Source organism: Nocardia sp. NPDC059236 (assembly GCF_042754085.1).
Lineage (GTDB): Bacteria > Actinomycetota > Actinomycetes > Mycobacteriales > Mycobacteriaceae > Nocardia.
This window is the reverse complement of record NZ_JBHZAF010000003.1, coordinates 1-55,530: the sequence shown is the minus strand read 5'-3', so window position 1 is coordinate 55,530 and position 55,530 is coordinate 1. Positions and strand designations below refer to the sequence as shown.

Here is a 55,530-nt window from a genome sequence, read left to right as displayed (position 1 = left end):
GGCATCGACAGTACCGTCGCACCGCTATCGTCCTTGATGTTGGCGACCTGGGTCTTCGGTGCGTCGGACGTCGTGCCGTCCTGCTCGCTCAGCGCGAACCTCGCGCCCCGCAGCGTGGCGACGACGGTCTTGTCGACCACTTTGAGTGAGTACTTGATCCCAGGATCGGCCGGGGCGGCGGGCTCGGCATGCACGGTCTCCAGGTCGGCGGTCAGCGCGCCGGCAACCAGTACGGCGGCCACGGTGATGCTGCGGAATTTCATTCGATGTCCCAATCCGTCGTCGGGTTGCCCACACAACCGTCGCCATGCGAGACATCTTGTCTCCCAATGGAATTCCGCCACAATCAGTGGCGGGAGCGGTGCGGTCAACGGCAATCCTGACCAGGCTAGAACGGGTTGTAGCCGGAAGGGGGCACTGATGATCCCCGATAGAGCACGCCATGATCATTTAGTGATGCGGTGACGGATTGCCGACGATGATTTCTGGTTTGGTCCGAAGCCAAAGCGGTTCGGTGACAGTGTGATCGGAGAATTCGACCCGAAGCCGGATGCTCAGCCTCGAACACACCGGTCATTGGATAAGCGACCCTTATCGATCGGCTCGCGCTTCGGGGATCGTTCGGCCGCTCCTCCAGTCTGTGAACATGTTCTGCTGACCTTGCACCGTGGCTCACGGTGGCATGCGAGACTCTCTGCATGGCCAAGGCTTCTGCTCTTCCGCCAGGGTTCCATTCAGTGACACCACGCATGGTGGTCGATGACCAGCTTGCCGCGGTCGAGTTCCTGCGGACGGTATTCGAAGCAGTCGGCGACGTCGAGCCGAATCGACCGACCGAGGTCCGGATCGGCGACTCGCTGGTCATGGTGTCGGCATCTGGCGAACGTGAGGTGTTTCCAGCCTTTCTGTACGTCTATGTCGATGACGTCGCCGCCACATATCAGCGGGCGCTCACCGCGGGTGCACTCACCGTGGAGGCACCGCTCGACACGCCGTATGGTGACCGCCGAGCCATGGTGCGTGACCCGTTCGGCAACGTCTATCAGATCGCGAGTCGGCGCGGGACCACCGCGTGAGGTTGAGCCCAGCGGCAGCGGATAGTCAGCGGCCGAAGCGATTCCGGCGATAGGCAGCACCGAAATCTCCCTGAACGGTCAGAGGACCGTTTCGCCGTCGGATTCGGGGGCCTCGGTCCGGCGGCGGAGGACGTGTGGGATGCGGGCCGCCGGTGGGATGACGATGCCGGCGTCGGCGAGCCTGGTCGCTGCTTGTTCGGGGTCGGCGGGGTTGCCGACGGTGGGGCCGTGGCCGATGGGGACTACCGAGTGGACGATGGTGTCGGGGTAGATGTGGACGTAGTTGAAGGCTTGGGCGCCGTCGCGGCCGCGTTGGCCGCCCTCGGCGGCGGCCATGTCCTGGCTGTAGCAGGTGGCCGAGGCCACTGAGACCGGGATGCCGGCGAAGGTGGCGGTGCTCGAAAGGTGCAGGTGCCCAGCCAGAATGGCGCGGACGTCGGTGCCGTCGAGGACGTCGGCGAGGCGGCGCTGGTCGCGTAGTTCGACCAGGACAGCCAGGTCCTGGACGCAGGGGATGGGCGGGTGGTGCATGGCGAGGATGGTGCCGAAGGGGGCGGGTTCGGCGAGAACCTCACGCAGCCAGGCCAATTGGTCGTCGGTGATCTCGCCCCAGTGGTGGCCGGGGACGGTGGTGTCGAGGGCGATGACGCGCAACCCGTCGAACATGTGGACCGCGTCGAACGGTGCGCCGGAAGCCGCGTCGTTCGATGGCACCGCGTCGAGGAGTTCCTCGCGCAGGGCCGCGCGGTCGTCGTGGTTGCCGGCGACCCACACCACGGGTGCGCCGATCCGTTCGGCCCACGGCTCCACCAGATCCCGCAGCTTGCGGTACGCGCCCGGCTCGCCCTGGTCGGCGAGGTCGCCGGTGAAGACGATGGCGGTCGGCGCGATGCGGCTGGCCTCGGCCTGCCCGAGCAGCGCGGTCAGCCGCGCCTCGGCGTCGACCGCACCGTAGAGCTCGGTGTCGGCGGCGATCAGATGGGTGTCGCTGAAATGGAACAGGACATGATCTGCCCTCGGATACTCGGCGACTCGCGAGATGTGCACGGACATCCTCCCCGGCATTGTCAGTGGTGTGCGCCCTGGGCTTGCCGACCCTGTCGACTGCGCTTGCCGAATTCGTCGCCAGAATAGCGAAGCCCGTTTCTTTCAGGTTGCCCGCGCCCAGTGACGACATGCTTGCGGGAAGGTGAGATTTGGGTGTCGGGCTAATGCCCGAGGCTACCGGCCAGCACTCGCTGATTCGCCTGCTCCTGTGCATGCAGCAGGGTGAAGAAGCGACGCAGCATCAGGGCAGCGGTGGTGGCCAGACCGGTGGTCAGACCCCACCACACGCCCGCCGCGCCCAGGCGCGCGGGGAACGCGAGCAGTAGCGCCGTGGGCAATCCCACACCCCAGTACCCGACGAGGGAGAGCCGGAACCCGCCCTTGGTGTCCTTGAGTCCGCGCAGCAGCCCGACCCCGATGTTCTGGGCGGCGTCGAAGAACTGCAGGACGATGGCGATCAGCAGCAGCGTGTGTGCCAGTGCCACCGTGGCCGAATCACTGTCGGCCAGGAGCGGACGCAGCACCCAGTCCGGCGCCAGCACATACGCGACCCCCGTGACCCCGGCGACCACTGCCACGCACCGCAGCGCCAGCCACGCCACCGACCGCGCATGCGCGAACTCGTCCCGCGCCACCGCCTTGCTCACCAGGATCGACGCCCCGTGCGAGAGCCCGATCGCCACCTGGAACACGATGTACACGATCTGATAGACGACATTGTGCGCCGCCAGCGCCGCCGCCCCCAGACTCCCCATCGCCAGCGCCAGCACCGAGAACATGCCCGCCTCCGACCCGTAGGTCAGCGCGATCGGCGTCCCCAGCCGCAACTCCTCCCACACCGTCGCCGCATGCACCGGCCATATCCGAACCGGCAGTGTCGCACCGAGTTTCGGATCCCGCCGCACCATCGCCCAGAACACCCCGTAGGTGATCAGGAAAACCAGCGAGGTCGCCACGCCGACCCCGGTCAGCCCCAGCGCGGGCAGCCCGGCCCAGCCGTGCATGAACGTCAGCGCCAGCACCAGATTCAGCACCACCGACCCCAGTGTCACCAGCAGCAGAGCCTGCGGCCGCTGCAACCCGACGGTGTACTGCCGCAACACCTGGAACCACAGGCACGGCACCAACCCCGGCGCCAGCGCGACCATCATCGGCCGCGCCTCCGCGAGTACCTGTGCATCCTGCCCCAGCCATCGCAGCACCCACCCGAGCCCGATGAGCAGTGCGCCGCCGAGCAATCCGGCGACGGTCGCGATCAGGAAGCTCGACCGCACCACCTCCCGAACCTCCGCCTCGGCTCCCCGCCCCTGCTTCTCGGCCCGGCTCACCACCGTCGCCACCTGATTACCCGTCCCGGTAATCAACCCCACACACATGGTCCGAATCTGGTTGAACAACACCAGCGCCAACCCGCCCGCGGCCACCTCCCGCACGCCGAGCGTCCCCATCAACGCAATATTCGTGGTGGACACCGCAACCTGAGCCAGCTGGGTCAAAGCGATGGGCGTGGCAAGCGAAGTCAGCGCCCGCCCATCGGATTGCCGGAGCGCCCCGATCATTTCGTTGCAGCCCCGTCCGCGTCGGTGGGCGCCGGATCGGGCACCAGAATGGTGTGGCCGGCCGGCCGCCCGGACGCCGAGCCCCGCCTGGTCGCGAGCAGCTGATCGACCATCGCGCGCTGGTCGACCAGCCGCTGCCGGTGCTTCTCGAGGGCCAGGTGGACGTCGTTGTCATTGCCGCTCGCCAGCAGCTCGCCGATTTCGTGCGGCGGCATGTCGACCTGGCGCAGCAGGTGAATCAGGTTGGCCTGCGGCACCTTCGCGTCGGCGTAGTCCTCGAGATTCGCGCCGGTGAGTCCCTTCTCGACGGCGAAATTGTCCGGCAACGCACGATGGAGGTGACGACGCACGGTGAGTTCGCCGGGGTCCGGACGGCTGGGCGGTGTGTAGGTCTTCAGCAGCTCCACTACCTTGGTCTCGCGTTCCAGATCGATCAGGTCTCGGTCGCTCATCCAGGCGGCGTCGAAAACGGTGTCCAGGTACTTCTCCCCGTCATCATTGATGATGACGACCACGGTGGAGAAATCCGGGTACTCCTGGAGCCGGGTCAGGGCCGCGTACACCGAACTACCGGAGGAACCGCCGATCAGCAGCCCCGCGGTGGCGGCCAGCGCTCGGGCGGTGGCGAACGCGTCGACGTCGGAGACCTTCACCCGATCGCGCTCCTCGATCAGGTGGAGATCCTGGTCCACATGGATTCCGGGGGTGGCGCCGAGCGGCGTTCCGGTGCCCGACTGCCAATAGTCGTGGGCCGGACCGCCGAAGGCGATCGACCCCTCCGGCTCCACGCCGACCAACCGTGGCGCGCACCCGTGGTCGCGCAGCCCGCGAGCCGTACCGAACAGCGAACCCCCGGTGCCCACCGCGCCGACCAGAATGTCGATCCGCTCGAGGTCCTCGAGCAGTTCCTCGGCCAGCGCGTGGTACCCGACGCCATTGGCGAGGTTGTCGTGCTGAGCGGGAAAGTAGGCGCCGGGCCCCTCCTCCTGCGCCATCTGCGCTGCGCGTTCTTCCCGCGCCGAGGTCGAGAGGCCGTCGTCGCCGTCGTCGGAGACGAATTCGAGCTCGGTTCCCATCGCCCGCATGGCATTCAACTTCGCCGGGCACGCGTGGTGGTCCACCACGGCCGTGAACCGATACCCGCGTTCCCGTGCCACCACGGCCAATCCCAAACCCGTATTCCCGGAGGTCGATTCGATGATATGGCCTCCCGGCAGCAGCTGTCCGCGCTGTTCCGCGTCCAGCACCATGGCCCGGGCCATCCGAATTTTGGCGGTGCCCGTCGGGTTCATGGCTTCGAGCTTCAGCAGCAGCCGGGTCCCGGTCTCGGGGCTGACGGCCAGCTCGAATAGCGGTGTCCGTCCGATGAGCTCGGACACTCGCCTGACAATAACCGGCATCGAGTACTTCTCCTCGGGAAAGTCGATGGAGCGGGTAGCGGGCGGTGAGCGCGAAACCGTTCAGATTGGGAAACCGTCGGTGTCGAAGGTCCAATCGAATTGTCGTCCATCCGGCGAGCTTCGCAACACTATCTTCGGCGGTATGGGCAAGTCGTGGAATGACGACTCATTGCTGTCCATCTGATAACCGGCCGTATTCGGGTAGATGAGCAGATCGTCCGTGGTCGCCGGGCGGGGGAGTGGGATCCGACGCCAGCTCAGCATGTCTTCTTCGAGGCAGGAGGATCCGCCGACGCAGGTCGGGGTGGGGTTTCCCGCACTTTGCGGCCACAGAACGGGATCAGGCAGATATTCACTGTCGAACCATTGTTCGGAGAGGCTGAGACTGGTGCCGTTCGCGGTGACGATGAGGTACGGGACTTCATGTGCGGTCCTGACTTTCACGCCCTGGATTCCGAATACGGTGCTACCTGCACTGTCGAGCAGGGCTCGTCCGGGTTCGATAGCCAGTCGAATTCCGTTTCGGCGCAAAAGCTTTGCCAGATCCTGATGCTCCAGAATGGCCGCCAGCATCGCTGGGCCGGGGACCGGGCAATGGTAGGGATAGTAGGAGTCCGGCGCGCGGTCGCGGTGGAACCACCGCGGGTTGACGCCGCCGAGGAAGGCTTCCCACGCCCGCGCTGGGACATAATCGACGCCGAACCCGCCGCCGATGGAGATGGTGGTGATGGGATGGCCGAGGCCGCGGGCTTCGCAGCAACGCTCGATCAGCGCCAGGGCCAGCTCGGCGCGCGGTGCGACTTCATAGCCGCTGAGGTGAAAGCTGAAGCCTTCCAGTCGAATCGAGCTCGTGTCGACGAAGGTCAGCGCGAGTTCTACTTCATCGGAAGTCATTCCAAGGCGGCTGTCCGAACCCGGTGGCAGGACCCGCAGGAGTACCCGGCTGCTGATGCCGATTGCGCACAGGCGTGCGAGCTCATCGAGATCGTCGACGGCGATCAGGGCCCCGGCCCGGGTGGCCAGCTCCAGGAGCTGGTTCGACTTCGCGGGGCCGGTCACCATCAGGTCGCATCCCTGGATGCCTCCGGTCATGGCCGCCTCCAGTTCGCCGACGCTGGCGACGTCGATGCCGGAACCGGCTTCGGCGCAGGCGCGGACGACACACGCTGCCTTATTGGCCTTCTTCCCGTAGTAGATCGCACCCGCGACATCGGCGCGGGTGAAGACCCGCTGGAAGGCTCGAATATTCGCGACGATCCGGTCCGGATACATGACGTGGAATGGTCCACCGATCGTTTCGGCCATCTCCCGCAGCAGCTTCGTGTCGGCGAGTAGCTGCTCCTCCCAGTCGGGGCGGTGGGCCGGCATCGGCGCGGCCGTGATGTCGGCTGTGCCGGGGGGAACGATCACGGTCTCTACGGAGGCGGACATTTTTCCTTTCGGGTGCGGTAGATGGCCATCGGCCATCCCCGCAGTGGACCCCCGACCCCGGTCCCCGGCTGATGGCAGCGATAGCCAACCTGCATGAGAGTTTGTGCGAAACGTTGGACTCAATCGGTTATCGGCTGGATCAATGTCCGAAATAACCTTTACGGGCGAATTTCTGCCGTGAATTCAGCGGATCAAGTCGGCGATTCAGTCCCAGAACAACACTGATGTCCCAGAGCGACACTGATTCAGTCCCAGAGCGATACTTCGGTGCCCCGCCCCTCGGCGATGGCGCGGTTGGCCAGCGCGTGCGCGACGGCGATATCGGTGAGCACCAATCCGCTGTTGTAAACGAAAACTCGTTCGTCGTCGGTTGTCCGGCCCGCCGCCCGACGGTCGAGAATCTGGGGTAGCTCGGCGTCGACCCTGCGTAGTCGACCGTCGGGACCCGCCATATCGGTTCCGGTCAAAGCCATTTGTTCTGCGCTGGTGGCGATTACGCGATCGGCCTCGACGAGGGTGGAGGGCGCCAGGCCGTAGCCGACCAGTACCACGGTCGCCCCGGGTGCCAGATCCTTGGCCTCGATCGCCACCTGAGTGCCGGGCCCGGCGGTGGCCAGAATGATGTCCGCTTCGCGCGCCGCCGCGTACGGGTCGCTCACGATGTCGAGTTCGGCGTGCGGATGATGGTGCAGCAGTTGCTGATACACCGCTTCCAGTCCTTCCGGGTGAGTGCCGTAGAGCATGAGTCGGTTCAGCTGCGGGTTCGCCGCTAGTAGATGGGGCAGCGCATTGCGGCCCTGGGTGCCGGTGCCGATCAGCAGGACACTGCGTGCTCCCGGCCGGGCGCATTCGCGCACCAGCAGTGCCGAGACCGCGGGTGTGCGCAGGGCGCCGACGCGGGCGCAGTCCATCAGCGCGATCGGGTTCCCGGTGGCGTCGTCGTAGAGCGAGATCGTCGTGAAATACCGCTTGTTCGACCTGTCGTGGTGCGGGTCGAATTTGTAGCTGGTCTTCATGGCCACCACCCGGCGCCGCCCGTCGCGTCCCAGCATGGCGTAGGCCACCGACCATCCGTCGGGATGGGCGACGCTGAGTTTGCGGGGGTTGTCCGAATCGCCGCCCGCCAGTGCGAGATACGCGTCTTCGACGGCCCGCACCACCTCGGCCGGGGAGATCGGGACGTCGGCCAGATCGCTGCGGCTGAGTACGCGGAGCGGGGTGGGGCGGCAGTTCACGTGTTCTGTCCTCGGGTCGTGTGGAACGGTGCCACCAAGCGCTGACCGTAGCCGTCCTCCCCGGCCTCGGCGTCGCGGCGGCGTTGGGGCAGGCGAATATTGACCCGCTTGAGCCAGCGGTCGGTGCCGTCGTAGCGGGGGGTGAACGGCACCCGCCCGTGCACCACCACGTCATTGTCCACCAGGAGCAGTTCTCCCGGCGCCAAAGCCGCGGCGAGGCACACTCTTTCGAGTTCGCTGGTCAAATGCCGGTAGGCGCTGCGAAATTCGTCGTCGGCACGGTCGAGCGGGGTGTACGCTGGGTCGAAACGCAGTGTGGTCCCGCCCGCGTCGTCGCCGAGGGTGGCGATCGGCGGCGCCGGGGCGTCGCCGAAGGCGCTGCCGTAGGAGACGTCCGGCAGGATCGGCAGTCGCGCCGTGCTCAGGATCTTCCGCTGCGTCGCATCGAGTTCCGCGTTCCGGATCGAGGACACGGTGGTCGCGACCCGATCGGGATTGCGCAGGCAGCCGAGCATCAGCAGGTTGGCCCGGTCCGGGTGGAAGGCGTCCTCGGTGTGCGGGCTGAGCAGTGCGGTGCTGCTGGCGCCCGACTGCTCGTGTTCGTGGCCGGGCGTGGGCACGATGTTGTTCACCAGCCGCCCCGCCTGCTGGCCCTCCCAGCCGAAGGGTTCACCGGCGCACCGCGCGAGCAGCAGCATGGCGATATCGAGCTGGAAGGAGCCGGACCGCGGTGTCCGGGTTCCGGCCAGTTCGGTCGCCTCCCGCCAGTTGTACGGCGTCGGGCCGAATTCCTCGTCGTCGACGGGAAGCCGGCTGATGACCGTCACGCCCGCCGCGGTAGCGGGCGGCCGCATGGCCTCGTGCACGGCGTCTGGCAGCCGTCCGTACTTGGCGTCGATGTGGCGCAGCAGGACGGGGTTCGAGAGGGTGGTCGCGATCTCCGGGCTGCGCCCGACTGTGACGGCGATCTCAGCAGCGACGTGGCGCACTGCCCGGGCTGCGGATTCGGACAGGTCGCGCCGTTCGAGCTGAGCGGGGTGGAGCTGACTACGTTCGGGGAGAACGCTTTTCACCAACGGAAGGGCCTTCCTGGCTGGGCGGTGGCATGGTGATCTTGGCTCGGCGAAAGACGCTATTACCCCCGCGGAATTTTGGCAAGCCTTACCTAAGGGTGTGTCGTGGAAATAGCGGATTGGTATGGGATTCCCGCGCGGAGGCCGGTCGAACACGATCGTTACCGGCGACCCGGGCGAACCGTGTTCACGGTGTTCGCCTCCACGCCGATCCATCTGGATGATGAATGGGGTGCGTATCCGAATGGCCGGCCTCCGGGCCCCGCTGACCCGCGCCGGCCTGCTGGGCACGGCCGCCGCGCTGGTATTGCTGACCGGTTGCGGGACAAGCAATCTCACGCCCGTCCCGGACGACATGCCACCGGGCGCGGGCGCACCGCTGCCGCCGATCGACCTGGATGCGCCGGGGCGCACCGCGATTCAGCTGCGGGACTGGGCGGAGGGACAGCACGGGCCGACCGGCATTCCGGTGCTGGCCCTGGAGGCCTACGGATACGCGGCGGCGGTGATGGCGCGGTCCAAGCCGGAGTGCGGGATCGGCTGGACCACGCTGGCGGGCATCGCGAGTGTGGAGAGCCAGCACGGCACGCACGGCGGATCGCACATCGCCGATGACGGGACGGTGTCGCCGCCCATACGCGGACTGCCACTGGATGGTTCGCCCGGGCGCGCGCGGATTCTGGACGTGAGCTCCACCGAGGCGAATCCGGTGTACGTCCGGGCGATGGGCCCGTTCCAGTTCATCCCGGAGACCTGGCAGCGCTGGGGTGTGGACGCCAATGGCGACGGCAAGATCGATCCGGACAATATCGACGATGCGGCCCTCACCGCCGCGCGCTATCTCTGCGCCATGGGCGGCGACCTCACCGGCGCACCCGGCTGGCAGCAGGCGCTGCTCACCTACAACCAATCCACCAGTTATATGAACACCGTCCGCTACCGCGCGGCCGCCTACAGCGTGGGCCGCAGGGTCTGAACCCGCTTCCGGCCCGACATCAAGATCGAAAGAGCGTGTCGCATTGCCGGGCCGGTATATCTTGCGGGCGCGCCGATGGGGGGATGCGTCGGCGCGATCCCGGCACAGTAGGCTCGTCAGCGCACGGGTTCGCCGTGCGACCTGCCGAGTCAGCAGCCGAAGGAGTGTCGTTTCGTGGCCATCATCGAACAGGTCGGAGCTCGCGAGATCCTGGATTCGCGTGGCAACCCCACTGTCGAGGTCGAGATCGCTCTCGACGACGGCACCCTCACCCGCGCGGCCGTGCCCTCCGGCGCGTCCACCGGTGAACACGAGGCCGTCGAGCTGCGTGACGGTGGCGACCGCTACCAGGGCAAGGGCGTGCAGAAGGCCGTCGAGGGCGTCCTCGACGAGATCGCCCCGGCCGTGATCGGTCTCGACGCCGTCGAGCAGCGCACCGTCGACCAGACCCTGCTGGATCTGGACGGCACCCCGGACAAGTCGCGTCTGGGCGCCAACGCCCTGCTGGGTGTTTCGCTCGCGGTGGCCCGCGCGGCCGCCGAGTCCTCGGGCTTGGAGCTGTTCCGCTACGTCGGCGGCCCGAACGCCCACGTCCTGCCGGTGCCGATGATGAACATCCTCAACGGTGGCGCGCACGCCGACTCCGGCGTCGACGTCCAGGAGTTCATGATCGCCCCGATCGGCGCGGCCACCTTCAAGGAGTCGCTGCGCTGGGGCGCGGAGGTCTACCACACCCTGAAGTCGGTACTCAAGTCCCAGGGCCTGTCCACCGGTCTGGGCGACGAGGGCGGTTTCGCGCCGTCGGTCGCGAATACCCGTGCCGCCCTGGACCTGATCGCCTCGGCGATCGAGAAGGCCGGTTTCAAGCTGGGCAGCGAGATCGCGCTCGCGCTCGACGTGGCCGCCACCGAGTTCTACACCACCGGTGAGGGTTACAAGTTCGAGGGCAAGCTGCACACCGCCGCCGAGATGGCCCAGTTCTACGCCGGCCTGCTCGGCAACTACCCGATCGTCTCGATCGAGGACCCGCTGTCCGAGGACGACTGGGACGGCTGGGTCTCCCTGACCGACCAGATCGGCGACAAGGTACAGCTCGTCGGCGACGACCTGTTCGTCACCAACCCGGACCGCCTGGAGGAGGGCATCGCCAAGGGCGCGGCCAACGCACTCCTGGTGAAGGTCAACCAGATCGGCACCCTGACCGAGACCCTGGACGCGGTCGAGCTGGCCCACCGCAACGGCTACAAGACCATGATGAGCCACCGGTCCGGCGAGACCGAGGACACCACCATCGCCGACCTGGCGGTGGCGGTCGGCTCCGGCCAGATCAAGACCGGCGCCCCGGCCCGCTCGGAGCGTGTCGCCAAGTACAACCAGCTGCTGCGTATCGAGGACGCCCTGGGCGACTCGGCGCGCTACGCCGGTGACGCCGCCTTCCCGCGATTCGCGTTCGAAGGCTGAATAATCGGTAGCTCGAGCCCCGACCCGGACCCCGAGAGTTGGGACTACTACTGAATTTCGAGGTGTGAGATGACGGAGCGACGGGCGCGCGGAACTAGTCCGGCAGGACGAAGTGACCGGCGCCCGTCGCGCTCCGCTCGCGCCAAGAGCGGCTCGGCCGGGAAGCGGAGTGAATCCGCCGCCGTCCCGAAATCCGGTGCCGCCGCGAAATCTTCGAGCTCGAGCAGCAGCCGCACGACCTCCGGGAAGTCGGCTCCCAAGCGTCGCACCGCCCCCAGGGCGGCCGCGAAATCCGAACGGCACGAACGCAAGATCCTCGGCCTGTCCACCGGTCGTGCGGTGCTGCTGGCCGCCGTGCTGGCAGGGCTCGCGCTGACCCTGGCGGTGCCGCTGCGCACCTACTTCACGCAGCGCTCGGACGCCTCCGAGCTGGCCGCTCAGCATCGCCAGCTGGAGGAGGAGGTCGTGAGCCTGCGCGATCGCCGTGCGCAGCAACAGGATCCGAACTACATCAAGGCCGAGGCCCGGGACCGCCTGCGGCTGGTGATGCCGGGGGACACGCCCTACATCGTGCAGATCCCCGAGATCGAGCAGCCGGCCATCCCGACCCAGCCCGCCAAACCCCGGGAGCCCGACCCCTGGTACACGCAGCTGTGGCACAGCGTTTCCTCGCCGCAGCCCGTCGCCGCCCCGGCTTCCACCCCGCCACCCGCACCGGCGCCCCCGCCGCCCGCCCCCACCGAGGAAGGACAACCCAGGTGACCGCAGCCGAGAACGTCCCCGGCGAGCGCGATCTCGCGATCGTCGCCGAGCAACTGGGCCGGGCTCCGCGCGGCGTGCTCGCCATCGCCTACCGCACTCCGGACGGCCTGCCCGCGGTGGTCAAGACCGCGCCCAAGCTCCCGGACGGCACCCCCTTCCCGACCCTGTACTACCTGACGGACCCGCGCCTGACCGCCGAGGCGAGCCGTCTGGAGACCACCGGGCTGATGCGCGACATGTCCGAACGCCTCACCCGTGACCCGGAACTCGCCGCCGCCTACCGCGCCGCGTACGACAGCTACCTGTCCGAGCGCAATGCCATCGAGGACCTCGGCACCGATTTCGCCGGCGGCGGCATGCCCGACCGGGTCAAGTGCCTGCACGTTCTCATCGCACACTCCCTGGCCAAGGGCCCGGGCCTCAACCCCCTCGGCGACGAGGCCGTCGCCCTGGCCGCCGACCACGGCTTGCGCGGCACCGCCATTCCGGCGGACTGGCCGAAATCCGAGGAGTACCGTACCGATTCGGAGACCGCCGGCGAATGAGCCGGCCGCGCCCGGATGAACAACTGGCTTGCGCCGGTCCGGCGGGCGGGCACCGATGCGGAGCAGGGCGCGAGCTCAGCCGCTCTCGTGAGGTTCGATCGACCGCAGCGGGCAGCGGGATGGGTAGGCTGCCGAGGGCGTGGAGTCGGCCGCGCCGCCGCGAGGGCCGGGTGGCCTGCTCGGCGAGATGTGTTCAGAACCAGTCGAATTCAGAGGTCAGGGATGAGCAACGCAGAGTTCGCGCGGAGTGCGGCCCCCGGTGCGGAAGCGCACGAGCGGATCGCGGGCGTCGACTGTGGAACCAACTCGATCCGGCTCTTGATCGCCGATGTCGCGCGCGACGCCGACGGTAAGCCGCATCTGACCGATGTGCATCGGGAGATGCGGATCGTGCGACTGGGCCAGGGCGTGGACGCCACGGGTGCGCTGAATCCCGAAGCGATCGAACGCACTCGGGTGGCGCTGGGCGACTATGTCGACCTCATGCTGAAGCACGGTGTGACGCGGGTGCGGATGGTGGCCACCTCCGCCACGCGCGATGCCGCCAACCGCGAGGACTTCTTCACCATGACCGGCGTCGAGCTGGGCCGGGTGGTGCCGGGGGCGCAGGCCGAGGTCATCAGCGGCGACGAGGAGGCGCGGCTGTCCTTCGCCGGTGCCGTCGGCGAACTGTCCAGCGCCGCAGGGCCTTTCGTGGTGGTGGATCTCGGCGGCGGGTCGACCGAGGTGGTGCTGGGCGACGCGTCCGGCGTGCACGCGGCGTACTCGGCCGATATCGGTTGCGTGCGCATCACCGAGCGCTGCCTGCACGGCAATCCGCCCACCCGCGAGGAGGTCGCCTCGGCGCGCTTCTTCGCTTCGGAGCGGCTGGCGCAGGCGTTCGGCGTGGTGCCGGTGGAGCGGGCGCACACCTGGGTGGGTGTGGCCGGGACCATGACCACGATCGCCGCGGTGTCGCTGGATCTGCCCGAATACGATTCGGACCGTGTGCATCTCACCCGCCTGCCGCTGGCCGACCTGCGCAAGGTGTGCGATCGGCTGATCGGCATGAACCACGACGAACGTGCCGCGCTCGGGCCCATGCATCCGGGCCGGGTGGATGTGATCGGCGGTGGCGCGGTAATAGCCGAAGTGCTTGCCGATGAGCTGGCGCGGCGGGCCGGGATCCGCGAGCTGATCGTCAGCGAACACGACATCCTGGATGGCATCGCACTGTCTATTGCCTGATCAGGTCACTCATCGAGCGGCTGCGGGGCATTTGTCCCTCGGCCGCGCGCATTCTGAACATTCCCTTGGCAATTGTGACGCAGGTTAACATCTGAGGTTGCTGTCGGATTGCCTTTTATGGGAGGGTCGCCGGTATGTCAGGAGTAGCTCACGACGCGAAACCGGCCACTGAACGGACCCTGTTCGGCCACCCCATCGGTATCGCGAATCTGTTCGGCGTCGAATTGTGGGAACGGTTCTCGTTCTACGGAATGCTCACGATTCTCGGCTACTACCTGTACTACACGGCCACCGACGGCGGCCTCGGCATGGCCAAGTCCACCGCCACCGGCATCGTCGGCGCCTACGGCGGTCTGGTCTATCTGTCGACCGTGCTCGGCGCGTGGATCGCGGACCGGCTGCTCGGCTCGGAGCGCACCGTCTTCTACGGCGGCGTCGTCGTCATGGCCGGCCACATCGCGCTGGCCATTCTGCCCGGCCTGACCGGTGTCGGCGTCGGTCTGGTGCTGGTCGCGCTGGGATCGGGTGGCCTGAAAGCGAATGCCTCCTCGCTGCTGGGCACCCTCTACGAGAAGGACGATCCGCGCGCGGACGGCGGCTTCACGCTGTTCTATCTGGGTATCAACCTGGGCGCCTTCGCCGGTCCGCTGATCACCGGCCTGCTGCAGGATCACGTCGGCTTCCACTACGGCTTCGGCGCGGCCGCCATCGGTATGGCGATCGGCCTCACCCAGTACGTCATCTTCCGCAAGAACCTGGGCGAGCACGGCCGCGATGTGCCGAACCCGTTGCCGCGCACCGCGATTCCCAAGGTTGTGACGGCCTTCGCCGCGATCCTCGTGCTGGTCGCCTTCGCCTGGGCCACCAAGCTGGTGACGCTGTCCAACCTGCCCGACGCCACCACCGTCGTGATCGTCGTGGCCTCGATCGCCTACTTCGCCATCATGCTCACCAGCGAAAAGGTGACCCCGATCGAGCGCACCCGGGTGCGCGCCTACATGCCGCTGTTCATCGCGAACGCGGTGTTCTGGTCGCTGTTCCAGCAGATCTTCACCGTGTTGGCGGTGTACTCCGACGACCGCATGAACTGGTCCATCTTCGGCTGGACCGCGCCGTCGAGCTGGATCGGTTCCATGGAGCCGGTGTGGATCATCGCGCTGTCGCCGCTGTTCGCGATCATGTGGACCCGCCTGGGCATGCGCTCCCCGAGCACCCCGCGCAAGTTCTCGCTGGGCGTGGTCGGGATGGGCGCGGCCTTCCTGCTGTTCACCCTGTTCGCGGGCAGCCACGGCAAGTCGGTGTCGTTCGTGATCGTGTTCTTCATCCTGGGCGCGTTCGCGGTCTCGGAGCTCATGCTCTCGCCGATCGGTCTCTCGGTCACGACGAAGCTGGCCCCCAACGCTTTTCGCGCTCAGATGATGGCCCTGTACTTCTTCTCGGTCGGCATCGGCACCTCGATGTCGGGCGTGCTGTCCAAGTTCTACGACCCGTCCCACGAACTGGTGTACTTCGGCATCACCGGCCTGGTGGCCATGGTCGTCGGCGCGATCGTCTGGGCCGTCGCGCCCTGGATCAGCCGCCACATGGAGGGCGTGCACTAACTCCCGTCGTCACATGCCCGGCATGGCCAGGAATTCGTAGATGTCGATGGTGCCGCCCCATTCGGTGTGCGGATGGCCCTTCAGCACCTCCTGGAGTGCTTCGCTGGAGTCGGCCTGCAGGATGGAGAAGCCGCCGATCCCGCCGTCGGCATTGAAGGATCCGGGTCCCAGCGGCGACCCGAGATCGACGATCGCCGACCCCGCCCGACCGGCCCAGTCCATCCAGGCCTTCATGCCCGCCGCCTGGGCTTCGGGGGTGGTCTGGGCCATCCGCTCGCGAGCGGACTGATCCGACTTGTAGATCACCAGGAATTTGGTCATTGGTGACTCCTGACTGTATCCCGGTCGAATCCGGCTGACCGGGCCTTTTCCGACTGGTTTGCCAATCGTATGCCGACGCTCCGGCCGATGGTGGGAATGGGTGGCCGAACGCATCCGTCGACGCGTGCCGGGGACCGGTCGCGAGTACTTAAGTACGACAGATTCCCGGTCACGCGGATCTTCATAACGTGGTGTTCATCAAGTTCGAACCAGCGATCCGAGTCAAAGGGATTCCGATGTTCTTCACCACACCCACCGACGGCACCACGCTCGCCTACGAGGACTACGGCACTGGACCGGCCATCGTGTTCGTCGCCGGAGCCATGCTCGCTTCCGATATGTGGGAGTACCAGATCCCCTTCTTCGCCGACCTCGGCTACCGCTGCATCTCACTGGACCGCCGCGGCCACGGTCGCTCCGACCGGCCGCGCGGCGGCTACGACCTCGACACCACCGTCGACGATCTGGCGGCCCTGCTCGACCACCTGGACCTGACCGAGGCCACCCTGGTCGGGCATTCCACCGGCGGCGTGGAGATCGCCCGCTACCTGGCCCGGCACGGCGAATCCCGGGTGGCGCGAGTGGCTTTCGTCAGCTCGATGCTGCCGTTCCTGAAGCTCACCGACGACAACCCGGGCGGGGCTCCGGTGGCGGTGCTCGAGGACATGCTGCACCGCATCCGCACCGACCGGCCCAAGTGGCTGGCCCGGCAGTCGCAGCTGTTCTTCGCCGAGCAGTTCGGCACCGAGGTGTCGCCCGAGCAGTCGGACCTCACCTACCGCCAGTGCCTGTCGACCGCGCCGCGGGCGACGCTGAAGATTCAGGAGGCGGTCTTCCACGCCGACAGCCGGGAAGCGGTGCGCGGCATCACCGTTCCGGCGCTGATCGTGCACGGCGACGCCGACTTCTCGGCGCCGATCGACATGACCGGCCGCCGCACCGCCGAGCTGCTGCCCGGTGCGACCTACCGCGAGTACCAGGCCGCCGGGCACGGGCTCTATGTCACCCACGCCGAGCAGCTCAACAACGACCTGCTCGAGTTCATCAAGGCCTGACCCGGCAGTCACGATGATCAATGAAGTTGTGCGGCAATATCCTTCAGCTCGCCCCGTGAGGTGACGCCGAGCTTCGGGTACGCCTTGTAGAGGTGGTAGCCGACGGTGCGGTGGCTCAGGAACAGCTGCGCGGCGATGTCGCGGTTGGACAGTCCCTGCGCGGCGAGGCGAACGATCTGCAATTCCTGCGGGGTCAGGCCGGTCGCGGTACTGCGCGACGGACCCGGATCGGAATCCGGTGCGCCGGCCGCGGTGAGCTCGTGGCGGGCGCGCCTGGACCATGGGTCCAGTTCCAGCCGTTCGAAGACCTCGAGGGCTTCGTGCAGTCGGGTGCGCGCCTCGGCCTTGCGGCGGGCGCGGCGCAGCCATTCGCCGTAGAGCAGAGCGGTACGGGCGAATTCGATGGGACGGGCCTCGCGGTCGTGCAGCTCGAGCGCCTTCGCGTACAGGTCTTCGGCATTCTCGTCGTCCAGTAGCGCGCGGCAGCGCAGCACCAGGGCATCGGCCCAGCCCTGTCCCACCGACTCCGCCCAGCCGGCGAAGTTCGCGAAAGGCGCCGCGGCGCGCTCCGGGGCCCCGATCCGCACCGCGGCCTCGACCAGATCCGGCACCGCCCGGGTGGCGCAAATATGGTGATCGAAAGGCGATTTCGTCAATCGCTCGAAGCGCGACAGCGCCGATTCCGCTCGCCCGGCCCCGAGGTCGAGCAGTCCCAGCGACCAGTGCGCCCACGGTGCGCCCGGCGCGATCGCTCCCGGGGTATCCCCGGTGAGGCCGAGCCCGGCCTGCGCCCGGCACTCGTCCTCATCGCCGCGCAGTGCGTCCAGATGCGCCAGCACACTGCTGAGTTGGCGCACCCACTGCTGCTGACCGGTGTCGCGGGCGAGGTCGCGGGCCTCGACCGTCGCGGTGCGCGCATCGCGCAGGCGGCCGGTGAAGATATCGGCCTCGCCGGCGAAGAAGAGGACGGTCGGCAGTCGCCCGGCGGCGCCGGCGGCGCGATGCTTGCCCTCCAGGGACATGGCCAGATCGAAGGCGGGCCCGTCCTGGCCGCGCGCGAGCGCGAAGCCGCAGAGGATCGACAGGACCTGGTCGGAAACCTCTCCCCGGGAACGGATTTCGCCGAGAATGTCCGTCAGCGCCAAGGGCCGGCCCGGGCCACGCTCGAACAGCCGGCCGATGAACCGCACCACCGGGGTCACCGGCAGCGCATCCGGCAACCGCAGCTCCGCAAGGTGTTCGAGGACCTCCCGCAAATCGGCCTCGCCCAGATACCACCCGGTGTGCATGGCCTGCACCAGCATGTCCGCCGCCTGCGCGGGTTCGGCGGCCGCGATGCTCGTCGCCGCGTCGATCAGCAGCCGGTGCGCATCCGGAAACTTGCCCTGCCAGAAGAGGGCCAGCGCCCGCACCTGGGAAAGACTGGCGCGCAACGATTCCGAGCTCACCTCGCGGGCCGTGCGCCGGGCCAGCTCGGCCGCCCGCTCCAGATCACCCGACTCCAGCGCCGCCTGGGCGGCCAGCGCCTGACGTCGCGTCCGATCCTCCGGCCGATCGCTGAGCCGGGCCGCCCGATCGTAGGCGGCGGCCGCCGCCGTGTGCCCGCCGCGTTCGCGCGCGCGAACAGCGCTGCGCTCCAAGGCATCCGCCACCTCGGCATCGGGACCGAGGGCCGCCGCCGCGCGATGCCAGGCCCGCCGATCCGCCTGCTCGGGCGCGTCCAGCGCCTCGGCCAGGGCCCGGTGCACCGCCAATCGCTGTCCCAGCGGGGCACGTTGGTACACCGCCGCGCGAATCAGCGGATGGCGGAACGTGATCGACAGGTCGGCGCCGGTCCCGCGCTGCAACAGTCCGGCAGCCTCGGCGGGAGCGAGATCATCGATGCCCGCTCCCAGGCTCGCCGCCGCACGCAGCACGACGGCCGGTTCGTTGGATTCGTCGGTGGCCAGCACGGTCAGCAGGGTCTGGCTCGGCTCCGGCAGCCGACTGATCCGGCCGTGGAAGGCCAGCCGCAGCCGATCGGTCAGGGGCAGCGCGCCCGCGGCGAGATCCGACGTCGATTCGGCGGCCATCGCCAGCGGCAGCTCGCGCAGGGCCAGCGGATTGCCGCGCGCCTCGGCCAGCAGCCGGTAGCGCACGGCCGGGGTGAGCGCATGCTCATCCAGCAGGGCCGCCGCCGCCTCGTGGGACAGACCGGTCAATCGCTGCTCGGGCAGCCCGGCGGCCTCGAAAGATCCCTCGCCCTCGCGGACGCCGAACAGCATGGCCACACCCTCGGCCTGCAGCCGCCGGGCCGCGAACAGCAGCGCGTCCTGCGAGGCCCGGTCCAGCCACTGCGCGTCGTCGACCACGACCAGCAGTCCGGCGCCGTCGGCATAATCCGTGAGCAGCGACAACACCGCCAGACCGGTGAGCATGGGCTCACGCCCGCCGGGACCGAGGCCGAGCGCGCCCGCCAGCGCCGCCCGCTGCGGTTCCGGCAGGCCGGGCAGCCGGTCCAGGGCGGGGCGCAGCAGCAATTGCAGTCCGGCGAACGGCAATTCGGCCTCGACCTCGACGCCGGTGCCTCGCAGCACCCGCACGGCGTCCGCCCGCGCGGCGGCGTATCCGAGCAACGCCGTCTTGCCGATCCCGGGTTCTCCACGCAGCACCAGCGCCGCGCTGCGCCCGTCGCGCGCACCCTCGACCAGGGCGTCGAGCGCCTGCTGTTCGCGCTCACGTCCACGCAGCTGCGGAATGTGTTCGGCCACGGTCGTTCTCACACCCTCCCGCCCCGCACCGCACCATCGCGGCGGGGCATCCCCCTCCATCATGGCGGGTTCCGGATCCGGGACCGATCCGAGCTCGCATCCCCCCAAACGTGACCTGCCTCACTCGATAATTTTGCCGAGTTCGATAAGTGCTGGTAACAGCACACTTTCAGCATGCTATGGGGCCGCGGTTCACCCGATAATCGGATGAATTCTGTCGGACCCCGCCGGAATACTGACCGGAGACCGATGAGTTGAGCGATCTGTACCCGTCTGCATCGATATGACGCCCCGGACGGCACCTTCGCCGATTCCGTGTCACCCCCTCGAATACGAACACCCCCGGAGGTTTTCCGATGCCCGATCTATCCGCTAGCTCGACCAAGCAGCGGACGCCAACGGTCATCCGGTTGCTGGTGCTCGCGACCTTCACGGTGATCTTGAACGAGACCATCATGATCAATGCGATTCCGCGGCTCATGACGGATCTTCACGTGACCGAGCGGTCCGCGCAGTGGGTGTCCACGGCGTTCATGCTCACCATGGCGGCGGTCATTCCGGTGACCGGCTGGTTCCTGCAGCGTGTCAGTACCCGGCGCGCGTACTCCCTCGCGATGGGTGTCTTCCTCCTCGGCACCGCGGTGGCCGCGATCGCGCCGTCGTTCGCGGTGCTGCTGATCGGCCGGGTCGTCCAGGCCGGCGGCACCGCGGTCATGATGCCGCTGCTCATGACCACCCTGATGACGGTCGTCCCCGAGCACGACCGCGGCCGCGTGATGGGCAATGTCACCCTGGCCATCTCGGTCGCCCCGGCCATGGGCCCGGTCATCTCCGGCCTGGTGCTCCAGATCGGTTCGTGGCGCTGGCTGTTCGCGCTGGTGCTGCCCATCGCCGGGGTGGTTACCTGGTTCGGGCTGCGCAAACTGGAGAACGTCGGTGAGCCGCAAGCGGGTTCGATCGACTGGTTCAGCGTGGCGTTCGCGGCCCTCGGCTTCGGCGGGCTGGTGTACGGCCTGAGCAAGTTCGGCGCGGGCAGCGCGCTGACTCCGGCGCTGATCGTCGCCGGCGGCGTGGCCCTGGTCGCCATCTTCGTGTTCCGTCAGGTGTACCTGCAGCGCAACGGCAGCCCGCTGATGGATCTGCGAATCCTGTTGTCCGGCACCTACGCCAAGGCACTGGTCCTGATGGCCGTGGCCTTCCTGGCCATGATGGGCTCGATGATCCTGCTGCCGCTGTACCTGCAGAACCTGCGCGGCCTGAGCCCGCTGCAGACCGGTCTGCTGGTCATGCCGGGCGGTCTGGCCATGGGTCTGCTCGGTCCGACCGTGGGCCGGCTGTTCGACCGGTTCGGCGGCCGCGTCCTGGTGATTCCGGGCGCGATCGGCATCACCGCCGCCCTCGCCGGCTTCACGCAGCTCTCGCTGACCACGCCGTATCCGGCGCTGGTGGCGCTGCACATCCTGCTGATGGTGTCGCTGGCCGCCGCCTTCACGCCGGTGTTCACGCTGGGCCTGGGCGCGCTGCCGATGCACCTGTACTCGCACGGCAGTTCCATGCTGGGCACGCTGCAGCAGGTGGCCGCCGCCTTCGGCACCGCGCTGGTGGTGACGGTCATGACGTCGCGGGCCACCCATCTGACCGATGGCGGCGCCAACCCGCTCGACGCCCATCTGTCCGGCATGCGGCTGGCGTTCGTGGTCTCCGCGGCGCTGGCGCTGATCGTCATCGTGATGGCGGTGCTGCTGCCCAACCGCTCCGAATCGCCGGAGCCGGTCGAGGATTCGCCCGAGGCCCTGGACGCATCCGGCGTCGCCCTGGTCAAGGACTGACTCTCCGAGCGTGAAAGCGCCCGTGGCCGAACGCCACGGGCGCTTTCCCGTATCGAGGGTCCGGCACCCTGCATCGATAAGCGTTCTTTATCGCAGAGTGTGTGAGCTGCCCCTTGGTCGGGCTCGGGATTTCCAGTGAACTGAATGGCATGAGCAGCACAGACGAGACCCGGACGGTGATCGAGAACTACATTCGCGCCCTGCAGGGCGGCGAGGCGGTCGAGCGGCGCAGCGAGTTCTTCGCGCCCGATGCCACCTGGACGCTGGCCGGGGACCTGCCGACCTCGGGCACCTGGGTCGGACCGGATCAGATCTTCCACGGCTTCCTGCCCGCCATGCTGGCGCGCTTCGACACCACCAAACCCATGAGCCAGGAGCTGCGTGGCGTGATCGCCGATGGGGACCGCGCCGTGGCAGAGTGGACCACCCGCGCGACCACCGTGGCGGGCGCGGAGTATGTCAACGATGTCGTCATCGCCTTCCGCGTCGCCGACGGCCGAATCGCGGAAGCCCGGGAGTATTTCGATACCGCGTACGCGAATCGCGTGCTGTTCGCCGGTAATTGACCTGCTGTTTGCTGGTAGTCGAGAACGTACCTGCTGACAGCGGAATACCAGTGCGGCCGACGAGGCTGTCGTGAAGACGGCCGGCGTGGCCGAGATGGAGGAGAAGATTCATGCGAGTACTGATCATCGGGGCCGGCGGCTACCTGGGTTCCGCGGTCGCCGAACGCTTTACCGGACTGGGCCACGAGGTGGTGGCACTGGTACGGCCGGGTAAGGACGGCGAGGCCGGATTCGAGACGCGCACCGGCGATCTCGCCGATCCGGCATCCCTCACCGCCGCCGTCACCCCCGATATCGACGCCGTGGTCAACCTCGCCACCCCCAGTGGAGACGCGGATGTGGACGCCGCCGCCATCGCCGCCCTCACCGACCCGCTGCGCGGCACCGGCAAGCCCTTCGTCTACACCAGCGGCGTCTGGGTCCTCGGCGCGACCGATGACGCCGACGAATCCGCGCCCACCAACGCCATTCCCATCGTCGGCTACCGCCCGGTCATCGAACGCCAGGTCCTCGCCCTCGCCGATGCGGGCGTCCGCGCCGCCGTCATCCGCCCCGGCATCGTGCACGGCCGCAATGGCGGAATCCCCGCTCTCCTGGTCGATCTCGCCCGCAAGCACAATGCCCCGGTCGTCGTCGCCGACTCCACTGTCGTATGGCCCACCGTTCACGTGGACGACCTGGCCGACCTCTTCGTGAAGGTCGTCGAATCGGCTCCGGCGGGCACCATCTGGCATGCGATCACCGAGCCCGCCGTCTCGGTGCTCGACCTCGCCACCGCTGCGGCCCAGGCCGCCGGTGTCTCCGGCGACCCGGTGATCTGGCCCCTCGCCGAAGCCGAAGCCGCCCTCGGCGCTCCCTTCGCCGAAGCCTTGGCCCTCAGCCAATCCGTCACCGGCCACGCCGCCCGCACCGACCTCTCCTGGAACCCCCAGGGCCCCAGCGCAACAGCCGACCTGAGCGCCGGTTCCTACCGCTGATCGACGTCGGCCGGGTGGCCGCCCGCATCGAGCGGCCACCCGGCCTCGCTGAAGTTCCGGCAATCGCCGACCGCCGCGCCTCCGAACTGCTTGCGGCGCAACGATCAAGCCCCGGCGGGAACCTTGTCGAGGAAGCCGTAGACGCGTTCGATGCGCCCGTCCTCGGCGAGGGCGGCGACATCGAAGCCGACGACCAGGGGCTCCGCGCCCGGAGTACCGAGGTGCCAGGTGAAGCGGGCGATGTGGTGGTTCGCGTCGACCGGAGCACCGAGGCTGAATTCCAGTCCTGCGAACTGGGCCTGGACGGCGGCGATGGTGGCATCCAGCCCGGCGTGCCCGCGGACCGAGCACAGCGGGTCGGTGTATTCGGCGTCGTCGGTGAACAGTTCGGCGACCAGGGCCGCGCGGGCCGAGGCGTCGGTGGTGTTCCAGGCGGTGAGGTAGCGCTGGACGAGTTCGTTGATGTCGCTCATGTCGGTTCTCCTTGCTGGTGTGAACTTGATGAGCACAACGTTATGAAGAATGCCGGACCTGGGAATCTGTCGTACTTAAGTACTCATGACCGGTCTCCTGCACTGTGGTTCCCCGGTCGTCCGGAGACGGTCCACCACGAATCCGATGTCATTCGGGCAGGTGATCGTCCGGGACCGCTGGCCGGCGGGGCCGTTGGCGCTGCTCTGTATAGTCGGGCGAACATTTTGTGACGATGGTGGGAACCCGGTGGGAATCCGGGACGGTCGCGCCACTGTGTCCGGGCCGCTGCGGCGGTACGGGAGTCAGACCTCACATCGCCACAGCCCTACGTGCGGGGACGCGGGTTCCCCGAGAAGGTCTCTGCGCGCATGTCTGTCGATCCTGGTTCGAATTCCGCTGTCCCCGCGCGCCGTCGGTTGCGGCATGTCCTGCACGACTGGTCGCGGCGGGACTGGATCGAGGCGGGGGTGCTGCTCGGGGTGGTCGCGGCCATCCATGTGGTGGCGTTCGGGCTGTTGTTCGGGGCGGTGGCGCCGCACAGCTATCAGCTCGGGTCGCAGGTGTTCGGGGTCGGATTGGGTTTCACCGCATACGCGTTCGGCCTGCGGCACGCGTTCGACGCGGACCACATCGCGGCGATCGACAATACGACCCGGAAGCTGATGGCCGATGGGCAGCGGCCCAAGTCGGTGGGGTTCTGGTTCGCCATGGGGCACGCGACGATCGTGTTCGTGCTGGCGGCGCTGGTGGTGGCCGGTGCGCGGGTGGTCGGCGAGCTGGTCGATGACGACTCGCCGACCCGTAAGACCCTGGGCATGGTGTCGACGGTGGCGTCCGGATCGTTCCTCTATCTGATCGGGCTGCTCAATGTGGTTGCGCTGATCGGGATCTGGCGAGTGTTCCAGCGCAGCCGGCGCGGGGAGTTCGATGCCGAGGAGCTGGAGGCCGCGCTGCAGGCGCGCGGTGCGCTGGCCCGGCTGCTGGGCCCGGTCATGCGGGCGGTGCGCCGGCCGGCGCAGGTGTATCCGGTGGGTGTGCTGTTCGGGCTGGGCTTCGACACCGCCACCGAGGTCGCCCTGCTGGCCCTCGCCGGTTCCGGCGCCGCGGCCGGACTGCCCTGGTACGCGATCGTGGTGCTGCCGCTGCTGTTCGCCGCGGGCATGAGCCTGATGGACACCCTCGACGGACTGTTCATGAACGTGGCCTACGACTGGGCCTTCTCAGAACCGGTCCGCAAGATCTACTACAACCTGACCATCACCGCCCTGTCGATCGCGGTGGCGCTGGTCGTCGGCTCCATCGAGCTGATCACCGTCCTCCACGACGACGCGGACTTCGTCAACCCGATCACCGACTGGATCGCCGGAATCAACCTGAACAATGTCGGATTCGGCATTGTCGGCCTGTTCGTGCTGGCCTGGATCATTGCCGTCGCCTACTGGCGCTGGGCCAAGGTCGAGCAGCGCTGGACCTCGGCCCCGTCGGAATGAATCCTGCCTGTCGGCCGCGGTGATCACACCGCGGTGGTGAACCCGGGCGGGATCTGTGCCGTCGTATCGACGTGTGCCCGATCCCATCACTGCATTCATGGGATGACATGAGGTCGAGAAGCCCTGTGGCACAGGCGTTCGCGTGGTGATGCGACGATGGACCGTGCCATGACCGACCCACTCGTGACCCCGGTGTCGCGTGCCGTGCGGGCGGCGATTTTCGCCGTGATCGCCGTCGCGGTGTCGGGCGCTGGGCACGGTCACGTGGTCGGGCACGGGCTGTCGTTCTCGGCGCTGGTAGTCGCGTGCGCCGGGACCGCCGCAGTGGCATGGGCTTTCGCCGATCGCCAGTGGGGTGTGCTGCCCATCGTCGGTGGTCTGGCCGGCATGCAGTTGGTGCTGCATCTGTGGTTCGGGCTCGCGCCGATGTCGGGCGGCCACATGAACCATGTTGCTGGGATGAGCGGCGCCGCGAGCGCCGGGTCCAGCACTCCCGCGATGATCGCGGCGCATTGCCTGGCCGCGATGTTCTGCGGCATCTGGCTGTGGCGCGGCGAACGGGCTTTGTTCGCATTGCTGCGCGCGCTGTATGCGCGCTTTTTCGTGCCGCTGCTGCTCGTCTATCTCCATCCGAGTGTGCCCGCCGGTCTGCCGGCCGGGCGGGTGGCGGAACACCGGGTCCCGAAGCCGTCGGAAACCCTGCTACGACATGTGCTGGCTCGTCGCGGCCCGCCCGCGTGTGCATTCCAGGTCTGAACAGTTCACTGCCGGTGGCGAATTCGCCCACCGGTGACTGATCGACCGCCCCCTTCGCGGTGTGCCGCTGATCGTGCGGCGACCGATTCCGATCGACGTCTCATTGCTGTGGCGTCTGCAATCGAAGGCTTGGCAATGCACCTAATCCCTTCCGCGCCGGCATCTGCGCGCGGCCTCGTCCGGGCGAACCCGGCTCCGAACAGTCCCGCGGTCTCGGCGGATGATCAGCTGACCGCGCTCGCGCTGGCCGCCGGTCGTGGCGACCGGGGCGCCCTCGAAGAATTCATTCGCGGGACCCAGCGCGACATCTGGCGATTCACGGCGCATCTGACCGATGTGCAATCCGCCGACGACCTCACACAGGAGACCTACCTCCGCGCGTTGCGCAGCCTGCCCGGCTTCGCCGGCAGGTCCTCGGCGCGAACCTGGTTGCTGTCCATCGCCCGGCGCACCGTCGTGGACCGGATCCGAAGCGCCGCGGTGCGCCCGAAGAATGCCTCCGGCGACTGGCAGACCGCGATCGATGAACGCTGCGAGCGTGACGGTTCCGACTTCCCCGAAATGCTCGCCATCGCCGACCTTTTGCGCGGCCTGCCCGACGACCGCCGGGAGGCGTTCGTGCTCACCCAGATGCTCGGGCTGTCCTATGCGGAGGCGGCCCAGGCCGTCGGCTGTCCGGTCGGGACCGTCCGGTCGCGGGTGGCCCGTGCCCGGGAATCCCTCGTCCTGGCGTGGAAGGAGCCCGACCGGCCCATCGTCACGAGACCGAGCTGAGCGGCGCGTTCGGCGGCAGTTGCCGCAGGATGTCCGACGTGAGGTCGGGTACCGGGGGTGCGGGGTGCGCTGTCAGCGTCCGCTGCAGCGATTCCGCGCGCTGGTACCAGGAACGGCAGTCGGCGCAGGCGTCCAGGTGCCGATCGGTCGATTCGGCCGCGATGGGCTCCTGTTCGCCGTCGATTCGCGCGGACAGCGCTTCGCGGATCGTTTCGCACCTCATGGCTCAATGGTCGCGCAGGCCCGGCGGGAAGTTCCCGGCGGGCCGGACGGCGGTGCGGGTCCCGGGCGAATCCGCGGGAACTGGGGCAGCCGTTCGTTCGACTTGTCGGGTGTGAGCGCGCGCGCGAAAACCCCGGCGGTCACGGCCATCCGCAGCTCGGTGCTGACGGTGCTGCTGACCACGGCGATGGCCCTGTCCATGCTGCCGCTGTTCCTGCTGGGAGCGCTGGGTCCCCGGATGGTCGGCGAATTCGGCCTTGCCACAGGGCAACTGGGGTTGCTGGTGGCGGCCGGGTTCGGGGTGGCGGCGGTACTGTCGCCGGTGGTCGGTCCGATGGTGGCGGCGCTGGGGGCCCGGCGCTGCCTGATCGGAACGTTCGCGCTGTCCGCGCTGGCCCTCGCCCTGTTCGCGGCGGCACCGGGCTACGAGGGGCTGGTGGCGGCGATCGCGGTGTCCGGGCTGGGACAGGCCCTGGCCAACCCGGCGACGAATCAATTGATCGCAACCCGTGTTCCGGCCGCCGTGCGCGGTGCCGTGGCGGGATGGAAGCAGTCGGGCGTGCAGGTCGGCGCGTTTCTCGCGGGACTGCCCCTGGCGGCGATCGCGGGCGCGGTGAACTGGCGCGCGGCCGTGGCCACGGCGGCGGCGATCGCGGCGCTCGCGGTGGCGGCGGCGCTCACGGTGGCGAAAGATCCTCAGCCGCCGCGCCTTCCGCCACTGGTGGTGGCGCGCCCGCACGGCGACGCGGGCTGGATGTGCGGCTACTCGGTGCTGCTCGGGACCGGAATCTCGGCGATCAACACCTATATCGCGCTGTACGCCGCCAAGCAGCTGGGGGCTTCCCCGGGCGCGGCGAGCGCCCTGGTCGCCGTGCTCGGCATAGCCGGAATCGCCGGGCGAGTGGTCTGGGCCCGATGGTCGTCCCGATTGCCGACCCCGGCGATCCTGCTGGGGCCCTTGGCCTTCGGCGCGGCGGTCGCGGCGCTGGGAATTCTCGCCGGGACCTGGTGGAGCGGGTGGGTGTGGCTGGGCGCGCTCGGCATCGGCTGCTGTGCGGTCTCGGCGAATGCCGTCTCGATGATGACCGTCATCGCGACGGCCGCGCCCGAGCACGTGGGCCGCGACTCGGCGGTGGTGTCGGCGGGGTTCTTCGCCGGATTCGTCATCGGGCCACCGGTTTTCGGTGCACTCGTGGACGCCTCGGACGGCCGCTACGGAGCCGCGTGGACCCTGGTGTCGGGGGCGTTCCTCGCGGCCGCAGCGGTGGCGTGGTGGTGGCGCGCACGGACCCTGCAAACTCGGGCGCGCTGATCGCGCCCGCGAGTTGGTCGAGGTCGTTGTCGGCGAGCATCTTTCGACCGGTGAGTCGCCTGGGCGACTGTTGAACGGCTGCTACGACCTGTCGCGCGGTCTGGCGACCCGCCACGAATTGATCTGGGGTGACTTCCTTCTCATGCTGGCGTTGGCGATCCTGTCCGGCGAGGTCGATCCAGCCGAACTGTGATCGCCCCGCTGGACACGCCGCCCAGCCCGGCCCGGCCGCTCAGCCGTGCATCGCTGCCGTGAGCTTGGCGGCGGCGTCCCGGTAGACCGAGAGCAGATCCTGGTCCTGCGTGGGGTAATTGGTGAGATCGATCTGCTTGGCGGACGAGCCGGGCAGCACCTGGCCGGTGCTCATCTGCTCATTGCCCAGCACATACTGCGGATTCTTGGCGGAGAGGTCCGCGACCTGCCCCGGGGTGATGGGTGCGGGACCGTAGGTGCCGAGCACCTGTGCGCCGGACAGCTGGGCGGCGAAGCCCATGAACGCCTGCTGCACCACCTTCGGCGGCTGCCCGCCCGGCCAGGCGGTCTTGACGTCGGTGGCGAGCTTGCCGTACTCGGTCTCGAAATCGACGATCCACTTGTCGGCGGTGGTGCGAGTGCCGAACAGGTCGCCCAGCCGGCGCACCTCGGATTCCATGGTGTCCTTGACATTGTCGAGGTTGACCTCGACCAGCTTGGCCTTCGAACCGGCCGCGTCCTTGATCTTGCCCGCGAAGCCTTCGAACTGCGCGTACAGCACGAAGTCGGCCTTGGCGACCGTGGCCAGATCCGAGGGCTTGGGATCGTAATCGGGGGCGTGCTTGATGGCGGCGGGCACGATGACCGTCACGTCGGAGGCCCCGGCGGCCTTGGCGAACGCCGCCTCCCACGAACTCGCGGCCACCACATGCGGGCCGTTGCGGTCATGGTCGCCGCTCGAAGAACAGCCGGTGGCAACGGCCGCACCGGTGATCAGTGCAACGGCACCGATCGCGATGCGCGCGAGCCGGTTTCGTCGGATGAGGGCCATCCTCGTTTTCTCCAATCGGGGATCACATGAACGACGAGGGCGACCGCCCCCGCCAAGAGCACCAGGACCGGACCGGGCGGCAGGTCCAGCGCCACCGCGAGCGTGAAGCCCGCGATATTCACCACCACGCCCACCACGACCGCGGTGATCGCCATGGTGGTCAGCGAATTCGCCAGCCGGCGCGCCGCCAGGGCGGGCAGCAGGGTCAGCGCGTCCACCAGCAGCGCGCCGGTGAGCCGGATGCCGGCGGCCACCGCGATCGCGACCAGCACCAGCAGGATCAGGGTCAGCCGATCCACCCGCACGCCCGAGCAGGCAGCGAGCTCCCGGTCGTGCAGCAGCAGTCCGATCTGGCGGCGGCGCAGTACGAACAGCAGCGGCACCACCGCGGCGAGCACACCCAGCAGCACCACATCGGCGGTGCGGGTGGCGAGGATGGATCCCCAGAGCAGTTCGAACGCGCCATTGGCGTTGACACCGGAGATTGACAACACCAGCAGCGCGCCCGCAATGGACAGGCTCATCAAAAGACCCATGGCCCCCGACAATCCGGTGCGGCTGCGGGCCAGCGGCGTCAGCGCCGCCCCCGATCCGCCGCAGGCCACCAGGGCACAGAGCATGGGGTCCAGTCCGGTCAGCATGCCGACCGCGATGCCGAGCAGCGCCACGTGCATCATGGCGAACCGGACCGGCATGATGTCCAGCCCGATGATGACCACGCCCACGATCGGCAGTCCGACCGCGCCCAGCACCAGCGCGAACAAACCGCGCTGCACCGGAGCCAGCTGCCACACGTCCATGAAATTCGCCGCACTGTTCACGCGATCTCCTCATGCCGAGCGGGGATTTCGCGCAACCGGCCGTCGGCCATCTCGAGCACGCGATCGCAGCGGTCGGCCAGCGTCCGATCATGGGTGACCACCAGCACCGTCACGGGCAGCGCCACCAGCAATTCGGCCGCTTCGGCCTGACCGGCGAAATCGAGTGCGGCCGTGGGCTCGTCGGCCAGCAGCAGTCGTGCGCCCGCGGCGACGCAGCCGACCGCCCGGGCCAGATACATGCGCTGCAACTGACCGCCCGACAGTGTGTCCAGCGGCCGATCCGCGAAGTCCGCCACGCCGAGCCGCTCACCGGCCTCCAGCGCCGCGCCGAGATCGCCACTGCTGACCAGCAATTCGCGCGCCAGCAGCGGAAACCGGCCGGAGGTCTGCCGCTGCGGAATCCACGCGGCGACCGTGCGCCGGCGATCCCAGTCTCGCGCCGACCGCGCCCGGTCCCCGTCCACGGCAATGGCACCCGACGACACTGGGTGCAGCCCCAGCAGCGCGCGCAGCAGCGTCGTCTTCCCGGACCCGTTGGTACCGGTGAGCGCGACCCGCTCACCCGGCTCGACCACCAGATCGACCTCTCGCACGACCGGCCGCCGGTCGTGCGCACAGCACACCCCGGTCAGCTCCACCCTCGATCCCGCTCGCACCCTCAGCTCCCGCTCGTCGTCGATCCACAAGTCGTGCTGCGAATCGATTCGGTTCCCGGGATTTCGAGGTCGCCGTTCGCCGCTGTCCGCCTCTCGCGGACATACCCGGCCAGGCCGAGGTGGTTCGGGCCACGATCCACCCCCGGCTCGGCACCACGGGCTGCGATGGGCTCCGCCTGAATCGGCTGGGACAGACGCGACTTTGCCGCAGTGTCAGCGGCTCTGGTGCCAGCGGACGACTGTCACGGGCCGACGATCGCCGTGGCGGGTGGGGCGTCAGTTGGCGGGCGGTCGACCCTGGCCGGAGTAGTCGCGCAGGAGGCGGCGGGCGGTGGCGGTGATGTGGAATTCGTCGGGGCCGTCGAGGATGCGGGCGGCGCGCGCGGTGCGCAACAGGCGGGGGAGACCCGTTGCGGCGGTGAGGCCCTCGGCGCCGTAGACCTGGATGGCGGCATCGACGGCGGTGCCGAGGGCGCGGGCGGCGGCGGTCTTGGCCAGGCCGACCTCGATCTGGGCGGGGGCGTCGGCGGCCACCGGGCGGGCGGCCTCGGCGGCGAGCAGCCGTGCCGAGCGGAGCTGTAGTTCGGACTCGAACACCAGCTGCTGGATCAGTTGGCGATCGGCGAGCACGCCGTCGCCGAGTCGGCGTTCGCTCGCGCGGCGGGCGAGTTGTTCCACGGCGCGCTGGGCCTGCCCGATCCAGCGCAGCGCGCGCAGGGTGCGCCCGAGCGCGAGCCGTTCGGCCGCCAGCGTCATCCCCGCGCCGACCGTGCCCAGCAGGTGCGTGCCGGGCACGCGGACCCGGTCGAATTCGATCTCGTGCTGGCCGCCCGCACCGAGCACGTCGACCTCGCGGATCACCCGGAATCCCGCGGCGGTGGTCGGTACCGCCAGGATCGAGAACGCTTGCCGGGTGGGCAGATCCACGCCGGTGCGGGCGACGACGAGTACCCAGTCGGCACGGGCGGCGGCCGTGATGAACCATTTGCGGCCGGTCACGATCCATTCACCGGACCCGTCGCGGACGGCGGTGGTGCGCAGGCCGCTCGGGTCGGATCCGGCCACCCCGGGCTCGGTCATGGCATACGCCGCCTTGGCGGTGCCGGTCACCAGCTCCGGGAGCACGCTCGCGCGCAACTCCGGATGCGCGTGTGTGCCCAGCATGCGGACAGAGAGCAGGGCCGAGGAGCCGAGCGCCTCGGGCCCGTGATCGCTGCGGCCCTCCAGCTCCGCGAGCGCGAAGTAATCCGCCAGCGGGACGCCTCCGCCGCCGTGTTCCCGCGGCAGGGGCAGTGCCCAGAGTCCGGCGACGATGGCTTGCTCGCGCAGTGTGGCCCAGGCTGCAGCGTCATCGGCGTCGAGCGCGTCCTCGAGCGGAATGACCTGGGAGTCAACGAATTCCCGGACCCGGCTCGCGAGGGGCGCGGACGGGGTGGATGCGGAGGGTGATTCGGGCGACATGTCCCGATCGAACCATTTGCCGGAACTCAAGCGCTCTTCCGGCCGACTCGTTGACTGCACACCCGAATCCGGCGGAAGGCGCGCAATGTCGCACACACACGCAACCATCCCGGCGGTCGCCCCCTTGCTCGCGGGCGCGACCGCGACCGTCAGCGGGTCCGGCGCGGCGGCCGAGGTGCTGCGCATCCATCTCGACCCGCTCGGTGCGGTCGTCACCGTCGGCGATCTGCCCCGCGGCGTGGCGGCGACGGCGCACCTGGCCCTCCCGGATGGCACCCGGCGCGAACTGACCGTGGATTGGGCGGGCCCGGTCACCGAACCGGCGCTCACGAATGAGACTGCCGTGCAGGCGATCTGCGGGGTCATGCACGTGAACGGCCGCCGGGCCGGTCGCCCCCGGGGACTCTCGGTCGACTATTGCGAGACCGCCGCCGGAGCCCTCGCCGGCACCGCGTTGCTGGCCAGCCTGCTGGCCGCGCCCGGCGGCTTCGCCCGGGTCGAGACCAGCGTCGCCGAGGCCGCCCTGCTGTCGATCTCCCAGTACCTGGCCGCGGCCGGCGCCGACGATCCCGAAGCCGTGGACCTGGCCCCGGGCGGCCCGCCGTTCACCAGCGCCGACGGCGTCCGATTCGAAATCGAGTCACTGCAACCTGAGCCGTGGGGTGCGTTCTGGACCGAGCTGGGCGCGGAAGCCAGGGCCTGGCGAAAGGGCTGGCGCCCCTTCCAATTCCGCTACGCCACCGCGACCGCACCGCTCGCCGAGAACCTGCACGACACCACCCGCGTGCACACCTTCGACCAGATCCGGGTGGCCGCCGCGCACGCCGGGGTCCAGGTGTGCCGCCTGTACAGCGCGGCGGAATCCGGTACGCCGTCCCCGCAGTCGCTGCCCGCGCCGTGGACGGTGCTGCCGGTCCCGAATTCGCCGCTCGCCCAGCCGGATCGATGTCATGGCACCCTCGAAACTCCGCTGAGCGGCCTCGTCGTCCTGGAGGCGGGCCGCCGGGTGCAAGCGCCGCTGGCCGCGCACCTGCTGCGCCTGCTCGGAGCCGACGTGACCCGCATCGAACCGCCGGGCGGTGACCCGCTGCGCGAGATGCCGCCGTGCAGCGGCGATCTGTCGTCGCGCTGGCTGGCCCTCAACCGACGCAAGCGGGCGGCCGAATTCGACATCAAATCCACCGCCGACCGGAAGCGTCTGCGGGCTATGGCCGCCGAATCCGATGTCTTCCTGCACAATTGGGCTCCCGGCAAGGCCGAGGTGCTGGAGCTCTCGGCCACCGACATGCCACCCGGCGTGGTTCACGTCTACACCTCCGGCTGGTCCGGTCTCGACCTCGGCGATCTGCCGCCCGGCACCGACTTCATGGTCCAGGCCCGCACCGGACTCGCGGAACTGGTCGGCCCGCCGTGCGCACCGCCCGCGCCCTCGCTGATGACCCTGCTCGATGTGCTCGGCGGCATCCTGGGAGCGGAGGCCACCGTCGCCGGGCTGCTGCTGCGGCAGCGCGATCGCACCGGTGCCGCGGTCGAGAGCAGCCTTTTGAGCGCCTCGAATACGCTGCGCCGCTGCGGTGTCCGCCCGCAGACGGCGGATCGGCAGCCGATTCCCGACGGGGACGGCTGGACGACCGGCACCGTGGCGGTCGCCACCGATCTCGGTGACCTCCTCACCGATGCGCGCTTCGCCGCGGTGATCGGCCGCGACGAATTCGGCTCCCCCGCCCTGAGCACCCCGTGGAGAATCTCGTGAGCGGCACCGAAAGGGCCGTCGCGCACTGGTATTCGGACCTGGTGCCCGCCGAGCTCCGGAATTCCTGGGCGCGAGCCGGGTATTACCCCGGCCGTGACATCTACACGCTCTACGCCGCGCGGTGCGCACAGCATCCGGACAAGCCCGCAGTGATCGACGCCGACGGCACCGTCACCTACGCCGAACTCGATGAACAGGCCCGGCGACTGGCGGCCGGACTGTCCGGGCTCGGCGTGACCGCCGAAGACGTTGTCGCCGTGCAGCTTCCGAATGGCCACCTGGCCTGTGCCGCGGACCTGGCCATCGCCGCGCTGGGGGCGGTCGCGCTACCGTTTCCGGTGGGACGCGGCGGGCGGGAAGCGGCGAGCCTGCTGCGACGCTCCGAAGCCGTCGCCGTCATCGCCCTGGCCGAACACAATGGCTTCCCCTGCGCCGCACGGATCCGCGAAATGGCCGCCGAACTGCCCGCGCTCCGCGCGGTCGTCGCCGTCGGGCGGCACGTCGCGCGCGGCTGCGTGCCCGTGCACGCCCTGCTCGCCACCGACGCGTGCGAATTCCGAGCCCGGACCGTCGATCCCGACGGCCCGGCCCGGATTCTGGTCACCTCCGGTTCGGAGGCCGAACCGAAAATGGTGCTCTACTCGCACAATGCGCTGGCGGGCGGGCGCGGGGCCATGCTGGCCGCGCTGCACGAGGATCCGGCTGCCATGCGCAATATGTTCCTGGTCCCGCTCGCGTCGGCGTTCGGTTCCAGCGGCACATCGGTCACCCTGGCCACCCTGGGGGCGACGCTGGTGTTGCAGCCCAGGTTCGAGCCCGCCGCGACGCTCGCCATGATCGAAAGGGCCGCTCCCACACATCTGCTCGGCGTTCCCACCATGTTGCGGATGCTGCTGGATCATCCGGGCATCGCCACCGCGGACCTGTCGAGCTTGCGGGCGGTGGTGGTCGGCGGCTCCGCCCTCGACACGCCGACCGCCGTGCGTGGTCGCGAGGTGCTGGGCTGCCCGGTGATCAACCTCTACGGATCCGCCGACGGCGTTTCCTGCCACACCGCCCTCGACGATCCGCCCGAACGCGCTACCACCGCTGGCCGTCCCCATCCGGCCGTCGCCGAAATCCGGGTCGTGGACCGGGAATTCAGTACCCTGCCACCGGGATCGGTAGGGGAGATCGTCTCCCGCGGGCCGATGTCGCCCATGTGCTACATCGACGACGCCGAACTGGATCGCACGCTGCGCACCCCCGACGGCTGGACCCGGACCAGCGACCTCGGCGTCCTCGATCCGGAGGGATACCTGACGGTCGTGGGCCGCAGCAAGGACGTCGTCATCCGGGGCGGGCTCAATATCAGCCCGGCCGAGGTGGAATCGCTACTCCTCACTCATCCGGCCATCACCGATGTGGCGTGTGTGGCGGTGCCGGATCCGCTGTACGGAGAACGGTTGTGCGCCTGCGTCGCTGCCACCGCCACGCTCACCCTGCGCGATCTCACCGAGCATCTCGCCGGGCGCGGTCTGGAACCGCGCAAGTTCCCCGAGCGACTGCTCGCATTGCCCGCACTGCCACTGGGCCCGGCGGGGAAGGTCGATCGGCGTGCCCTGCGGCGGTTGGCGGAGTCGCGCGAAAACCCTTCTGCCTGAGATCAATTCGGTGATCCACCTCACGTGACGGCCGGGAACCAGGGGCGGTCGCATCCGACTAACTGTCCGGAAAACGCAAGTCACAGTTGATGAAGGACCATTCGTGAGGGAAATCCAGAATTCCGCCGTGCGTCGCGGCGCCCGTGTCGCGGGCGCCGGGGCAGCGGCGACCGTGGCCATCGGCCTGCTCTCCACCGGCGCGGCCAACGCCGACACCTTCGTGCCCCTGCCGGACGGGCAGAAGGCCGCGCCGGGCGTCACGGTCACCCGCACCGGCGAACACGCCGTGGTCTCACCGTCTCTGGCGGCCAATGGCGCGGGCCGGGTGGTCTGGGTTTCCGGCATCGCGACCGCCGACGTCACCGATACGCCGGACGGCACTGTCGGCCCCAACAACGGTCCGGTGAACCAGGCCGGCTCCAACAACTCCTCCACGCACGGCGCCTCGCAGATCAGCACCGGCTATATCGTCGGCTGCCAGGTGAGCATCGGCGAGGATGCCGTCTCGGCGGGGATCTCGGGCTCGCTCAGCCTCAACGGCGGCAGCCTCGGCGGGTCCATCGGCGTGAATCTCGGCCCAGGCCAGGTGCAATTCGTGCAGATCGACTACAAGGACATCCTGAAGGCGGGCACCTACTCGGTGGAATACCGGGACGCCGAAATCCAGATCCAGGGCTGCGCGGGCTACGCCCAGGCTCGGGCCTACACCGTGGTCGAGATCATCGGCGACCACTACTCCAAGACCACCCTCTACGGGCAGCCGTTCAGCATCGGCTGACGTTGCGGCCGACATCGCCAATTCACTTCTCGCATCAGCGAATTCGATACCCAGAGGGAAATCATCATGCAGTTCCGTAAGACCGCGGCCCGGCTGGCCGGAATCGGTGCGGCCGCCACCGTCGCCCTGTCCCTGTCCGCCGCCGGCGCGGCCCACGCCGACACCTTCGTGCCGCTGCCCGGCGGCCACCTGACCCAGACCCTGTCCGACGGCACCGTCATCGACCTCACGCTGACCGGCGAATCCGCCACCATCAGCCCGTCGATGGGTGCGACACCCGTGCACCGCAATGCCTGGGCGTCCGGCGCCGTCTCGGTGCAGCTGTCCGGAACCACCGCCAAGGGCGGCCGCATCGACCCCGGTTATGTCGTCGGCTGCCAGGTCGCCATCGACGGTGGCGGCGTGAACGGCGGCCCGAGTGTCGGGGCCAGCTGGGACAACCAGGGCAATGTCACCCCGCAGGCGGGTGTCAACGGCGGCGGCAACCTCAGCCTCGGCCCGGGTCAGGCCCAGGCCTTCCACCTGCTGGATCTGGAACAGCCCGACGACTTCGGCCGCGAGACCCACCGCTGGCGCAATGAATTCCACGGTCCGAACGGCAGCGTCAGCTGGTCCGACGAGACCATCGGCCTGTCGGGCTGCGGCGGCTACGCCCAGGCGCGCTCGTTCGTGAACGTCGAAGTGGAAACCGATAACGTCAAGACCTGGGTCACGCTCTGGGGACAGCCCTTCAGCCTCGGGTGATCGAGCGGACTCGGGTGACTGCCAGAGAGGAATCGGCGATGAGTAAACAGTTCGGCGTCATACCCAGGATCGCCGGATTCCTGCTCATGCTCGCGATCGTGTTCGGAACGGCCTGGGCGGTCGGCGCGTGGGCTGCTCCCGGTCACTCCGGGCCGCCGGCTCCGACGACGACGGCACGTCACAGCCACGGTCATTGAGAAAGACGCGCGGCCGACGGGTACCTGCCCGGGTGGGCGGTACCGGTCGGGCGCGGTGCCGGGTCGGGTAACGCCTCAGGACTTGCGGCGGGCGAATCCGAGGCCGAGGGCGCCGAGCAGGCCCAGCGCGCCCAGCACGACGCCGATGCTGCCGAGCCAGCGGGCCGTCGTGTCCTTCTCCGACTGGGACTGCGGCATCGCGGCCTTGATATCACCGTGACCGGCCGTCCCGGACTGCTTCGGAGCCAATTGCAGTACCGGAGCCGGATTCTCGGGCTCGGAGCCGCCCGACGAGGTCTGGTCCCACTTCACGACCTGCCCATCGGCATAGGTCTGGGTGGCGGGCATCGTGATCGAATCGGTGTCGGGCAGGCCATCGGCCAGCATGGCGAAGGCCCCGAACTGTCCGGGGCCGATGCCGCCGCCCGCGTCCGCAGTCCAGGTGACGCCGGTGACCTTGCGATCGGCGTCGCGCGAGACCTCCGCGCGCCAGCCCGGCATCGCCTGGGTGTTCACCTCCGTCAACGCCGGGAATTGCACGGTCAGTGCGGTGGTCGGACTGCCGGTGGCCGACTCGTTCGGCACCCGGAACGTCAATACGGCCGAACCGCCGCGGGCGGCATCGGGCCCGGAGACGCTGACGTGGGCACCCGCGGGTGCGGCCGCGATCACGACCGCCGCGGCCGCAGCGACACCGGTGAACCCGGCTCGATACATCCATGAATTCTTCATCGAAACGGTCACTCCTTCGTCTGAACGGGATCGGAGACAACCTTGTGCTCTCCGTAGCCTATGTCACCGATTCAGAGCGGATATCTATTAACCCGCCGTCCGTGTCGAACCAGTTGGGCCGGCCGCCGAATCTCTTCCGTTCAGAAGCGAATTGGTCTTGTGATCGAGTTGATTTCGAGGCGCGGAAGGGATTTCGGGAATTCCGGGGGAGCGGTTATAGTCTTCGCGAATCCATTCCGCTCTGGCTTGTCTGTGAAGGTTGTCGACGATGGTTGTGCTCGCGTGTGCCGGCGCTCCGTCGCGTGATCGAATACGTGGCAGCCTGGCCGGAATTCTGTGTGGCCTATTGGCGATAGCGGCCCATGGCTTCGAGGGTGCCCTGCCGCATTCGGCGGCACTGACACTGCTTCTGGTGGTCAGCGGTGCCGTCGGTGCCGCGGTCGGATCTCCCGCCGGGCGCGGGCGGGTCCGGCTCGTCGTGGCGCTCGGAGCAGGGCAATTCCTCGCGCACAATGCGCTGATGATGGCGACCGTCGCGGATCATTCCCACGCCACCGTCGAAGGGTCCGGCGTCGCCGGATGGACGATGCTGGCCGCGCATGCCGTGGCAACGGTGCTCGCCGCACTGCTGATCGCCGCGGTGGAGCGTGTCTACGCCGCGGTGTCGCGCGCCGTCTGGTCGCTGCTCGCGCACTTCGAATCGCTTGCGCCGGGTGATGATCGGCTGGTCCGCACACCCGACGCGCACGTCCGGCCGCCCGGTGCGCTGCTGCTCGGCGCCATCTCCCGGCGTGGCCCGCCGACCTCTTCCGCCCTCGCGACCGCGCTCTGATCCGGGTAGGCCCGGGTACGCGTGCGTCCGAGGCTGTCCTGTGCCCGTCGCGGATACGTAGTCCGCGCCGGAAGGATATCGGTGCGCCCATTTTTCGGTCCGGCTCACGGCTGCGTAAATCGCGCGGTGAGAAATTCCCCCGCGGCCGTATGTAATTGACTTCTGTGCACTGATATCGAAATCGCGCGGTGTCGATCGCTTTATCGACCATTGGCAATTCGTGCTGCGCGCACGACGGATTCGTGCTGCCGTCGACCGTTTCGGTCGGCGTGTGGAAGGGAAATGCTTTGTCGAGCAACAAATTCATGTGGCCCGGTCGCGGGCTGCCCCGGCTGCGGCCCGCGTTCACGGTGCTGGCCGCGGCACTGATCGGCGCGACGATGCTGGGCACCGGAGTGGCCGACGCGCACTCGCACATCACGCACGCCGAGCCGGCCGACGGTGCGGTGCTGCAGGCGGGTCCGCCGCAGGTGAGCGTCACCTTCAACGAGAAGGTGGACGATCCGGAATTGGCGGTGAGCGGTCCGGACGGCAACACCTGGTCGGTCGGCGATGTGCACGTCGACGGTCGCACGCTCAGCGTCGATCTGGCCCCGCTGGGCCCGGCCGGGGTGTACACCACCCACTTCACCGTGACCTCCAAGGACGGCCACCGCATCGAGGGGCAGCGCACCTTCACGCTGGCCCAGCCCGGTGACGGCACCGCACCGCAGCAGTAGTAGTTCCCCTCCTCCCCACAGCTTTTCGTCTCGCGGACCGGAGTTCGCGAGGAAGGACCTCCCCTGATGAAGACCCTGAACAAGTTCACCGCCACCGCCGCGCTCGCCGTCGCCGCGCTCGCCATCACCACCGGCACCGCCGCCGCCGACGCCCCCGCGACCCAGGAACGGCCGGGCAGCACGGTCAGCACCGACGTCGCCCCCGGCATCCACTACACCGCCAATGTGGTGGACCACTCCGTGGTGCTGCGCACCGACGCCGGCCGGATCAACGTGCGCGGCACCCAGTTCGAGATCCTCGACGCCGACGGCAAGCTGGCCTTCGGTATGCCGCTGACCTACCAGCTGGACAAGAAGGACTGGCCGATCGCCGCGCAGGTCGACGCGGACGGCAAGACCATCACCCTCACCCCGAGCGCCGACCCCGCGCAGGCCACCCCCGCCGCCGAGGTCGCCCTGAAGCCGATCTTCTCCCAGGACGACTTCAACGACGCCCTCGGCGTGGCTGGCACTCAGATCGGCCTGGCCACCGCGATCGGTGGCATGCTCGGCGCGGCCATCGGGCTCGTCGGTGGCTGCATCGCCGGTGCGATCGTCGGCACCGAGCTGATGCCGCCGGCGTTCCTGGTCGGCGCGCCCGGCGGCTGCATCGCCGGCGCCGGCGTCGGCGCGGGCCTCGGCACCGCCATCGGCACCATCGCCATCGGCGCGCCGGTGACCGTGGTCAGCCTGATCCAGATGTACAACACCCTCACCAACAGCCACAATTGATCCGCGTCCCGGGTGTCCCGCGTCGGCGGGACACCCGGGCACGGCGAATTCGGCTACCTCCGAACGGATTTCCCGCCATGGCCCTCTCCTCCGTTTCCCGGACCGCCATCACGGCCGCGATCAGCGCCGCCGCCCTGCTCACCGGCGCGGGCGTCGCCTCCGCGCACGTCACCGTGTCCGCCCCCGACGCCGTCCAGTCCGGTGATGCGGTCCTCACCTTCCGCGTCCCCAACGAGTCCGGCACCAATAGCCAGACCACCGCACTGACCGTTCAGTTCCCGTCCCTGCTGTCGGTCGATGCCCAGCCGATTCCGGGGTGGAAGTCGGTCATCACCAAGGACGCCGGCGGCAAGGTCACCGCCGTCACCTGGACCGCCGATCCCGGCGCGGGCATCGCACCCGGCCAGTTCCAGCAGTTCCAGGTCCTCGCCGACGACCTGCCCGACCAGGACCACCTCACCTTCCCGGCCACCCAGACCTACTCCGACGGCGAGGTCGTGAAATGGGATCAGGCCGATAACCCGGACGGCACCGAACCCGAACGCCCGGTCCCCACACTGGATCTCGCGCCGAAGGGCTCCGACCACAAGCCGACCACCGCGGCGACCGCCGACCACGACACCACCGCCCGCTGGCTCGGCGGCATCGGAATCGCCCTGGCCGCAGGAGCACTCGGCGCCGCCGCCTTCGCGACCCGCCGCCGCGCCTGAAAACTCGCCCACATGGCACCGGTCGTGCCCGTGTTCATCACCGAACACGGGCACGACCTCAGACAACGGTGAAATTCCCGCCCGAGGTTCGTCAGCCGAGGTGATCGAAGCGGCGCTTCGTTGTGGTGACAGGGGAATTCAGGGTCAGGTCGAGTACGGTGACCGTCACGTCGGTGATGGATCCGGATTGGAATTTGGGCGACTCGCCGAACAGTTGAACGGGATTCACCGTGACGATCGTCTGCTGGGGCTGGCCGATGCAGTTGACCGGGGCGAGGGAACTGCCGTTGACTCCTGAGCCGAGGTAGGGCGTGGCTCGGACCGTCACCGACAGTTCCGCGCCGAGGCCGGAGGTGCACTGGTAGGTAACGCCGATCACGGCATTGCCATTGGTTTCTCGGGCGGTATCGACGGTGAGCGTGGCGGTCGCGTCCGCGGTGCCGGTGGCCAGCACGGTGGTGAGGGCGAACGCGCCGAGTGCGGTGACGAGGGAGCGTGCGTGCACGGTGTTTCCTTGCTGTCCGGACGGCTACCACACGAAGCACCGACGACGCGGCAACCAGCCGATCCGCCGACCCGCATGCCGATTTCAATACCGTTGGCCTGCACTATTTTTCGGATTCCGGCGGTGCCTCGGGAGTGAGGATAGCGGATAGCAAACCAACCGTGACGAACTTTTGAGACATTCACCGGAAATAACTGGTCGCCCGACCGACACCGCGGCCCCGCCGGTCAGCCCCGCCGGCGACACCCGACTTCAGGAATCGACAGCCCGGGGGACTCAGTGCTCGGCGCGCCATTGGTTGGGGGTCTGGCCGTAGCGTTGGCGGAAGCGGCGGGTGAAGTGGGTGGGGTCTCGGAATCCGCTGGCGTGGGCGATGGCGGCGATGGAGCGTTGATGTGCGGCGGGGGCGGAGAGCAGGCGGCGGGCGTGGTCCATGCGGGCGGCGATGAGGCGTTGTTCGAGGCTGATCCCGGCCTCGGCGCACAAGCGGTAGAGGCGTCGCACCGAAATGTGGTGTGCGGCTGCGATGGTCGGCATGTGCAGGTCTGGGTCGGTGGCGCGGCGGCGGGTGAAGTCCAGGATCTGGCGCATCAGCAGGTGGGCGGGGACCGCGGTGCCGTCGCAGGGGCCGTGCTCGGCGGCCGAGATCAGCACTGCGCGAATCAGTTCGATGCACGCATGGCCGAGCTGCTCGGCGGCGGGATCGCCGGTGAGGTCATCGGCACGGTCGAGCATGGAGGCCAGTTGCGTGGTGAGGAGTGAGTGCAGGGGACTGGTGTGCAGGTGTCCGGTCGCGGCGGCGATGGTGTCGCCGGGTAGGTCGAGGCCGTCGGCGTCGAGGAGCATCCCGATCGGGGAATCCTGTCCGGACCAATCGAACCGGAGTGGCCGTGAGTAGTCGAACACCTCGCACGCCCCCGGGCGGGCCACGTATCGGCGGTGCTCGTGTTCGCGGCGACCGGTGCGCAGCGGCAGCACTGACACCGCGAGCGTGGACGTCGGGGAGGCGCGCACGTGCGCGGCGTTGCGGGTGGTCGACATGCCCGGCATATTCGCCCGCATCAGGGTCGCGGGCCCGATCTGCCACGTCTCCATCCGCGCCGACAACGCATCCTGCCCCGGCTCGAGTTCGAGTCTCCGATCCGCCCGAAGTGTTGTTTGCTCGAGCGTCGCTACGAGGGCGGGGAGGCGATCGCTCGGCGGCAGGGTCGCCGTGTCGAACACCATGCTCATCAGTCAGCTCCCACCCCGCTCTGTGCGCAATTCCGCGCCCCGCCACGATTGAGGTGCGCGCCGTCGGGCACCCGTGAGCCGGAAGCTTAAACACGTGAATGGCTAATTGTCGGCACGTACTGAATCCCGGATATTCCTCCCATCGCACCGAAAACCGACAGGCAAACGAGGGATCGTCGGCTCACGGTGCCGTCCCACCGGCTCTCGCTGCCAATTCCGGACGCTCCGCCTGCTCGGCGCATATCGGGCGCTCCGAAGCGGGTCCGGCCACGAATACATGGAGTGGCGTGCCCGTGCTTCCGACCGGGCACGCCACCTTCGGTGAATTCGCGCCGTGCACAGCATGATTCGCCATTCCGACCTTCCTTCCGTGAAAGGACCCCAGCGTCATGTCCGCCCGCGCAGTCCTCGTGATCGTGGCCCACGTCCTGTTCGCCGCCGCGGCCGCGCCCGCCGCCGCCGAACCGCTCCGGTCGGGCGGGTACCGGATCTTCCTCGAGGCCCAGCCCGCCTACACACTGCGGCCCGTCGTCACCGCGGCCGACATCGCCGATGTGCGAACGAGTGCGGACGAGGGAGCGGACACCAACCGGTGGCAGCCGGTCCTGATCGGGTACCGACCCGCCGGGCCGGTGTTCCAGCTCCTCAACTCCTCGACCAGGCTGTGCCTGCAACCCGTTCGGCTGGACTCGCTGACCTACTCCGTCGGCCAGAACGTGTGCGGCGTCGCCGAGACCGGCCTGTGGTACGTGAGCGAGACCAACGGCAACCGTCGCGTCAGTCTCGCCTCCGACCCGAGCCGAACCCTCTACGGCGACACCACCTCCACCACACCCGTCGCACTGCTCGGGACCATCGGCGACGAGCCACGCGCCCGCTGGATCTTCCGCCACCTCTGACCCGACCGCCCGTCGGATGTAGCCCGACCGGCACAACGGTGCGGTGGCGGCCGGGCCGTGCCGCGCGATCCCACCGACGCCCGGCGCGATCCATGGCGCCACAGCCGAAACACTCACTGCGATGGGCATTCCCGGCGCCGACGGGCACAAGTATCCAGGCTGGGGCCACCCACCTGGCGCAAGGGCGAATCCGGGAACGCCGGTCGGCGGCTGTCCACGCCGGACCTTTCGGCTCTGACTGCCACGCCCTGCCGCGCCGGACGGCCGCCGCTGGCATCGGAATGGCGGGGCCGCCCGCGGGCAGCGCGGTGAGCCGGAACCACTGCCACAGAACAGCTTTCATCGTCGCCGAACACCTGGTCGACAATGACCTCGCGGCGTGATGGGAGTTTGCGTTCACCGATAGTCCCGCTGCGGCCGGCCGCTGGTCCCCTGCAGGTGGGTGGTTCGGTGGCGATCGGCCGCAGCGGGTGGGCCGGGGAAGGCGGCTCATTGCGTTCCCGCAGCCCGCTACGAGGCTGCCAATGTCGGTAGCCGTTGCCAACAGCTGTGCCTGCACCACCATCGGCCCACACTGTCACCGGCTCACCGCCGTCACGGTATGAGCGGGGCTGTTTCGTCCACTGGTGGGCGGGTCGTCGATCTGATCGGTGACCCGCGGGTGTTACGGTGCGGCAGAACGTAGTTCGATCTGGATTCGTCGCCGATCCCCGCGATCGACGGGTGTCGGCGTGAGTGGGCGTGATCGGAGGAGCCGGTGCTTGCTGGCAAGGTTTGTGTGATCAACGGTGCCGCCAGCGTGATCGGTCAGGCTGTCGCCGAGAGGTTTTCCCGTGAGGGTGCGGTGGTTGTCGGCGTCGACAAGGTCGAGCATTCGGTCGGCGATAGGTCGATGCGGGCTGACCTTGCCGATGAGGCTCAGGTTGAGGCGATGTACGAGGAGGTCGTACGTGAGCACGGCCGACTCGACGTCATCTACAACAACATGGGACTGATGGATGCCGGTGACCACTCGGCGCTGGACATCAGCCTGGAGACCTGGCGGCGAGTCCAGGATGCCAATCTGACCAGCATCTTTCTGTCCTGCAAACACGGCATCCCGTACCTACGGAACACCGAGCCGGTCGGCGGCTCGGTCATCAACGCCGCATCGTTCCTGTCCGCGCTGGGGTCGGCGACCGCCCCGATGGCCTACACGGCCGCGAAGGCCGCCGTCGTCCAGTTGACCAGGGACCTCGGTGTTCATCTCGCGCGCAGCGGCATCCGCGTGAACGCCGTGCTGTTCGGTCCGATCGAGACACCGGCACAGCGCGCGGTCTTCGACCGCAATCCAGGAGCCCTGGACAAACGCCTGGTGCACTGGCCGATGGGCCGATTCGGCACCCTCGACGAGGCAGCCGGCGCGATAGCCTTTCTGGCAAGCGACGATTCCGGCTTCCTCACCGCCGCCGCACTCCCACTCGACGGCGGCATCACCGAAGCCTTCACCGTCCCGGAATAACAGTCCGCCAGGTCATGCTGTGGCCGTGGGAATTACCGAATACTCGTGCGCCCCGGGTGGTTCGAACAGCATCCACAACCACGCGGACGCGCCGTGAACCGCAGATTGCCACCGACATCGTCGTTGTTCGGGGACGTCGGCGTCGCTGATCGAACGCCTCGGGCCACGCGCTGTTCGGCCGGTGCGCTGAGTTCATGCGGTCGGCCACATCTGCCTCACGGCAGCCGCGTGGTCGGCGGCCTGTCGCAAACCGGTGTGGAACGCGGGTTCGAAGCCGGCCGGGTCGAACAGGTCCGGGCCGATCACGGCAGCGGTCTCGGGGACGATGAACAGTGTTGTGGCGCCGCCCAATTCGCTGTCGGCCGGAGCGTGCGGATACAGGTGTGCGAGCGGTTCAACTCACCTCAGTAACCAAGGCGACCGGGCGCGAATTCACCGTGCGGTGCCCGGCCAGGGCGATGTCGCGAGCGAATTGTGCTGTGGCAAAGCACTTTTCGCTTCCATGTCAGAAAGCGTGCAGTGTGAAGGGCGGCATACCGGTGGCGGGGACCAGTGCGGCGCGGTCCCGGTCGGATTCCCATGCCGGGGAATCGGCCAGCGCCTGGAAGGTCAGGTGGCCGCCACGATGGCACGCCGGAACAGGTCGACCAGCTCGGCTGCGTACGCATCGGGAGAGGTCAAGGCGCCTGTGGCGTAACGGATTCCGGCCGCGTCGATGGCGGCTCTGAGGGTGACCGCCATGACGAGCGGGTCGAAAGCGGTGAACTCGCCCGCAGCCTGGCCCGCGCGAAGTTCCACCTTCAACCGTTCCAGTGTGGAGGCCTGATGCTGCGGGATCTGCAGTGGATCCCCGGCCGTGGTGCGAACGTTGTTGAAGATCTCGATCAAGGCCCGCATGTGTTCGGGCCGGTCTCGGTGATAGTTGAGGTTGGCTGTGATGTAGGCCGACAGCTGTGGCCATCGACCGGGGCCCGCGGCCTCGATTCGCGGGCTCATATACTGCTCGGCCGAGAGGACGATGTGGTCGACTACGGCGAGCATCAGATCGTTCTTGCCGTCGAAGTGGTAGGAAATCAGCCGCGTACTGCTGATTCCCGCGCGCGTCGCGATCTTGGCGAACGACGTCCCGGTGTAACCGAATTCGGCGAGCGTGTCGATCGCCGCCGCAACTATCTGCGCACGTCTTGCCGCATTCGTTACCGACATGAGTAAGAAATTACTCATGTCGGTAATGGTTGACAAGGCGGCCTCGGCTGCTGCTCAGAAATCTCTGCGGCGCAGGCTTTCCCGCGCGGCCCAGATCGCCGCGGACGGTGCGCGCGATAGCAGGGCGGATGTGCGTATGCACATCGCAGACGGGTCGAGCGCCTATTCATCGTGTGATACCGCACCTCCAGAATTGCATGTGCACATTGCAGGAGCTGGAGACACCATGGACAACGTTCTTCATTCGGGTCGCCGGATGGAGCCGGTTCGCTGGTCCGCCCCGACCGCACCACAGCGGGCGAAGCAGCAGCTGAGTTCGCCGCCGATGCCCGCGCTGCGTCGAATCGACCTTCCAGGTGAGGGACCCGAGGATGTCGTTATCGGTGCCGACGGCTTGGTCTACACCGGCACCGCCGACGGTGCGATACTTCGCGTCGACATCACCTCGGGTGTGGTCGATCAGGTGGCCGATACCGGCGGTCGCCCATTGGGATTGCACGCCGGGCCGGACGGTTCGCTGCTCGTCTGTGACGCCTACCGCGGACTGTTGCGCTGGGGCGGGCTCGGGCAAACGCTCGAGGTGCTGGTCGACGCTGTCGACGGTGAGTCGTTGAACTTTGCGAGCAATGTCGTGCAGGACCCCGACGACGGGACGATCTATTTCACCGCATCGTCGCGTCGCTGGACCGAAGCCGAATGGATGGGTGATCTGCTCGAGCATTCGGGCACCGGCAGGTTGCTGCGCCGGACCCCGGACGGCAGGGTAGACGTTCTGCTCGACGGTTTGCAGTTCGCGAACGGTGTGGCTTTCACACCCGATCGAGAATCGCTGATCGTGGCGGAAACGGCCGCATACCGCCTCAATCGCTACTGGCTGCGCGGCCCGCGGGCGGGCGCCAGGGAAACCCTGGCCGACAACCTGCCCGGTTTTCCGGACAACATCGCGCTGGGCAGCGACGGACTTATCTGGGTCACGCTCGCCTCACCCCGCAACCCGTTGCTCGACGCGCTGCTCCCGTACCCGGGGGTATTGCGAAAGCTGTTGTGGCAGTTACCGGATCGCTGGAAACCGGCTCCGGTGCGCACCACCTGGGTGATCGCCGTCGATCTCGCCGGATCGCTCATCCATGACCTGCAGCGCGACGGGGCCGACTACGCCATGGTCACCGGCGTGGCAGAACAGCAGGGCACTTTGATTCTTGGCAGCCTGCACGAATCGGCGCTCGCGGTCACCCACGTTCCGTCCTGACGGGGCGCAATCACCTTGTCGCCGTGTCTATTACCGAAAGCAGGAGATATGGACTTCGCACCCGGCCCCCGCGCGGCCGACCTCATCGAGCGCGACAAGCATCAGCACCACACCACGGTGCTGGTTCCCGATGATTCCCCGCTGGACGCCGCGTGGTCCACCGCACGCGCCGTCCGGCTCACCGACGGGCCCGACGAGGTCCATCTCGATGTGGCCGGCCGCCTCGAGTCGGCCGAGTACTCCGGGGAACGGTGAGCATGGCGCGGATTCTGATCACCGGCGGCGCGTCGGGTCTCGGAGCGGCGCTGGCCCGGCGGTTCGCCGCTCGTGGCGACCAAGTGCTGGTCACCGATCTGGCGGAGCGTGGCCCGGTCCCGGACGGCGCCACCTATCTGCGACTCGACGTCACCTCGGAGGACGACTGGCTGCGCGCGCGAAAGACCGTGCAGGACAGCATGGGTGGCCTCGACGTGCTCGTCAACAACGCCGGGGTGGCCACAGGCGGGCGCATCGAATTCGTGCCGCAGGAGGAATGGGCTCGGGTCATGAACATCAATGTCCTGGGCGTCGTCCGTGGCTGCCGGACCTTCGCGCCGATGTTCAAGGCCGCGGGCACGGGACACTTGGTCAATATCGCGTCGCTGGCGGGGCTCGTGCATCCGCCCGCCATGGCCTCCTATACCGCAGGGAAAGCGGCGGTCGTCGCTCTCAGCGAGAGCCTGCGATACGAGCTCACTCCGCACGGAATCGATGTCTCCGTCGTCTGCCCCTCGTTCTTCCGCACCAACCTCGCATCGTCGCTGCCCGACAGTGATCCGCTCGTGGCCGCGGTCGCCCGGAAGCTGATCGACAACGCCGGTCCGGACGCAGACCGCATCGCTGCCGCGGCAATCGCCGGAATCGATGCCCGCCGATTCATCATCCTGACCGATCGGGCCGGGCGGCAGGCGTTTTGGACGAAGCGGCTGCTGCGCCCGCTCTACGACCGGCAGTTGGCCACCATGGGACGCCGCACCGCGGCCGCCGCCGAAGGCTCTCAGGAAGGGAACCGGACCACTCGATGAGCAAGGGAACGATCGTCATTACCGCCGCCGTGCCCGCTGCCTTCGGCCGAGCCACCACTTCGATGTCGAGGTGTTCGAGCCCGACACCTGCCAGGTCCTGATGGCCGCGCTACTCATACGGATGATCGCACCCGGCCGGCCGGGGAGTTGGTCCGGAAGACTGCGGAACGAGATGGTTGGAATCCGGTGACGCCGACCAGCATACGGCGAACGCTGAATCGCGAGCCTCTGGCCGCGGCGGCAGCGGCCTGCATCGCGCTCACCTGGAAGCATCGCGACCTGCGGCTTCCGTGATGACATGATGGCCGTGTGCGCGTACTTGTCACCGGAGCGAACGGTTACCTCGGGCGTGCTGTCGTCGAAGCCCTTCACTCTGCCGGGCATGAGCCTGTCGCCATGGTTCGCGCTCAGGGGCGGGCGATTCCGGGCGCAGCCGATGTTCGAGTGGCTGACTTGCTCGACGGCAAGGCGGTCCGCAATGCGGTAGACGGCGTAGACGCGATCTGTCACCTCGCCGGGTTGACGCGAGCACGCGAATCGGTCGACGCACCATTGCGCTATTTCCGCGCGAATACCGCCGGAACGCTCTCGGTGCTCGAAGCCATGGTCGACGCGGGTGTCCACGGGATCGTTTTTGCTTCGACCGGGGCCATCTATGGCACGCCGGATGTGCAGCCGATGACCGAGGACCTCGGTGATGCGCCGCCTCATCCATACGCAGGCAGCAAGCTTGCGGCTGAGCTGGCTATCGAGGCCGTCGCCGGTAGCGGGGAGCTGGCGGCGGTAATTGTTCGACTGTCGAATATCGCCGGCGGTGCGGATGGGGATTCGAGTCGGCTGATACCGCGTGCGTTGACTGCTGCATCCGAGCATTCGGCGTTGACCGTCAACGGTGATGGCACCGCCGTCCGTGACTACCTGCACGTCATGGATGCGGCCCGCGCCTTCGTGGCATGTATCGAGCACCTCCCGCCCATTGGCACCGCTACCCGCTACAACATCGGCAGTGGACGGGGTACGAGCGTGCTCGACGTGGTGGCCGCGGTGGAACGGGTAACCGGCCGACCTGTTGCGCGCCAGCATCGTTCGGCGGCAGCGGAACCTGCGGTGTTGATCAATGACCCGACCAAGGCGATGGCTGAAATCGGCTGGAAGCCAACGCATTCTGATATCGATGACATCGTTCGTGATGAATCTTGGGCGCTTCTGGAAGAATCCTGAAAATCCGCTGGTGAGTGGAAAAAGCCCGGCTGTGACGACGACCTTCAGTCGATTCGGGTGGAGAGTGCTATGTCTTCACCCGGAGTCGGGACGCCAATCTCATGAGACGGTACAGCTGGAGGACGATGATGCCATGGAGAGCAGACTGATCGAGGTCGAGACGGGCCGTCGCGAGGTTGTCCACGACCTCACATCGCAGTGTGCAGCTTTTCTGCGTGAGACGGCGACGGAATCCGACGGGTTACTTCACGTATTCGTGCCGCACGCGACCGCGGGCATCGCACTGATCGAACTCGGCGCAGGCAGTGACGATGACTTGCTCGCCGCTCTGCAGGACCTGCTGCCCGCCGACAATCGCTGGCGGCACGCACACGGCTCACGCGGACATGGACGCTCGCATGTCATGCCCGCGCTGATTGCGCCCTATGCCAGCATTCCGGTGTTGCGCGGCGAAATGGCGCTGGGGACTTGGCAATCGGTCGCTATCGTGGATCTCAATGTCGACAACCCGGTGCGCCACGTGCGATTGTCCTTCCTGGCCGGCTGAAACGAAGCACCATTCGGCCGTAAGGCCACGCATGGAGCTGTCGCGGGCGCTCAGCGTGGTGCTACTTCTGAGCCGACAGGCTGCTCAGGAGACCACCGATCACCGGAATCTAGTTCGCGCTGTCCGTTCGATGCGCACGCCGATACCGACGAGCTCTCAGCCGCCGACTCTGCGGGCCAGGACTACACCATCCTCAACGTCCTGATCCTGCCCCTCATGTCGATCACCGGCGGAATCCGAAAGGGCCTGCCCAAACCCTGGCTCTTCTTCATCAACAGCCTGTTCACCAGCGCCGCTTTCGGATTCGTCCTCTATCTCATCACCGCCGACCGCCACCGCCGAGTGTCGGCGGCCACCGCGCGGGCGTAGGCGAGAGATCGACTATCGCCGCCCGTACTGGATTGCTGCATCGGTGAATCGCGACGCCATTGATCGGCGAATCCGGGCGGGACACGGCGATGTTCCGCACCATCCGGCGAACACCGAGCTAAATTGCGCTGACGCCACTCGCCCGAGTGCTCTCGACGATCGAGGAGGACCCTATGCGCGTGCTCGGCATTGCCGCGGTGGTGGCCACAGCGGCCCTGATGGCCGGATGCTCGTCGAACAGCAACAGCAATTCCGCTCCGTCGAGCGTCACCCCCACATCGGCGAATCCTGCCGAGGTGAAGGACTGCCACTCGCAACCACAGACCCGCCCGTCGGCCATCATCATCACCTGCGCCGACGGCAATCATTCCGTCTCCGATATCACCTGGAGCAGCTGGACCGACAGCTCCGCCCGCGGCACCGGTACCGAACACCGCAACACTTGCACACCGAGTTGCGCTGAAGGACAAAAAGAGTCGATGCCGGTGACAGTCGAGCTGACGACCCCGGTCAATGGCATCTTCACCCAGATGACCCTCGACTCCGGCAACGGCAAACCCGAGACCGAACCGCTTCCCCGGTAAAAGCATGTGGCGCAGCGTATCGCGAGTGACTGACATCTATTTCAGATGTGACAGCGCACGAATCAAGGCATGCGAAACGGAGGTGTAGGCGCGGCGGTGTCCCGGGTCACATCGCTGTTCTGTTACAGGGACGGGGCCGTCGGTGTCTTGTGTTCGTTCGGTGCGCAGCACGGAACATCAGCGGTGCGAACGCCCGCACCGCCGTGATTGCTCCTGCAGAAGAACGGAAATCAACATGAGCAAGGTCTGGTTTGTTACCGGCTCCTCCCGCGGCCTGGGCCGCAACTTCGTCGAGGCCGCCCTGTCCCGCGGTGACAAGGTCGCCGCGACCGCCCGGAACGCCGAACACCTTGCCGGACTGGCCGCCACCTACGGCGACGCGGTGCTTCCGCTACAGCTGGACGTGACCGATAGGTCGGCGGTGTTCGCGACTGTAGAGCGCGCCGGAGAACACTTCGGTCGTCTCGACGTCATCGTGAACAATGCGGGTTACGGCGTACTAGGTGCTGTGGAGGAGCTGAGCGAGCAACAGTTGCGAGATCAGTTGGAGACCAACCTGTTCGGTGCGGTTTGGGTTGTTCAGGCGGTGCTGCCGCAGCTGCGCGAGCAGGGTGGCGGGCACATTGTTCAGATCTCCTCGGTCGGCGGCGTGGCCGCGTGGCCGCTCGGTGGCGCCTACCATGCGTCGAAATGGGCGCTGGAAGGTCTGAGCGAGTCTCTCGCGCAGGAGGTTGCGGGCTTCGGCATCAAAGTGACCGTGGTGGAACCGAGCTCGTACGCGACCGAGGGGGCCGCCGGCGCCGTCCACGCCGAGATCGACCCACGGTATGCCGATCTCCGTGCGGCTTTCGCCACCTACGCGCAGACGCTCGATCAGGGTGACCCGGCCGCTGCGGGGCGGGCGCTGCTCGAGATCGTCGACAGCGACAACCCACCGCTGCGGGTGTTCTTCGGGGCGCAGGGCAACGAGATCGTTCCGCAGGTCTACGCCGACCGGCTGGCGACCTGGGCCGATTGGCACAAGATCGCGATCGAGGCGCAAGGCCACACCCCCGCAGCCTGATTCGTCGACATGCCCACGGAAAGGCAACGCCCCCACCCGAATCGAGAGCGCTTCTCGAGTTGGGTGGGGGCTTTCGCCATTCGTGACCATCGTGGATCACGGCCCTACCTGGTCTGGTGACCTGCATCACGTGTTGTTATGTCGAGGTGGCGGGCGGTGTCCCGAGGACATGAGTGAGCACAACAGCAGCTGTACGAAGGTCGTGGTGATCGGTGGCGGCTACGCCGGAACCGTGGCGGCCAACCGTCTGCGGCAGCGCGACGACGTCGAGATCACCGTGGTCAACTCTCGTCCGCGGTTCGTCGAGCGCCTGCGGTTGCATCAGTTCGTGGCCGGAACCGGTGAGGTCGCGATCGACTACGACACGCTGCTCGGTGCGGGCGTGCGGTTGGTGGTCGACGACGCCATTCGAATCGATACGGCCGCATGGACCGTGGAGTTGGCATCCGGCCGCGCGTTGGACTACGACTACGTCGTCTACGCGGTCGGCAGTACTGCGGCGGTGCCCGCCTCTGTACCCGGAGCAGTCGAATTCGCCTACCCCATAGCGGAATTGGAGCACGCGGAGCGGCTGCGCGCCGTCATCGAGGGGACGTCGGCGGCGGCGATCACCGTCGTCGGTGCGGGGCTGACCGGGGTCGAGACGGCGGCCGAGCTGGCCGAACAGGGCCATCGGGTCACGCTGGTCTGCGGCGATAGATTGGCCCCGACGTTCTCCGAGCGAGGGCGGCGGTTGGTGGCCAGATGGATGGCCAGGAATGGGGTCGAGGTGCTCGAGCGGATGCGGGTGGCCCAGGTCCTGCCGGATGGTGTCGTATTGGCCGACGGCAGGGTGGTACCCGGTACAGCCACCATTTGGACCGCTGGATTCGGTGTTCCGGGCCTGGCCGCACGCAGCGGCCTGCACACCGACGCGCTCGGTCGGCTCCTCACCGACGAGACGCTGACCAGCGTCGACGACGACCGGATCGTTGCGGCCGGTGACGCCGCCGCTCCATCCGGCGTGCCACTGCGGATGAGCTGCCAGGCCGCCGGGCCGCTCGGCGCTACGGCCGCGGACACCATACTGGCCGGCATCAGCGGTGCTCGGCCCGCAGTGCTGGACCTGGCGTTCCTGGGTTCCAATGTCAGCCTCGGCCGCCGGGCCGGCATCGTGCAGTTCGCCCGCAAGGACGACACCGCTGTGAACGCGTACCTCGGCGGCCGTATCGGCGCGCCGATCAAGGAGACGGCCACCAAATGGACGGTGTCGGGAATCCGATGGGAAGCGCGCAAGCCCGGCGTGTTGTTCTGGGCCAAGGGCGGCAGGCGGCTCGAACATTCGGTGAGCGGTGGCGAAGTGGTGACGAACCCGTGAGCAGCACCGACGAGCATGCCGAGCGATTCACCCTGTTACGGCCGCTGCTGTTCACGATCGCCTACGAAATCCTCGGCTCGGTAACAGAATCCGATGATGTTCTGCAGGATAGCTATCTGCGATGGGCGCGGGTGGATCTCGCGACGGTGCGGGACACCAAATCGTTTCTGGCGCAATTGGTGACCCGGCAGGCGCTGAACACGCGGCGGGCCGGCATCCGGCGTCGCGAGGACTATATCGGCCCATGGCTGCCCGAGCCGTTGCTGGTGACCGAACAGGACGCCGCGACCGATGTCGTGCTGGCCGAATCGGTGTCCATGGGGATGCTGGTGTTGCTGGAAACGCTGAGCCCTGACGAACGAGCGGTGTTCGTCCTGCACGAGGTGTTCGGCTTCGACTACGACGACATCGCCGCGGCGGTAGGCAAATCCGTCGCCGCGGTGCGGCAGATGTCCTACCGGGCCCGCCGGTATGTGCAGGCGCGGCGCAACCGGTTCGGGCCCGTCGACGCCGCGCGTACCGCCGAGCTCACCGAACTGTTCATGACGGCGGCGACGACCGGTGACATGGAGGGTCTGCTGTCGATGCTCGCACCGGATGTCACCTGGACCACCGACAGCGGCGGCAAGGCCACTGCGGTTAGTCAGATGATGACGGGTGCACCGCAAGTGGCCACGACTCTCATGGCGCTGTTCGGCTCGATGCTGCGCAGACCCGACATCCGGATCGAGCCGGTGAACTGCAACAGCGAGCCCGCGGTGGCCATCTACACCGGCGACCGCCTCGAAGCGGTCCTCTTCCTCGAGCTGGCCGGCGACAGGATCGTCAACGGTTACGGTATCCGCAACCCGGACAAGCTCGCCGCCTTCTCAATCGCGCGCACGATCGCCCGCCGCCCACTGTAGGCGAGCCGTCGCAGCAAACCATTTGTCCTCAGGAGTGAAAGACCATGTCAACCAACAAACTCAGCGAGCTGACCGGTGACTATGTCCTCGATCCAGCCCACACCCGGATCGGCTTCATCGCCCGGCACACAATGGCCACCAGGGTGCGTGGGAACTTCCGAACCTTTGACGGCAACGCGCACCTCGACTTCGACGCACCACCGAGGTCGAGCGGTCGGCTCACGATCCAGGCGAAAAGCATCGACACCGGCAATCGGCAGCGCGACGATCTGCTGGGTAAGAAATTCCTCGGTGTCGACGACCACCCGGCGATCACTTTCGTCCTGACCCGGGTGGATCAGTCCGGCGAGGCGAATGTCGAGGTCACCGGTGACTTGACCATGCGTGGCATCACCCGGCCGATCACCATGGAATTCGAGCTGACCGGCGCGGAGACCGACCCGCGCGGCGCCCTCCGGATCGATTTCACCGGCAGCGTCACGATCAACCGCAAGGACTGGGGAGTGCACTGGAAGGCGGCCGCAGGCATGGTCGGCCCGAAGGTGGTGCTGCAGTTCGATGTTGCAGTAATCCGGAAGTCTTGAGCGGAAAGAGAATCGAGTGGATATCGACTCGAACACGGACCGTCGACGCCGGTGGTTGCGCACGCTGTCAACGATGATCGCCCTGTTGCACCTCAGCGTGGTGACGCCAGCGGCGGTATCGAGTGCGGACAGCCATGCGGATTTGCCGGCTCTCGACGGCGGCCGGTTCGTCGAGACCGCGGTGGCCCGCTTTCATTTCCTGGAGGCGGGTCAGGGGCCGCCCATCGTTCTGCTGCCGGGTGGCACGCTGTGGTCGTACACCTATCGCGACATCATTGGCGCACTGGCCGCCAATCACACTGTCTATGCGGTCGACCTGCCTGGTTCGGGGTTCACCACGCTGCACGACGCGGATTTCGGATATGACGTGCGGGCCATGACAGAGGCTCTGTGACTGGAGCCCGCTGAGCAGGTCCAGCGGTTGTGGGAGTTCTGATGCACCAGAATGGGTGCAGGAGGACGAGATCACGACATGGCGCGACG

Annotated in this window: 56 protein-coding genes, 2 pseudogenes and 1 riboswitch (1 of these 59 only partly in view); of the genes and pseudogenes, 39 read left to right on the top strand and 19 right to left on the bottom strand. The window is 68.0% G+C overall.

The window, feature by feature from the left end:
- Window positions 1-371: the start of a hypothetical protein gene (locus tag ACFXIV_RS09380; protein ID WP_379421233.1), read on the bottom strand. 439 nt of this gene lie to the left of the window's left edge; 371 of the gene's 810 nt are visible here — the first part of the coding sequence; the start codon lies at window positions 369-371; its stop codon lies beyond the left edge, outside the window.
- A gap of 366 nt (window positions 372-737) precedes the next feature.
- Here ACFXIV_RS09380 and ACFXIV_RS09375 point away from each other — a divergent pair, with 366 nt between their 5' ends.
- Window positions 738-1,076, top strand: coding sequence for a VOC family protein (locus ACFXIV_RS09375; RefSeq protein WP_379397638.1), 339 nt, complete (start codon window positions 738-740; stop codon window positions 1,074-1,076).
- 78 nt (window positions 1,077-1,154) lie between these two features.
- Here the strand turns inward: ACFXIV_RS09375 and ACFXIV_RS09370 are convergent, their stop codons facing one another.
- The 6 genes and pseudogenes from ACFXIV_RS09370 to ACFXIV_RS09345 all read right to left on the bottom strand — a co-directional run bounded on the left by ACFXIV_RS09370 (window position 1,155) and on the right by ACFXIV_RS09345 (window position 8,821).
- Entirely contained in the window at window positions 1,155-2,123 is a 969-nt protein-coding gene (locus tag ACFXIV_RS09370) for a phosphodiesterase (protein WP_379397640.1), read from the bottom strand.
- Window positions 2,124-2,284: 161 nt separating this feature from the next.
- On the bottom strand, window positions 2,285-3,682 hold the full coding sequence (locus ACFXIV_RS09365) for an MATE family efflux transporter (RefSeq protein ID WP_379397642.1): 1,398 nt from the start codon (window positions 3,680-3,682) through the stop codon (window positions 2,285-2,287).
- A gap of 350 nt (window positions 3,683-4,032) precedes the next feature.
- Window positions 4,033-5,082 (bottom strand): annotated as a pseudogene (locus ACFXIV_RS09360) (cysteine synthase family protein); the annotation flags it as partial.
- Between the two features lie 60 nt (window positions 5,083-5,142).
- Window positions 5,143-6,549, bottom strand: coding sequence for an alanine racemase (locus tag ACFXIV_RS09355; RefSeq protein WP_379421232.1), 1,407 nt, complete (start codon window positions 6,547-6,549; stop codon window positions 5,143-5,145).
- A gap of 209 nt (window positions 6,550-6,758) precedes the next feature.
- A complete protein-coding gene (locus ACFXIV_RS09350) occupies window positions 6,759-7,748 on the bottom strand; it encodes an ornithine cyclodeaminase family protein (protein ID WP_379380274.1) in 990 nt (329 codons plus the stop codon).
- On the bottom strand, window positions 7,745-8,821 hold the full coding sequence (locus ACFXIV_RS09345) for a TauD/TfdA family dioxygenase (protein WP_379397645.1): 1,077 nt from the start codon (window positions 8,819-8,821) through the stop codon (window positions 7,745-7,747). Before ACFXIV_RS09345 ends, ACFXIV_RS09350 begins: the two co-directional genes overlap by 4 nt.
- Before the next feature lie 223 nt (window positions 8,822-9,044).
- On the opposite strand from ACFXIV_RS09345, the gene ACFXIV_RS09340 reads away from it, so the two are divergent.
- From ACFXIV_RS09340 to ACFXIV_RS09315, 6 genes are all read left to right on the top strand, one after another.
- Window positions 9,045-9,797, top strand: coding sequence for a lytic transglycosylase domain-containing protein (locus ACFXIV_RS09340; RefSeq protein WP_379397647.1), 753 nt, complete (start codon window positions 9,045-9,047; stop codon window positions 9,795-9,797).
- A 174-nt stretch (window positions 9,798-9,971) separates the two neighbouring features.
- The gene (eno, locus tag ACFXIV_RS09335) at window positions 9,972-11,258 is read left to right on the top strand and encodes a phosphopyruvate hydratase (protein ID WP_354833209.1); all 1,287 of its coding nucleotides are present in this window, start codon (window positions 9,972-9,974) and stop codon (window positions 11,256-11,258) included.
- 69 nt (window positions 11,259-11,327) lie between these two features.
- A complete protein-coding gene (locus tag ACFXIV_RS09330) occupies window positions 11,328-12,020 on the top strand; it encodes a septum formation initiator family protein (RefSeq protein WP_379397649.1) in 693 nt (230 codons plus the stop codon).
- On the top strand, window positions 12,017-12,565 hold the full coding sequence (locus ACFXIV_RS09325) for a DUF501 domain-containing protein (protein ID WP_379380266.1): 549 nt from the start codon (window positions 12,017-12,019) through the stop codon (window positions 12,563-12,565). Before ACFXIV_RS09330 ends, ACFXIV_RS09325 begins: the two co-directional genes overlap by 4 nt.
- A gap of 222 nt (window positions 12,566-12,787) precedes the next feature.
- The gene (locus tag ACFXIV_RS09320; protein ID WP_354833215.1) at window positions 12,788-13,792 is read left to right on the top strand and encodes a Ppx/GppA phosphatase family protein; all 1,005 of its coding nucleotides are present in this window, start codon (window positions 12,788-12,790) and stop codon (window positions 13,790-13,792) included.
- A 134-nt stretch (window positions 13,793-13,926) separates the two neighbouring features.
- Window positions 13,927-15,393, top strand: a complete 1,467-nt coding sequence (locus ACFXIV_RS09315; RefSeq protein WP_379397651.1) for a peptide MFS transporter — start codon at window positions 13,927-13,929, stop codon at window positions 15,391-15,393.
- Window positions 15,394-15,402: 9 nt separating this feature from the next.
- On the opposite strand, the gene ACFXIV_RS09310 is transcribed toward ACFXIV_RS09315, so the two are convergent.
- Window positions 15,403-15,714, bottom strand: a complete 312-nt coding sequence (locus ACFXIV_RS09310; protein WP_379397653.1) for a hypothetical protein — start codon at window positions 15,712-15,714, stop codon at window positions 15,403-15,405.
- 188 nt (window positions 15,715-15,902) lie between these two features.
- On the opposite strand from ACFXIV_RS09310, the gene ACFXIV_RS09305 reads away from it, so the two are divergent.
- Window positions 15,903-16,769: an alpha/beta fold hydrolase gene (locus ACFXIV_RS09305; protein WP_379397655.1), complete on the top strand. Its 867-nt coding sequence runs from the start codon at window positions 15,903-15,905 to the stop codon at window positions 16,767-16,769.
- 17 nt (window positions 16,770-16,786) lie between these two features.
- On the opposite strand, the gene ACFXIV_RS09300 is transcribed toward ACFXIV_RS09305, so the two are convergent.
- Window positions 16,787-19,519, bottom strand: a complete 2,733-nt coding sequence (locus ACFXIV_RS09300) for a helix-turn-helix transcriptional regulator (RefSeq protein WP_379421231.1) — start codon at window positions 19,517-19,519, stop codon at window positions 16,787-16,789.
- 356 nt (window positions 19,520-19,875) lie between these two features.
- Between ACFXIV_RS09300 and ACFXIV_RS09295 the strand changes: the two genes are divergently transcribed.
- From ACFXIV_RS09295 to ACFXIV_RS09285, 3 genes are all read left to right on the top strand, one after another.
- The gene (locus ACFXIV_RS09295) at window positions 19,876-21,348 is read left to right on the top strand and encodes an MDR family MFS transporter (protein WP_379397658.1); all 1,473 of its coding nucleotides are present in this window, start codon (window positions 19,876-19,878) and stop codon (window positions 21,346-21,348) included.
- Between the two features lie 149 nt (window positions 21,349-21,497).
- On the top strand, window positions 21,498-21,914 hold the full coding sequence (locus ACFXIV_RS09290) for a nuclear transport factor 2 family protein (protein ID WP_379397659.1): 417 nt from the start codon (window positions 21,498-21,500) through the stop codon (window positions 21,912-21,914).
- 110 nt (window positions 21,915-22,024) lie between these two features.
- Window positions 22,025-22,891, top strand: coding sequence for an NAD-dependent epimerase/dehydratase family protein (locus ACFXIV_RS09285; protein ID WP_379397660.1), 867 nt, complete (start codon window positions 22,025-22,027; stop codon window positions 22,889-22,891).
- A gap of 104 nt (window positions 22,892-22,995) precedes the next feature.
- On the opposite strand, the gene ACFXIV_RS09280 is transcribed toward ACFXIV_RS09285, so the two are convergent.
- Window positions 22,996-23,364 (bottom strand): nuclear transport factor 2 family protein, encoded by a 369-nt coding sequence (locus tag ACFXIV_RS09280; protein ID WP_364625112.1) that lies wholly within the window; start codon window positions 23,362-23,364, stop codon window positions 22,996-22,998.
- A 238-nt stretch (window positions 23,365-23,602) separates the two neighbouring features.
- Window positions 23,603-23,674: riboswitch (cobalamin riboswitch) on the top strand.
- 59 nt (window positions 23,675-23,733) lie between these two features.
- On the opposite strand from ACFXIV_RS09280, the gene ACFXIV_RS09275 reads away from it, so the two are divergent.
- The 3 genes from ACFXIV_RS09275 (at window position 23,734) to ACFXIV_RS09265 (ending at window position 26,385) form a co-directional block, all read left to right on the top strand.
- Window positions 23,734-24,855 (top strand): HoxN/HupN/NixA family nickel/cobalt transporter, encoded by a 1,122-nt coding sequence (locus ACFXIV_RS09275; RefSeq protein WP_379397661.1) that lies wholly within the window; start codon window positions 23,734-23,736, stop codon window positions 24,853-24,855.
- 183 nt (window positions 24,856-25,038) lie between these two features.
- The gene (locus tag ACFXIV_RS09270; RefSeq protein ID WP_379421230.1) at window positions 25,039-25,611 is read left to right on the top strand and encodes a hypothetical protein; all 573 of its coding nucleotides are present in this window, start codon (window positions 25,039-25,041) and stop codon (window positions 25,609-25,611) included.
- Window positions 25,612-25,746: 135 nt separating this feature from the next.
- The gene (locus tag ACFXIV_RS09265) at window positions 25,747-26,385 is read left to right on the top strand and encodes a sigma-70 family RNA polymerase sigma factor (RefSeq protein ID WP_379397756.1); all 639 of its coding nucleotides are present in this window, start codon (window positions 25,747-25,749) and stop codon (window positions 26,383-26,385) included.
- Here the strand turns inward: ACFXIV_RS09265 and ACFXIV_RS09260 are convergent.
- On the bottom strand, window positions 26,369-26,608 hold the full coding sequence (locus tag ACFXIV_RS09260) for a zf-HC2 domain-containing protein (protein WP_379397665.1): 240 nt from the start codon (window positions 26,606-26,608) through the stop codon (window positions 26,369-26,371). The genes ACFXIV_RS09265 and ACFXIV_RS09260 overlap by 17 nt on opposite strands.
- Window positions 26,609-26,719: 111 nt before the next feature.
- Between ACFXIV_RS09260 and ACFXIV_RS09255 the strand changes: the two genes are divergently transcribed.
- The gene (locus tag ACFXIV_RS09255; protein WP_379421229.1) at window positions 26,720-27,919 is read left to right on the top strand and encodes an MFS transporter; all 1,200 of its coding nucleotides are present in this window, start codon (window positions 26,720-26,722) and stop codon (window positions 27,917-27,919) included.
- A gap of 13 nt (window positions 27,920-27,932) precedes the next feature.
- Entirely contained in the window at window positions 27,933-28,112 is a 180-nt protein-coding gene (locus ACFXIV_RS09250; RefSeq protein ID WP_379397669.1) for a hypothetical protein, read from the top strand.
- A 39-nt stretch (window positions 28,113-28,151) separates the two neighbouring features.
- Here ACFXIV_RS09250 and ACFXIV_RS09245 read toward each other — a convergent pair whose 3' ends face one another.
- The 4 genes from ACFXIV_RS09245 to ACFXIV_RS09230 form a co-directional block, all read right to left on the bottom strand.
- Window positions 28,152-28,943 (bottom strand): ABC transporter substrate-binding protein, encoded by a 792-nt coding sequence (locus ACFXIV_RS09245; RefSeq protein WP_379397670.1) that lies wholly within the window; start codon window positions 28,941-28,943, stop codon window positions 28,152-28,154.
- The gene (locus ACFXIV_RS09240) at window positions 28,886-29,764 is read right to left on the bottom strand and encodes a metal ABC transporter permease (RefSeq protein ID WP_379397671.1); all 879 of its coding nucleotides are present in this window, start codon (window positions 29,762-29,764) and stop codon (window positions 28,886-28,888) included. The genes ACFXIV_RS09245 and ACFXIV_RS09240 overlap by 58 nt, the downstream gene beginning before the upstream one ends.
- Complete coding sequence (locus ACFXIV_RS09235) at window positions 29,761-30,420, bottom strand: metal ABC transporter ATP-binding protein (RefSeq protein WP_379397673.1); 660 nt, start codon at window positions 30,418-30,420, stop codon at window positions 29,761-29,763. Before ACFXIV_RS09235 ends, ACFXIV_RS09240 begins: the two co-directional genes overlap by 4 nt.
- Before the next feature lie 276 nt (window positions 30,421-30,696).
- Entirely contained in the window at window positions 30,697-31,881 is a 1,185-nt protein-coding gene (locus ACFXIV_RS09230) for an acyl-CoA dehydrogenase family protein (protein ID WP_379397675.1), read from the bottom strand.
- Between the two features lie 85 nt (window positions 31,882-31,966).
- On the opposite strand from ACFXIV_RS09230, the gene ACFXIV_RS09225 reads away from it, so the two are divergent.
- From ACFXIV_RS09225 to ACFXIV_RS09205, 5 genes are all read left to right on the top strand, one after another.
- Complete coding sequence (locus ACFXIV_RS09225; protein WP_379397677.1) at window positions 31,967-33,634, top strand: CoA transferase; 1,668 nt, start codon at window positions 31,967-31,969, stop codon at window positions 33,632-33,634.
- Window positions 33,631-35,277 carry an AMP-binding protein gene (locus tag ACFXIV_RS09220; protein WP_379397679.1) on the top strand — a complete coding sequence of 549 codons (1,647 nt, stop codon included), beginning with the start codon at window positions 33,631-33,633 and terminating at the stop codon, window positions 35,275-35,277. Before ACFXIV_RS09225 ends, ACFXIV_RS09220 begins: the two co-directional genes overlap by 4 nt.
- A gap of 103 nt (window positions 35,278-35,380) precedes the next feature.
- Complete coding sequence (locus ACFXIV_RS09215) at window positions 35,381-36,055, top strand: MspA family porin (RefSeq protein WP_379397680.1); 675 nt, start codon at window positions 35,381-35,383, stop codon at window positions 36,053-36,055.
- 66 nt (window positions 36,056-36,121) lie between these two features.
- Window positions 36,122-36,799 (top strand): MspA family porin, encoded by a 678-nt coding sequence (locus ACFXIV_RS09210; protein WP_379397681.1) that lies wholly within the window; start codon window positions 36,122-36,124, stop codon window positions 36,797-36,799.
- Window positions 36,800-36,837: 38 nt separating this feature from the next.
- On the top strand, window positions 36,838-36,996 hold the full coding sequence (locus ACFXIV_RS09205) for a hypothetical protein (RefSeq protein WP_379397683.1): 159 nt from the start codon (window positions 36,838-36,840) through the stop codon (window positions 36,994-36,996).
- Window positions 36,997-37,071: 75 nt separating this feature from the next.
- On the opposite strand, the gene ACFXIV_RS09200 is transcribed toward ACFXIV_RS09205, so the two are convergent.
- Window positions 37,072-37,728 (bottom strand): YcnI family protein, encoded by a 657-nt coding sequence (locus ACFXIV_RS09200; protein ID WP_379397685.1) that lies wholly within the window; start codon window positions 37,726-37,728, stop codon window positions 37,072-37,074.
- 412 nt (window positions 37,729-38,140) lie between these two features.
- Between ACFXIV_RS09200 and ACFXIV_RS09195 the strand changes: the two genes are divergently transcribed.
- The 4 genes from ACFXIV_RS09195 to ACFXIV_RS09180 all read left to right on the top strand — a co-directional run bounded on the left by ACFXIV_RS09195 (window position 38,141) and on the right by ACFXIV_RS09180 (window position 40,760).
- On the top strand, window positions 38,141-38,560 hold the full coding sequence (locus ACFXIV_RS09195; protein ID WP_379421228.1) for a hypothetical protein: 420 nt from the start codon (window positions 38,141-38,143) through the stop codon (window positions 38,558-38,560).
- Window positions 38,561-38,847: 287 nt separating this feature from the next.
- On the top strand, window positions 38,848-39,279 hold the full coding sequence (locus tag ACFXIV_RS09190) for a copper resistance protein CopC (RefSeq protein WP_379397688.1): 432 nt from the start codon (window positions 38,848-38,850) through the stop codon (window positions 39,277-39,279).
- A 66-nt stretch (window positions 39,280-39,345) separates the two neighbouring features.
- Window positions 39,346-40,050 carry a hypothetical protein gene (locus ACFXIV_RS09185; protein ID WP_379397690.1) on the top strand — a complete coding sequence of 235 codons (705 nt, stop codon included), beginning with the start codon at window positions 39,346-39,348 and terminating at the stop codon, window positions 40,048-40,050.
- A 77-nt stretch (window positions 40,051-40,127) separates the two neighbouring features.
- A complete protein-coding gene (locus ACFXIV_RS09180; protein WP_379397692.1) occupies window positions 40,128-40,760 on the top strand; it encodes a YcnI family protein in 633 nt (210 codons plus the stop codon).
- 91 nt (window positions 40,761-40,851) lie between these two features.
- Here the strand turns inward: ACFXIV_RS09180 and ACFXIV_RS09175 are convergent, their stop codons facing one another.
- Both ACFXIV_RS09175 and ACFXIV_RS09170 read right to left on the bottom strand, forming a co-directional pair.
- Window positions 40,852-41,265, bottom strand: coding sequence for a hypothetical protein (locus ACFXIV_RS09175; protein WP_379397694.1), 414 nt, complete (start codon window positions 41,263-41,265; stop codon window positions 40,852-40,854).
- 276 nt (window positions 41,266-41,541) lie between these two features.
- Window positions 41,542-42,498 carry a helix-turn-helix transcriptional regulator gene (locus ACFXIV_RS09170; RefSeq protein ID WP_379397696.1) on the bottom strand — a complete coding sequence of 319 codons (957 nt, stop codon included), beginning with the start codon at window positions 42,496-42,498 and terminating at the stop codon, window positions 41,542-41,544.
- Window positions 42,499-42,887: 389 nt separating this feature from the next.
- Here ACFXIV_RS09170 and ACFXIV_RS09165 point away from each other — a divergent pair, with 389 nt between their 5' ends.
- Both ACFXIV_RS09165 and ACFXIV_RS09160 read left to right on the top strand, forming a co-directional pair.
- Window positions 42,888-43,397 (top strand): hypothetical protein, encoded by a 510-nt coding sequence (locus ACFXIV_RS09165; RefSeq protein WP_379397698.1) that lies wholly within the window; start codon window positions 42,888-42,890, stop codon window positions 43,395-43,397.
- Window positions 43,398-44,175: 778 nt separating this feature from the next.
- Complete coding sequence (locus tag ACFXIV_RS09160; RefSeq protein ID WP_379397700.1) at window positions 44,176-44,898, top strand: SDR family oxidoreductase; 723 nt, start codon at window positions 44,176-44,178, stop codon at window positions 44,896-44,898.
- Between the two features lie 609 nt (window positions 44,899-45,507).
- On the opposite strand, the gene ACFXIV_RS09155 is transcribed toward ACFXIV_RS09160, so the two are convergent.
- Complete coding sequence (locus ACFXIV_RS09155; protein WP_379397702.1) at window positions 45,508-46,104, bottom strand: TetR/AcrR family transcriptional regulator; 597 nt, start codon at window positions 46,102-46,104, stop codon at window positions 45,508-45,510.
- Between ACFXIV_RS09155 and ACFXIV_RS09150 the strand changes: the two genes are divergently transcribed.
- The 12 genes and pseudogenes from ACFXIV_RS09150 to ACFXIV_RS09095 all read left to right on the top strand — a co-directional run bounded on the left by ACFXIV_RS09150 (window position 46,049) and on the right by ACFXIV_RS09095 (window position 55,441).
- A complete protein-coding gene (locus ACFXIV_RS09150) occupies window positions 46,049-47,353 on the top strand; it encodes an SMP-30/gluconolactonase/LRE family protein (RefSeq protein ID WP_379397704.1) in 1,305 nt (434 codons plus the stop codon). The genes ACFXIV_RS09155 and ACFXIV_RS09150 overlap by 56 nt on opposite strands.
- 48 nt (window positions 47,354-47,401) lie before the next feature.
- Entirely contained in the window at window positions 47,402-47,608 is a 207-nt protein-coding gene (locus ACFXIV_RS09145; protein WP_379397706.1) for a hypothetical protein, read from the top strand.
- 2 nt (window positions 47,609-47,610) lie between these two features.
- Entirely contained in the window at window positions 47,611-48,417 is an 807-nt protein-coding gene (locus tag ACFXIV_RS09140; protein WP_379397708.1) for an SDR family NAD(P)-dependent oxidoreductase, read from the top strand.
- 309 nt (window positions 48,418-48,726) lie between these two features.
- Window positions 48,727-49,638, top strand: coding sequence for an NAD-dependent epimerase/dehydratase family protein (locus ACFXIV_RS09135; RefSeq protein ID WP_379397710.1), 912 nt, complete (start codon window positions 48,727-48,729; stop codon window positions 49,636-49,638).
- 133 nt (window positions 49,639-49,771) lie between these two features.
- Window positions 49,772-50,185, top strand: coding sequence for a secondary thiamine-phosphate synthase enzyme YjbQ (locus ACFXIV_RS09130; protein WP_379397758.1), 414 nt, complete (start codon window positions 49,772-49,774; stop codon window positions 50,183-50,185).
- Window positions 50,186-50,356: 171 nt separating this feature from the next.
- A pseudogene (locus ACFXIV_RS09125) lies at window positions 50,357-50,554 on the top strand (DUF2834 domain-containing protein); the annotation flags it as partial.
- Window positions 50,555-50,727: 173 nt separating this feature from the next.
- Window positions 50,728-51,138: a hypothetical protein gene (locus ACFXIV_RS09120; protein ID WP_379397712.1), complete on the top strand. Its 411-nt coding sequence runs from the start codon at window positions 50,728-50,730 to the stop codon at window positions 51,136-51,138.
- Between the two features lie 235 nt (window positions 51,139-51,373).
- On the top strand, window positions 51,374-52,201 hold the full coding sequence (locus ACFXIV_RS09115; RefSeq protein ID WP_379397714.1) for an SDR family NAD(P)-dependent oxidoreductase: 828 nt from the start codon (window positions 51,374-51,376) through the stop codon (window positions 52,199-52,201).
- Window positions 52,202-52,370: 169 nt separating this feature from the next.
- Entirely contained in the window at window positions 52,371-53,558 is a 1,188-nt protein-coding gene (locus ACFXIV_RS09110) for an NAD(P)/FAD-dependent oxidoreductase (protein WP_379397716.1), read from the top strand.
- On the top strand, window positions 53,555-54,463 hold the full coding sequence (sigJ, locus tag ACFXIV_RS09105) for an RNA polymerase sigma factor SigJ (RefSeq protein ID WP_379397718.1): 909 nt from the start codon (window positions 53,555-53,557) through the stop codon (window positions 54,461-54,463). The genes ACFXIV_RS09110 and sigJ overlap by 4 nt, the downstream gene beginning before the upstream one ends.
- A gap of 44 nt (window positions 54,464-54,507) precedes the next feature.
- Window positions 54,508-55,047 (top strand): YceI family protein, encoded by a 540-nt coding sequence (locus tag ACFXIV_RS09100; protein WP_379397720.1) that lies wholly within the window; start codon window positions 54,508-54,510, stop codon window positions 55,045-55,047.
- Window positions 55,048-55,120: 73 nt separating this feature from the next.
- On the top strand, window positions 55,121-55,441 hold the full coding sequence (locus ACFXIV_RS09095) for an alpha/beta fold hydrolase (protein WP_379397722.1): 321 nt from the start codon (window positions 55,121-55,123) through the stop codon (window positions 55,439-55,441).
- Window positions 55,442-55,530: the final 89 nt, after the last annotated feature.

What these genes read in the sequence shown, in the direction of transcription:
- ACFXIV_RS09365 (WP_379397642.1), bottom strand. Translation starts at nt 3,682, where the DNA reads ATGATCGGGGCGCTCCGGCAATCCGATGGGCGGGCGCTGACTTCGCTT.
- ACFXIV_RS09355 (WP_379421232.1), bottom strand. Translation starts at nt 6,549, where the DNA reads ATGGCCGATGGCCATCTACCGCACCCGAAAGGAAAAATGTCCGCCTCC.
- ACFXIV_RS09340 (WP_379397647.1), top strand. Translation starts at nt 9,045, where the DNA reads ATGAATGGGGTGCGTATCCGAATGGCCGGCCTCCGGGCCCCGCTGACC.
- ACFXIV_RS09330 (WP_379397649.1), top strand. Translation starts at nt 11,328, where the DNA reads ATGACGGAGCGACGGGCGCGCGGAACTAGTCCGGCAGGACGAAGTGAC.
- ACFXIV_RS09320 (WP_354833215.1), top strand. Translation starts at nt 12,788, where the DNA reads ATGAGCAACGCAGAGTTCGCGCGGAGTGCGGCCCCCGGTGCGGAAGCG.
- ACFXIV_RS09315 (WP_379397651.1), top strand. Translation starts at nt 13,927, where the DNA reads ATGTCAGGAGTAGCTCACGACGCGAAACCGGCCACTGAACGGACCCTG.
- ACFXIV_RS09310 (WP_379397653.1), bottom strand. Translation starts at nt 15,714, where the DNA reads ATGACCAAATTCCTGGTGATCTACAAGTCGGATCAGTCCGCTCGCGAG.
- ACFXIV_RS09295 (WP_379397658.1), top strand. Translation starts at nt 19,876, where the DNA reads ATGCCCGATCTATCCGCTAGCTCGACCAAGCAGCGGACGCCAACGGTC.
- ACFXIV_RS09290 (WP_379397659.1), top strand. Translation starts at nt 21,498, where the DNA reads ATGAGCAGCACAGACGAGACCCGGACGGTGATCGAGAACTACATTCGC.
- ACFXIV_RS09285 (WP_379397660.1), top strand. Translation starts at nt 22,025, where the DNA reads ATGCGAGTACTGATCATCGGGGCCGGCGGCTACCTGGGTTCCGCGGTC.
- ACFXIV_RS09280 (WP_364625112.1), bottom strand. Translation starts at nt 23,364, where the DNA reads ATGAGCGACATCAACGAACTCGTCCAGCGCTACCTCACCGCCTGGAAC.
- ACFXIV_RS09275 (WP_379397661.1), top strand. Translation starts at nt 23,734, where the DNA reads ATGTCTGTCGATCCTGGTTCGAATTCCGCTGTCCCCGCGCGCCGTCGG.
- ACFXIV_RS09265 (WP_379397756.1), top strand. Translation starts at nt 25,747, where the DNA reads ATGCACCTAATCCCTTCCGCGCCGGCATCTGCGCGCGGCCTCGTCCGG.
- ACFXIV_RS09260 (WP_379397665.1), bottom strand. Translation starts at nt 26,608, where the DNA reads ATGAGGTGCGAAACGATCCGCGAAGCGCTGTCCGCGCGAATCGACGGC.
- ACFXIV_RS09245 (WP_379397670.1), bottom strand. Translation starts at nt 28,943, where the DNA reads ATGGCCCTCATCCGACGAAACCGGCTCGCGCGCATCGCGATCGGTGCC.
- ACFXIV_RS09230 (WP_379397675.1), bottom strand. Translation starts at nt 31,881, where the DNA reads ATGTCGCCCGAATCACCCTCCGCATCCACCCCGTCCGCGCCCCTCGCG.
- ACFXIV_RS09225 (WP_379397677.1), top strand. Translation starts at nt 31,967, where the DNA reads ATGTCGCACACACACGCAACCATCCCGGCGGTCGCCCCCTTGCTCGCG.
- ACFXIV_RS09210 (WP_379397681.1), top strand. Translation starts at nt 36,122, where the DNA reads ATGCAGTTCCGTAAGACCGCGGCCCGGCTGGCCGGAATCGGTGCGGCC.
- ACFXIV_RS09205 (WP_379397683.1), top strand. Translation starts at nt 36,838, where the DNA reads ATGAGTAAACAGTTCGGCGTCATACCCAGGATCGCCGGATTCCTGCTC.
- ACFXIV_RS09200 (WP_379397685.1), bottom strand. Translation starts at nt 37,728, where the DNA reads ATGAAGAATTCATGGATGTATCGAGCCGGGTTCACCGGTGTCGCTGCG.
- ACFXIV_RS09185 (WP_379397690.1), top strand. Translation starts at nt 39,346, where the DNA reads ATGAAGACCCTGAACAAGTTCACCGCCACCGCCGCGCTCGCCGTCGCC.
- ACFXIV_RS09180 (WP_379397692.1), top strand. Translation starts at nt 40,128, where the DNA reads ATGGCCCTCTCCTCCGTTTCCCGGACCGCCATCACGGCCGCGATCAGC.
- ACFXIV_RS09170 (WP_379397696.1), bottom strand. Translation starts at nt 42,498, where the DNA reads ATGAGCATGGTGTTCGACACGGCGACCCTGCCGCCGAGCGATCGCCTC.
- ACFXIV_RS09165 (WP_379397698.1), top strand. Translation starts at nt 42,888, where the DNA reads ATGTCCGCCCGCGCAGTCCTCGTGATCGTGGCCCACGTCCTGTTCGCC.
- ACFXIV_RS09155 (WP_379397702.1), bottom strand. Translation starts at nt 46,104, where the DNA reads ATGTCGGTAACGAATGCGGCAAGACGTGCGCAGATAGTTGCGGCGGCG.
- ACFXIV_RS09145 (WP_379397706.1), top strand. Translation starts at nt 47,402, where the DNA reads ATGGACTTCGCACCCGGCCCCCGCGCGGCCGACCTCATCGAGCGCGAC.
- ACFXIV_RS09140 (WP_379397708.1), top strand. Translation starts at nt 47,611, where the DNA reads ATGGCGCGGATTCTGATCACCGGCGGCGCGTCGGGTCTCGGAGCGGCG.
- ACFXIV_RS09130 (WP_379397758.1), top strand. Translation starts at nt 49,772, where the DNA reads ATGGAGAGCAGACTGATCGAGGTCGAGACGGGCCGTCGCGAGGTTGTC.
- ACFXIV_RS09120 (WP_379397712.1), top strand. Translation starts at nt 50,728, where the DNA reads ATGCGCGTGCTCGGCATTGCCGCGGTGGTGGCCACAGCGGCCCTGATG.
- ACFXIV_RS09115 (WP_379397714.1), top strand. Translation starts at nt 51,374, where the DNA reads ATGAGCAAGGTCTGGTTTGTTACCGGCTCCTCCCGCGGCCTGGGCCGC.
- ACFXIV_RS09110 (WP_379397716.1), top strand. Translation starts at nt 52,371, where the DNA reads ATGAGTGAGCACAACAGCAGCTGTACGAAGGTCGTGGTGATCGGTGGC.
- ACFXIV_RS09100 (WP_379397720.1), top strand. Translation starts at nt 54,508, where the DNA reads ATGTCAACCAACAAACTCAGCGAGCTGACCGGTGACTATGTCCTCGAT.
- ACFXIV_RS09095 (WP_379397722.1), top strand. Translation starts at nt 55,121, where the DNA reads ATGATCGCCCTGTTGCACCTCAGCGTGGTGACGCCAGCGGCGGTATCG.